The 54,251-nt window shown below is 63.0% G+C and carries 57 protein-coding genes, 7 tRNA genes and 1 pseudogene (1 of these 65 running past the window's edge); 13 read left to right on the plus strand and 52 right to left on the minus strand.

Translation table 11 applies throughout. The features are described 5' to 3' along the window. Positions 1 to 110: 110 nt before the first annotated feature. The 9 genes and pseudogenes from floR to ACM9LZ_RS01580 all read right to left on the minus strand — a co-directional run bounded on the left by floR (position 111) and on the right by ACM9LZ_RS01580 (position 7,681). A complete protein-coding gene (gene floR, locus ACM9LZ_RS01540) occupies positions 111 to 1,325 on the minus strand; it encodes a chloramphenicol/florfenicol efflux MFS transporter FloR (RefSeq protein WP_416617565.1) in 1,215 nt (404 codons plus the stop codon). Between the two features lie 218 nt (positions 1,326 to 1,543). Continuing rightward, positions 1,544 to 2,776: a DUF3363 domain-containing protein gene (locus ACM9LZ_RS01545; protein ID WP_416617639.1), complete on the minus strand. Its 1,233-nt coding sequence runs from the start codon at positions 2,774 to 2,776 to the stop codon at positions 1,544 to 1,546. Between the two features lie 168 nt (positions 2,777 to 2,944). Beyond that, positions 2,945 to 3,598, minus strand: a pseudogene (locus tag ACM9LZ_RS01550) (relaxase/mobilization nuclease domain-containing protein); the annotation flags it as partial. A 313-nt stretch (positions 3,599 to 3,911) separates the two neighbouring features. Next, positions 3,912 to 4,844: a lytic transglycosylase domain-containing protein gene (locus ACM9LZ_RS01555; RefSeq protein ID WP_416617566.1), complete on the minus strand. Its 933-nt coding sequence runs from the start codon at positions 4,842 to 4,844 to the stop codon at positions 3,912 to 3,914. Next, the gene (locus tag ACM9LZ_RS01560) at positions 4,841 to 5,176 is read right to left on the minus strand and encodes a DUF736 domain-containing protein (protein WP_174835053.1); all 336 of its coding nucleotides are present in this window, start codon (positions 5,174 to 5,176) and stop codon (positions 4,841 to 4,843) included. The genes ACM9LZ_RS01555 and ACM9LZ_RS01560 overlap by 4 nt, the downstream gene beginning before the upstream one ends. 36 nt (positions 5,177 to 5,212) lie before the next feature. Then, entirely contained in the window at positions 5,213 to 5,758 is a 546-nt protein-coding gene (locus tag ACM9LZ_RS01565) for a S26 family signal peptidase (RefSeq protein ID WP_416617567.1), read from the minus strand. Then, positions 5,755 to 6,273, minus strand: a complete 519-nt coding sequence (locus tag ACM9LZ_RS01570) for a DUF2840 domain-containing protein (protein ID WP_416617568.1) — start codon at positions 6,271 to 6,273, stop codon at positions 5,755 to 5,757. Before ACM9LZ_RS01570 ends, ACM9LZ_RS01565 begins: the two co-directional genes overlap by 4 nt. A gap of 61 nt (positions 6,274 to 6,334) precedes the next feature. Further along, positions 6,335 to 7,411: a replication initiator protein A gene (locus tag ACM9LZ_RS01575; protein ID WP_416617569.1), complete on the minus strand. Its 1,077-nt coding sequence runs from the start codon at positions 7,409 to 7,411 to the stop codon at positions 6,335 to 6,337. After that, a complete protein-coding gene (locus tag ACM9LZ_RS01580) occupies positions 7,412 to 7,681 on the minus strand; it encodes a helix-turn-helix transcriptional regulator (RefSeq protein WP_023516906.1) in 270 nt (89 codons plus the stop codon). 463 nt (positions 7,682 to 8,144) lie between these two features. On the opposite strand from ACM9LZ_RS01580, the gene ACM9LZ_RS01585 reads away from it, so the two are divergent. Further along, positions 8,145 to 8,432: a DNA -binding domain-containing protein gene (locus ACM9LZ_RS01585; RefSeq protein ID WP_416617570.1), complete on the plus strand. Its 288-nt coding sequence runs from the start codon at positions 8,145 to 8,147 to the stop codon at positions 8,430 to 8,432. 16 nt (positions 8,433 to 8,448) lie between these two features. On the opposite strand, the gene ACM9LZ_RS01590 is transcribed toward ACM9LZ_RS01585, so the two are convergent. The 3 genes from ACM9LZ_RS01590 to ACM9LZ_RS01600 form a co-directional block, all read right to left on the minus strand. Continuing rightward, a complete protein-coding gene (locus ACM9LZ_RS01590; RefSeq protein WP_416617571.1) occupies positions 8,449 to 8,970 on the minus strand; it encodes a DUF2285 domain-containing protein in 522 nt (173 codons plus the stop codon). 46 nt (positions 8,971 to 9,016) lie between these two features. After that, complete coding sequence (locus tag ACM9LZ_RS01595) at positions 9,017 to 9,232, minus strand: transcriptional regulator domain-containing protein (RefSeq protein WP_416617572.1); 216 nt, start codon at positions 9,230 to 9,232, stop codon at positions 9,017 to 9,019. Between the two features lie 198 nt (positions 9,233 to 9,430). Beyond that, on the minus strand, positions 9,431 to 9,958 hold the full coding sequence (locus tag ACM9LZ_RS01600) for an antirestriction protein ArdA (RefSeq protein WP_416617573.1): 528 nt from the start codon (positions 9,956 to 9,958) through the stop codon (positions 9,431 to 9,433). 326 nt (positions 9,959 to 10,284) lie between these two features. Between ACM9LZ_RS01600 and ACM9LZ_RS01605 the strand changes: the two genes are divergently transcribed. From ACM9LZ_RS01605 to ACM9LZ_RS01620, 4 genes are all read left to right on the plus strand, one after another. Continuing rightward, positions 10,285 to 11,208, plus strand: coding sequence for a HamA C-terminal domain-containing protein (locus ACM9LZ_RS01605; RefSeq protein WP_416617574.1), 924 nt, complete (start codon positions 10,285 to 10,287; stop codon positions 11,206 to 11,208). Further along, complete coding sequence (locus ACM9LZ_RS01610) at positions 11,208 to 13,322, plus strand: DEAD/DEAH box helicase (protein WP_416617575.1); 2,115 nt, start codon at positions 11,208 to 11,210, stop codon at positions 13,320 to 13,322. Before ACM9LZ_RS01605 ends, ACM9LZ_RS01610 begins: the two co-directional genes overlap by 1 nt. A 589-nt stretch (positions 13,323 to 13,911) precedes the next feature. Further along, positions 13,912 to 14,181, plus strand: a complete 270-nt coding sequence (locus tag ACM9LZ_RS01615; protein ID WP_416617576.1) for a type II toxin-antitoxin system TacA family antitoxin — start codon at positions 13,912 to 13,914, stop codon at positions 14,179 to 14,181. Beyond that, positions 14,169 to 14,699: a GNAT family N-acetyltransferase gene (locus tag ACM9LZ_RS01620; protein WP_416617577.1), complete on the plus strand. Its 531-nt coding sequence runs from the start codon at positions 14,169 to 14,171 to the stop codon at positions 14,697 to 14,699. Before ACM9LZ_RS01615 ends, ACM9LZ_RS01620 begins: the two co-directional genes overlap by 13 nt. Before the next feature lie 728 nt (positions 14,700 to 15,427). On the opposite strand, the gene ACM9LZ_RS01625 is transcribed toward ACM9LZ_RS01620, so the two are convergent. After that, a complete protein-coding gene (locus ACM9LZ_RS01625; RefSeq protein ID WP_416617578.1) occupies positions 15,428 to 16,057 on the minus strand; it encodes a LysE family translocator in 630 nt (209 codons plus the stop codon). A 223-nt stretch (positions 16,058 to 16,280) separates the two neighbouring features. On the opposite strand from ACM9LZ_RS01625, the gene ACM9LZ_RS01630 reads away from it, so the two are divergent. Then, complete coding sequence (locus tag ACM9LZ_RS01630; protein WP_416617579.1) at positions 16,281 to 16,622, plus strand: hypothetical protein; 342 nt, start codon at positions 16,281 to 16,283, stop codon at positions 16,620 to 16,622. A gap of 24 nt (positions 16,623 to 16,646) precedes the next feature. Here the strand turns inward: ACM9LZ_RS01630 and ACM9LZ_RS01635 are convergent, their stop codons facing one another. Next, on the minus strand, positions 16,647 to 17,492 hold the full coding sequence (locus ACM9LZ_RS01635; protein ID WP_416617580.1) for an EamA family transporter: 846 nt from the start codon (positions 17,490 to 17,492) through the stop codon (positions 16,647 to 16,649). Between the two features lie 175 nt (positions 17,493 to 17,667). Here ACM9LZ_RS01635 and ACM9LZ_RS01640 point away from each other — a divergent pair. Further along, positions 17,668 to 17,742, plus strand: a tRNA-Thr gene (locus tag ACM9LZ_RS01640). Positions 17,743 to 17,839: 97 nt separating this feature from the next. Here ACM9LZ_RS01640 and ACM9LZ_RS01645 read toward each other — a convergent pair. From ACM9LZ_RS01645 to ACM9LZ_RS01795, 31 genes are all read right to left on the minus strand, one after another. After that, the gene (locus tag ACM9LZ_RS01645) at positions 17,840 to 18,379 is read right to left on the minus strand and encodes a thioesterase family protein (protein WP_416617581.1); all 540 of its coding nucleotides are present in this window, start codon (positions 18,377 to 18,379) and stop codon (positions 17,840 to 17,842) included. A 143-nt stretch (positions 18,380 to 18,522) separates the two neighbouring features. After that, positions 18,523 to 20,145 (minus strand): tetratricopeptide repeat protein, encoded by a 1,623-nt coding sequence (locus ACM9LZ_RS01650; RefSeq protein ID WP_416617582.1) that lies wholly within the window; start codon positions 20,143 to 20,145, stop codon positions 18,523 to 18,525. Positions 20,146 to 20,378: 233 nt separating this feature from the next. Beyond that, positions 20,379 to 21,572, minus strand: a complete 1,194-nt coding sequence (locus tag ACM9LZ_RS01655) for a GNAT family N-acetyltransferase (RefSeq protein WP_416617583.1) — start codon at positions 21,570 to 21,572, stop codon at positions 20,379 to 20,381. Positions 21,573 to 21,608: 36 nt separating this feature from the next. After that, positions 21,609 to 21,854, minus strand: coding sequence for a DUF1467 family protein (locus tag ACM9LZ_RS01660; RefSeq protein WP_416617584.1), 246 nt, complete (start codon positions 21,852 to 21,854; stop codon positions 21,609 to 21,611). 27 nt (positions 21,855 to 21,881) lie between these two features. Further along, positions 21,882 to 22,286: a methylmalonyl-CoA epimerase gene (gene mce / locus ACM9LZ_RS01665; RefSeq protein WP_416617585.1), complete on the minus strand. Its 405-nt coding sequence runs from the start codon at positions 22,284 to 22,286 to the stop codon at positions 21,882 to 21,884. Between the two features lie 98 nt (positions 22,287 to 22,384). Then, entirely contained in the window at positions 22,385 to 24,070 is a 1,686-nt protein-coding gene (locus ACM9LZ_RS01670; RefSeq protein WP_416617586.1) for a ribonuclease J, read from the minus strand. Positions 24,071 to 24,082: 12 nt separating this feature from the next. Continuing rightward, positions 24,083 to 24,871: a type III pantothenate kinase gene (locus ACM9LZ_RS01675; RefSeq protein ID WP_416617587.1), complete on the minus strand. Its 789-nt coding sequence runs from the start codon at positions 24,869 to 24,871 to the stop codon at positions 24,083 to 24,085. 1 nt (position 24,872) lies between these two features. Then, a complete protein-coding gene (locus ACM9LZ_RS01680) occupies positions 24,873 to 25,655 on the minus strand; it encodes a biotin--[acetyl-CoA-carboxylase] ligase (RefSeq protein WP_416617588.1) in 783 nt (260 codons plus the stop codon). Positions 25,656 to 25,669: 14 nt separating this feature from the next. Further along, a complete protein-coding gene (gene nuoN, locus ACM9LZ_RS01685; RefSeq protein WP_416617589.1) occupies positions 25,670 to 27,121 on the minus strand; it encodes an NADH-quinone oxidoreductase subunit NuoN in 1,452 nt (483 codons plus the stop codon). Between the two features lie 3 nt (positions 27,122 to 27,124). Continuing rightward, positions 27,125 to 28,705 carry an NADH-quinone oxidoreductase subunit M gene (locus tag ACM9LZ_RS01690; protein WP_416617590.1) on the minus strand — a complete coding sequence of 527 codons (1,581 nt, stop codon included), beginning with the start codon at positions 28,703 to 28,705 and terminating at the stop codon, positions 27,125 to 27,127. 18 nt (positions 28,706 to 28,723) lie between these two features. Beyond that, positions 28,724 to 30,661, minus strand: coding sequence for an NADH-quinone oxidoreductase subunit L (nuoL, locus tag ACM9LZ_RS01695; RefSeq protein ID WP_416617591.1), 1,938 nt, complete (start codon positions 30,659 to 30,661; stop codon positions 28,724 to 28,726). Between the two features lie 10 nt (positions 30,662 to 30,671). Further along, on the minus strand, positions 30,672 to 30,989 hold the full coding sequence (gene nuoK / locus ACM9LZ_RS01700; protein WP_416617592.1) for an NADH-quinone oxidoreductase subunit NuoK: 318 nt from the start codon (positions 30,987 to 30,989) through the stop codon (positions 30,672 to 30,674). 2 nt (positions 30,990 to 30,991) lie between these two features. Continuing rightward, the gene (locus ACM9LZ_RS01705) at positions 30,992 to 31,609 is read right to left on the minus strand and encodes an NADH-quinone oxidoreductase subunit J (protein WP_416617593.1); all 618 of its coding nucleotides are present in this window, start codon (positions 31,607 to 31,609) and stop codon (positions 30,992 to 30,994) included. A 100-nt stretch (positions 31,610 to 31,709) separates the two neighbouring features. After that, the gene (gene nuoI / locus ACM9LZ_RS01710; RefSeq protein ID WP_416617594.1) at positions 31,710 to 32,198 is read right to left on the minus strand and encodes an NADH-quinone oxidoreductase subunit NuoI; all 489 of its coding nucleotides are present in this window, start codon (positions 32,196 to 32,198) and stop codon (positions 31,710 to 31,712) included. 50 nt (positions 32,199 to 32,248) lie between these two features. Next, a complete protein-coding gene (gene nuoH / locus ACM9LZ_RS01715) occupies positions 32,249 to 33,256 on the minus strand; it encodes an NADH-quinone oxidoreductase subunit NuoH (protein WP_416617595.1) in 1,008 nt (335 codons plus the stop codon). 6 nt (positions 33,257 to 33,262) lie between these two features. Then, the gene (nuoG, locus tag ACM9LZ_RS01720; RefSeq protein WP_416617596.1) at positions 33,263 to 35,329 is read right to left on the minus strand and encodes an NADH-quinone oxidoreductase subunit NuoG; all 2,067 of its coding nucleotides are present in this window, start codon (positions 35,327 to 35,329) and stop codon (positions 33,263 to 33,265) included. Between the two features lie 21 nt (positions 35,330 to 35,350). Continuing rightward, entirely contained in the window at positions 35,351 to 36,649 is a 1,299-nt protein-coding gene (nuoF, locus tag ACM9LZ_RS01725; RefSeq protein WP_416617597.1) for an NADH-quinone oxidoreductase subunit NuoF, read from the minus strand. A gap of 14 nt (positions 36,650 to 36,663) precedes the next feature. Continuing rightward, complete coding sequence (gene nuoE / locus ACM9LZ_RS01730; RefSeq protein WP_416617598.1) at positions 36,664 to 37,308, minus strand: NADH-quinone oxidoreductase subunit NuoE; 645 nt, start codon at positions 37,306 to 37,308, stop codon at positions 36,664 to 36,666. Continuing rightward, positions 37,305 to 38,459, minus strand: coding sequence for an NADH-quinone oxidoreductase subunit D (locus ACM9LZ_RS01735; protein WP_416617640.1), 1,155 nt, complete (start codon positions 38,457 to 38,459; stop codon positions 37,305 to 37,307). Before ACM9LZ_RS01735 ends, nuoE begins: the two co-directional genes overlap by 4 nt. Before the next feature lie 105 nt (positions 38,460 to 38,564). After that, complete coding sequence (locus tag ACM9LZ_RS01740) at positions 38,565 to 39,206, minus strand: NADH-quinone oxidoreductase subunit C (protein WP_416617599.1); 642 nt, start codon at positions 39,204 to 39,206, stop codon at positions 38,565 to 38,567. A 32-nt stretch (positions 39,207 to 39,238) separates the two neighbouring features. After that, positions 39,239 to 39,790, minus strand: a complete 552-nt coding sequence (locus tag ACM9LZ_RS01745) for a NuoB/complex I 20 kDa subunit family protein (RefSeq protein WP_416617600.1) — start codon at positions 39,788 to 39,790, stop codon at positions 39,239 to 39,241. Positions 39,791 to 39,821: 31 nt separating this feature from the next. Continuing rightward, complete coding sequence (locus tag ACM9LZ_RS01750) at positions 39,822 to 40,190, minus strand: NADH-quinone oxidoreductase subunit A (RefSeq protein ID WP_416617641.1); 369 nt, start codon at positions 40,188 to 40,190, stop codon at positions 39,822 to 39,824. A gap of 461 nt (positions 40,191 to 40,651) precedes the next feature. Then, a tRNA-Asp gene (locus ACM9LZ_RS01755) sits at positions 40,652 to 40,728 on the minus strand. A 53-nt stretch (positions 40,729 to 40,781) separates the two neighbouring features. After that, positions 40,782 to 40,858: transfer RNA gene (locus ACM9LZ_RS01760), tRNA-Asp, on the minus strand. Positions 40,859 to 40,907: 49 nt separating this feature from the next. Then, positions 40,908 to 40,984 (minus strand) — tRNA-Asp (locus ACM9LZ_RS01765). A 137-nt stretch (positions 40,985 to 41,121) separates the two neighbouring features. Further along, positions 41,122 to 41,355: a hypothetical protein gene (locus tag ACM9LZ_RS01770; protein WP_416617601.1), complete on the minus strand. Its 234-nt coding sequence runs from the start codon at positions 41,353 to 41,355 to the stop codon at positions 41,122 to 41,124. A gap of 138 nt (positions 41,356 to 41,493) precedes the next feature. Next, positions 41,494 to 41,568 (minus strand) — tRNA-Val (locus ACM9LZ_RS01775). Positions 41,569 to 41,736: 168 nt separating this feature from the next. Next, the gene (locus ACM9LZ_RS01780; RefSeq protein ID WP_416617602.1) at positions 41,737 to 42,009 is read right to left on the minus strand and encodes an HU family DNA-binding protein; all 273 of its coding nucleotides are present in this window, start codon (positions 42,007 to 42,009) and stop codon (positions 41,737 to 41,739) included. A gap of 144 nt (positions 42,010 to 42,153) precedes the next feature. Next, on the minus strand, positions 42,154 to 44,562 hold the full coding sequence (gene lon / locus ACM9LZ_RS01785; RefSeq protein WP_416617603.1) for an endopeptidase La: 2,409 nt from the start codon (positions 44,560 to 44,562) through the stop codon (positions 42,154 to 42,156). 318 nt (positions 44,563 to 44,880) lie between these two features. Next, positions 44,881 to 45,105, minus strand: a complete 225-nt coding sequence (locus ACM9LZ_RS01790) for a hypothetical protein (protein ID WP_416617604.1) — start codon at positions 45,103 to 45,105, stop codon at positions 44,881 to 44,883. Between the two features lie 93 nt (positions 45,106 to 45,198). Next, positions 45,199 to 45,690: a GNAT family N-acetyltransferase gene (locus ACM9LZ_RS01795; protein ID WP_416617605.1), complete on the minus strand. Its 492-nt coding sequence runs from the start codon at positions 45,688 to 45,690 to the stop codon at positions 45,199 to 45,201. 123 nt (positions 45,691 to 45,813) lie between these two features. Here ACM9LZ_RS01795 and ACM9LZ_RS01800 point away from each other — a divergent pair, with 123 nt between their 5' ends. After that, positions 45,814 to 46,179, plus strand: a complete 366-nt coding sequence (locus ACM9LZ_RS01800) for a PadR family transcriptional regulator (RefSeq protein ID WP_416617606.1) — start codon at positions 45,814 to 45,816, stop codon at positions 46,177 to 46,179. Then, a complete protein-coding gene (locus ACM9LZ_RS01805) occupies positions 46,155 to 46,370 on the plus strand; it encodes a hypothetical protein (protein WP_416617607.1) in 216 nt (71 codons plus the stop codon). The genes ACM9LZ_RS01800 and ACM9LZ_RS01805 overlap by 25 nt, the downstream gene beginning before the upstream one ends. Positions 46,371 to 46,447: 77 nt before the next feature. Here ACM9LZ_RS01805 and purN read toward each other — a convergent pair whose 3' ends face one another. Both purN and purM read right to left on the minus strand, forming a co-directional pair. Next, positions 46,448 to 47,095, minus strand: a complete 648-nt coding sequence (gene purN / locus ACM9LZ_RS01810) for a phosphoribosylglycinamide formyltransferase (RefSeq protein WP_416617608.1) — start codon at positions 47,093 to 47,095, stop codon at positions 46,448 to 46,450. Beyond that, on the minus strand, positions 47,092 to 48,150 hold the full coding sequence (gene purM, locus ACM9LZ_RS01815) for a phosphoribosylformylglycinamidine cyclo-ligase (RefSeq protein ID WP_416617609.1): 1,059 nt from the start codon (positions 48,148 to 48,150) through the stop codon (positions 47,092 to 47,094). The genes purN and purM overlap by 4 nt, the downstream gene beginning before the upstream one ends. Before the next feature lie 105 nt (positions 48,151 to 48,255). Here purM and ACM9LZ_RS01820 point away from each other — a divergent pair, with 105 nt between their 5' ends. The 4 genes from ACM9LZ_RS01820 to ACM9LZ_RS01835 all read left to right on the plus strand — a co-directional run bounded on the left by ACM9LZ_RS01820 (position 48,256) and on the right by ACM9LZ_RS01835 (position 52,031). Beyond that, positions 48,256 to 49,413: a DUF2066 domain-containing protein gene (locus tag ACM9LZ_RS01820; RefSeq protein ID WP_416617610.1), complete on the plus strand. Its 1,158-nt coding sequence runs from the start codon at positions 48,256 to 48,258 to the stop codon at positions 49,411 to 49,413. A gap of 90 nt (positions 49,414 to 49,503) precedes the next feature. Continuing rightward, positions 49,504 to 50,118 carry a CDP-alcohol phosphatidyltransferase family protein gene (locus ACM9LZ_RS01825; protein ID WP_416617611.1) on the plus strand — a complete coding sequence of 205 codons (615 nt, stop codon included), beginning with the start codon at positions 49,504 to 49,506 and terminating at the stop codon, positions 50,116 to 50,118. Beyond that, positions 50,115 to 51,287, plus strand: a complete 1,173-nt coding sequence (locus ACM9LZ_RS01830; RefSeq protein WP_416617612.1) for an AI-2E family transporter — start codon at positions 50,115 to 50,117, stop codon at positions 51,285 to 51,287. Before ACM9LZ_RS01825 ends, ACM9LZ_RS01830 begins: the two co-directional genes overlap by 4 nt. A 30-nt stretch (positions 51,288 to 51,317) precedes the next feature. Further along, entirely contained in the window at positions 51,318 to 52,031 is a 714-nt protein-coding gene (locus tag ACM9LZ_RS01835; protein ID WP_416617613.1) for an HdaA/DnaA family protein, read from the plus strand. Here ACM9LZ_RS01835 and ACM9LZ_RS01840 read toward each other — a convergent pair. The 5 genes from ACM9LZ_RS01840 to rodA form a co-directional block, all read right to left on the minus strand. Beyond that, a complete protein-coding gene (locus ACM9LZ_RS01840) occupies positions 52,014 to 52,637 on the minus strand; it encodes a tyrosine phosphatase family protein (RefSeq protein WP_416617614.1) in 624 nt (207 codons plus the stop codon). The genes ACM9LZ_RS01835 and ACM9LZ_RS01840 overlap by 18 nt on opposite strands. A 1-nt stretch (position 52,638) precedes the next feature. Further along, positions 52,639 to 53,016, minus strand: coding sequence for a DUF6491 family protein (locus tag ACM9LZ_RS01845; protein WP_416617615.1), 378 nt, complete (start codon positions 53,014 to 53,016; stop codon positions 52,639 to 52,641). Positions 53,017 to 53,168: 152 nt separating this feature from the next. Beyond that, a tRNA-Lys gene (locus ACM9LZ_RS01850) sits at positions 53,169 to 53,244 on the minus strand. A 28-nt stretch (positions 53,245 to 53,272) separates the two neighbouring features. Then, positions 53,273 to 53,348 (minus strand) — tRNA-Lys (locus ACM9LZ_RS01855). Between the two features lie 181 nt (positions 53,349 to 53,529). Further along, positions 53,530 to 54,251 carry the 3' portion of a rod shape-determining protein RodA gene (gene rodA / locus ACM9LZ_RS01860; protein ID WP_416617616.1) on the minus strand. 430 nt of this gene lie beyond the right edge of the window, so 722 of the gene's 1,152 nt are visible here — the last part of the coding sequence; the start codon falls outside the window, past its right edge; the stop codon is at positions 53,530 to 53,532.

Genomic DNA, 54,251 nt, shown 5'->3' on the forward strand with positions numbered 1-54,251 from the left:
CGCCGGCGCAGGGCATAATGAGCGGTATCCTGCCAGACAGGATACCGCCATTCGTAAGGCCGCGATGGCGAGTGCGCTGTATGGGTTCTAGCCGTCCTGCCGCTCGCCGGTCAGGCGACTGGCGATCTCTCGGCAGGAACGTTACGGGAGCGAAGTAGCACCAGACCCGTCAATACCAACACCGCCATCGTCGTCGCGTAACAGATCACGGGCCATGCTGTGTCACCGTTTATTAGCGTTACCGCCAATGTCCCGACGATGCTGACGATCAGGCTTTGGATGCAGAAGTAGAACGCGACCGCTGATCCCGCGATGTCATCAAACTGTGCAAGTGCGCCGTTGGCGGTAACGGACACTGTGAAGACAATTCCGACCGCTATAACCCACATCGGCAGGATGAAGCTGAGGAATGACGGCGAGCCGAAAAATTCACCCATCCCCAACAGAGCCGCCCCGCAAACGAGCAACGTCATCCCGCGCGCTACGCATCCCGCAATGCCCCATCTGGCGACAAAGGACTTCGCAAAACGGGTTGTCACGATCATGACGAACGCGACAGTGGCAAAGGCCAAGCTGAATCCGATCTCCGAATAGCCCGCTTGGCCTATGAGCACACGGGGGGCTGTCGAGAAGAAGACGAAGAAGGTGCCCATGCCCGCGCTAAAGCCGACCGTGTAAACCCAAAAGGCCGGGCTGGCGAAGATAGGCAAAACGGACCGGCGAGTCTTCGCTTCATCAAACGGGCGGGTTTCGTGCCACCTCAAACCAGCATTCAAGAGTGCGGGCAAAGCCAGTGCGGCCAGCGTGACGAATATCGCTCGCCATCCGAAAAACTCGCCGATCAACGCTCCAGCGATGGGACCAAGGGCGGGGACGAAGGCCAGCATCGAACTGAAAAGACCGTAGATGACGACACCCTCGGGGCGGCTGGCATAAACGTCGCGAACCGTCGCGAACGTCGCCACCAACGCCGCCGACGCGCCGACCGCTTGTAGCAAGCGAAACGCGACGAAGGTTGCGGCCGTTGACGACCATGCCGCTCCGAGAGAAGCAACGATGAAAAGCGCCCCGCCCGCAAGCAAGATCGGCCGTCGCCCGATGCGATCCGACATTGGGCCAAAGATCACCTGCCCCACGCCGAGCACAACCATGTAGAGGCTCAACGTGAGTTGGATCATGGATGGCGTCGTGTTCAGGATGCCAGGCATCGCTGGAACGACGGGGAGATAAATATCCATCGCCAGTGACGCGAGGATGTCGAAGGGAGCCATCAGCAGCAGGGCTGCCGGCAACGTATAGGCCCACGCGGGGCGTGTGATAGTCATGACGAATAAACCGCTCGATTAAGGATTCCGGGCGGCGTCTGCTCGTCAACAATCAGATTGGGATTGGTCTTACAGAACGCCGCAACAACAGTGTTTGTTGTTGCGGCTTACTTGTCTGCTGACTTAGCGGTTCCCATGCTGATAGCTCCACACTTGGCAATACGAGTATCTATCTCCTATCCGAATAGCGTCGGTGTCGCAACGCCGTTTCAGGTGCTCTAAAGTCCCAACCCCCTTTGCCGCCCCAACTGCCACGACACCGATCCGCCCTGCACGACGCCCATGACCTCGCGGCCGAGTTGGCGGTCGATGACCGGCCGCCACGGGACTAGCGTAAATTCATGGGATTGCTCGACCACGGCGAACTTGCCGCTTGATAGCTGCACGGTGCCGGTGAACTTGCCGCTGACGTTCTCGCCGTCCGTGGCGGCGCGGAACGGCAGTCCCTTGCTCTCGGCCATCTCTGCGCCGACGCGGGCAACCTCGCGCTCGCGCAGGGTGGCGAGAAGGCTGCGGCGGTAGAAGATGCGGCCGTTCCGCGCTCGGGTGGCGTCGCCCTGTTCGATGTGATGCTCGCGCCGCTGGTCCATGGCGTCGCGCACCTGCTGGCCGAAACCGACCGGAGCAAGGTCGGCCGTTTCGCCATGGATCAGCCGCCGGTCCAACCAGGTCGCGCCATCCGAACCGATCTGCCTTTGCAGATCGACCGGGGAAAGCACGCGCACGCTGGCCTGCCTGTCGCGGCCGGCGTCATAGACGGCGGCGCGGCTGACCAGATCATCGGGGATGCGCCATTGGTCGGTGTCGATCCGCTCGACGATCCCGGCCCGGCGCAGCGCCTCCAGTCGGCGGACATGGGCATCGACATAGCCCTCATAGTCGCCGCCCGGAACGCAGCCCTCGAATTTCGCCTGCTCCAGATGGCGGCTCGGCCGATAGATGCCGTCCTCGGCGATGGCCGTGATGGCGCGGTCGGACGGTCGGGCTGCCGCCTCGGCCGGGCCGATCTCGATGATGCCGCCAATGCGGGCATCCTCCAGCCGCTCGAGCGCGATGCCGGCGATGTGGTGCGTGCGGCCGTCGATCCCGTCCACTACGATTGTCAGGTTCTCTCCCAGCTCGTCAGATAGGTGTTTGTCCACGACGCGGCCAAAGATCGGCGTCTCGGGCACCCCGTCATGGATTTGGAAACTCATGGGATCGCGTTCGCCGCCCTGCGGGCCGAGGGCCTTCTGCATGGTGCGGATAATGTCGCCGCGCTCGCCCAACTCGCGCAGGGCCGGCTCCATGTCCTTGCTCAATTCCCAAACGGCGGGCGCGTGTTCGGTCGCCAGCCCCATCTTCTCCAGCTTGCCGAGACGGCGCAAACGCAGCGTCCGCTCGAACTGCCGCCTTGGCTCTGCCGGTTCATGGCGCAGGTCGAGGAAACGGGCATCGGCTTCCTCGGCCATGGCGCGGTCGATGCGGGTGAAACGGTCTTGGTCGATTTCGGCGGACAGCTTGCGGGTCTGCTCGATCTCGGTAACGGGGCCGAGTTCCAGACTGGCAAGCTCGCTGGCGCGCTCGCGCAAGCCGGCCGAAAGATAGTCGCCGTTGATGACTAGATCCCCGCCGGTATCGTCGCGGCCGTTGACGACGATATGCACATGGGGATGGCCGGTGTTGTAGTGATTGACGGCAACCCAATCGAGTTTCGTGCCAAGGTCCGCTTCCACCTGTTTCATGAAATCGCGGGTGTAGGCCGTGAGGTCCGACAGCTCCGCGCCGTCCTCGGGCGAGACGATGAATCTGAATTGGTGGCGGTCGTCCTTGCCGCGATCAAGGAAGGCGTCGCCATCGGCGCGGTCCTCGGTTGCCGAATAGAGCCGGCCGCGCTCGCCGTCGCGTGACGTGCCGTCGCGCTGCACATAGCGCAGATGCGCGCGGGCGCGTCCGCCCTTCCACGCGGCCCGGACGCTGCGCTGCTTGACGATCACGCGGCGGCTGCCGGGCTGGCGATGATGCCATTGGCCGGAGATGTTGCGGGCGCGGACGAAGCTCGCGCCCCGGCCGCGCTTCACGCCCTTGCCGCTGGCGACCACGGCGCGGGAACGGCCCGGCGATGACGGGCGGGCGGGTGACGGCATGGAAGGATCGCGGGAAGCTGCCGCCTGATGCTGGCGGGTGATCTTCTTGACCTGCGTGAGAAAACTCTTGGTCTTGCCGGCCTTCGGCGTGTCGGATCGGATGCCGCCGGGCTTCGGGCGGAAGCGGTTTTCGTCGTCGGCGCTCATGGGCGCGACTCCTGACGAAACCGCCGAAAAACGGCCGATATGGGCCTATGGTGCCGCTCGAAACCCTGCAAAGCCAAGGCTTTGCGCGAAATCGCGGCACGCGGCCCCTCAAAACCACGGTGCCGGAATCGGCAACCTAACCAGTGTGCAGACAACAATAATTTCCAGAAGCGGCCCGATATGGTGCCGTCTTCTTTAATCTTGCCCTCCGCCCTTTCTGCCTTTTCTGCCCCTCCTGCCGGGAATCCAGCCGGGCAAAAACCTGCCTGACTGGACACCGGAATGAGCGCCGCCGAGCGCGGGAACGCCGTCCTCATGGCGTTCCCGAACCGCTCGCGTCGGCGACGAAAATGCTGTCGCCCTGTGACTCCGTATCGACGGGATCGCGCACCGGAACGGTCGCGCGGCCGTCGCCGGATCGTGCGTCGGACGGCGGCGCGGCGACAGCCCGCGCGTCGCCCGGACGCATGACGAACAGCGGTGCCTCGCGCCAATCTGGCGGCGGCGGCGGTGCCGATGACGGCGGATCGGTTGCAGCCGCGCCGCCGAGGATCGGCGCGAGCGCGGCGACATAGGCCCGCGTTTCGGCCGGCAGGGTGCGGCCGGTCGCAAGGTATTCGTCATAGCGGCCGGGGCCGGCATTGTAGGCCGCGAGCATCGCCGCGACATTGCCGTAGCGGTCGAACATTTCGCGCAGGTAGGCCGTGCCTGCGAGGATGTTGTCGCGCGGGTCGTAGGGATCGCGGCCGAGGCCGTAGCGGACGCGCAGGCCCGCCCATGTATCGGGCATCACCTGAATCAGTCCCATCGCGCCGGCCGACGAAACCGCGCGCACATCGCCCGCGCTCTCGGCGCGTAGCACCGCAACGATCCAATGCTCCGGTATGCCGAAACGCTGCGACGCCTCGGCGATATGGGCTGCATAGGGATGGGCGGCAGCCGGGCGCTCGACGGACGCGGATTGCGCGACCGCGACGCCCGATCCGACGCAGACGGAAAGCGCGCCGGCCAGTATCAGGACGGCATAATGCCATGCAGTCCTGTCTCCGCTTCGACACCAGCCTGCCAGCGTGCTCGCTGCGGTCAAGGGCAAGGCGCAAGCGCCGGCCGATGGCCGCCCCTGACCTTCGCTGCGCGCGCCGGCCGTCCGGTGGCCGAGCGGGACGAAGGGATGAGACGGCTTTTCCGCGAACAAAGGGATGACGATCTTGGACCGAATGGCGGGCCGGACGCGCGCGGCCGTCATTCCTCGTCCTCGACTTTCCGGGGGTGCTTCCAACGCAGCGTCCAGACCGATGGATCGTCGTTGGACTGGAACAGCTTGGCGCGGATCGGGAACGGGAAGATCGGTCCCTCCAGCCGCAACGACACAAACTCGCCAGCGTTTTCGCTGGAGTCTTTCCATGCGGGGCCGGTGTCCGGGCCGTCCTCGCTATCGAGGCGCACGCGATAGTCGGGCGCGTTCTTCACGTCGCTCGGCTTGGCCGGAACGATGAACAGCTTATCGCGGAGGCCGAACGAATGTAGCTTCCCGGCATAGCCGGTTTCGGTGCGGGTGAAGGTGCCTATTTCTGCCATGGAAAATCTCCTGTGATTGGCTTTCGAGGGATGGTTTCAGTGCGTCGGTGCGCGCCACTCGTAGCGGCTGACGCCTTCCTCATCGGTCCAGAGCGGAACCGCTCGGCCGATGACGGAAGCTGCGGGGATGGGTCCGAAATAGCGGCCGTCGAGGCTGTCGCGGACTTCCCAATTCATAAGGAAAAGCTGGCCGTCGCCGATCACTCGGCAGCCCTGCCAGACGGGCAGATCGCGGCCGAGGCTGTCGCGCTCCAGCGCCTCGCCCATCTCGATCCCGTCAACCGTGATCGTGCGGCCAGTGCGGCAAACCCGCTGTCCCGGTAGGCCCAAGACGCGCTTCAACAGCGGGACGCCGCGCGCGATATAGCCGCGCTCGGACATGAAGGCGGCGAGCGGTTCGGGCGGCATGACGGCGACCAGCTCGGGCACCTCGATCCGCTCGGCCGGCTCGACCGTGTAGAAGCCGATGGGTGCGCTGGCCGTCGCGTTCCAGATGAGTTTCACGGGCCAATCGACGGCGCTGGCGGCGGCGATGCCGATGGCGGCGAGCGCCGTCACCGTGAGGGTGCGGCGGCGCGTCATGGCTCGATCCTTCGGCGGTGAAGCCACGCGGCATGTCGCTCGGGCGTGTAGGCGTGCGGCTCCAGATTGGCGGTCAAACGGTTGTGGACATGCCGCCAATACTCGGGTGCGGCGTCGGCTGGATCGAGGCCGAGCGATTCCACGGCGTCGATGGCGGCAAGCCCGCGCTGCACCTTCGGCCAACCGTCGAGGCGCAACAGGATTTCGCCGCCGGGGCGGACGAATGGCAATGTCTGGAACGGCTCGCCGCGCCCGATTGCCCGCACAATGTCGATGCGGGAAACGACCGTGCCATGCTCGCCGTTCGCCCATCGGACGAAGGCGAAGACGCTGCCCGGCGCGAAGCCGACGACACTCCGGCGGCGGTCGATGATCTGTTCGTAGCTCTTGCGGCCGAAGCGTATCCAGTGCTCGATGCGGCGCTTCTCGAACGTGAGTTCAACCAATGTCGTGAAGGGCGCAGGCCCGTCCGGCAGCGGACGGCCGTGCGCGCTGCGATGGGCGCGGCGGGTCATTGTGCGTCTCCGGCGATGTGCTGGTGGGGGGTGCGCGCGTGCGCTGCTTTAACGGCGGGCGTCATGGCTCGCCGCTCCCGGCAGAACCGGCACCACGCTTCGCCTGCGCGCGCGTCAAAGAAAAAGAGTTAGATTCTCTGTTAGATAAGTTAGCGGTCGGATTCCGCTTTTCAGGCCAAAGCGTTAGCTGCGGTTCGTGCGCCTGATGTGCCGATAGTCGTGCGCCTGATGTGCCGATACTGCCTGCGCCTGATGTGCCGATGGCATTAACAGGGTTATCAACAGTGCCTGTTGATAAGTTTTCGGGGCGGATGCGCAGCAGCTCGCGGCCGTCTTCCCGCTCGATCTGGAGGCGGTAGCCGGGGAGTTGCTGGCGGGCCGCGATCCGGCGCAGGTCCAGCGCGAAGTCGGACGGCCGGGCGAGGCTGCCGGATTTCTGATGAAGGTGCGCGACCTCGAAAATCCAGCCATGGCGCTGGTGCCCGGCGTGCTTTCGCGCAACGCGGTAAAGCCATCGCTCGATGCCGCCAGTCAGCCGAAAATAGGCCGGGTCGATGGTCAGGACCAGCGAGCGGTCGATGACGCTGTTGTAGAACCATTCGGGCAGGACGAACTCCATGCCCTCAACGCGGCCGGCGCGCGTCGTCATTTCCTCCCACTCGTTGATCCATGAGAATTGCCGGCGACGCCAATGCGGGCCGTTGCGGATCGTGGTGGCAATGACAGTCGATTGCAGCCGCGCCAGCGCGGCCTTGAGCAATAGATATTGCCGGTTGCCGGTCGGGCGTCCGATGGCGCGCAACAGGTGGTAGGGCGTGAACCGGACGAAACGCGAAGTGGCGAGGCCGTCATTCTCGGCCGCGACGATCTGCGAGGCCGCCCATATGAGCACATCGGCGTCCCATATGGTCGCCATGCCGTGCTCGGGCATCCCGAACACCTGCACCTCTATGTCGGCGGCTTTGTAGAGAATCGGCTTGGTGCGCGGGGTCTTCGCCAGCGAGAAGAACGGCCGTTCCATCAAGTCGCGCTGATCGCGCGGCGGCGCATCGCCCGTGGCGACCACGAAGGGGTCCAGGCGGCTGCGCTCGCTGTCCTCGGTCGGCTGCGCGGGGGCGTGATCGTCCTCGCGCAGCATCTAGCACTCGTCCCGTTCTTCGGGTGTGAGCGGACGCGCGGGAAAGACCGTGCCGGCGGTCTTGTCGCGGGTGGATTTGCGTTCGCCGACCGCGCTCCAGTCTTCCAGATCGCGGACGGTGTAGAGGACGCGACCGCCGACCTTTCGATAGGTCGGGCCGGTGCCGTAGGTGCGATGTTTCTCAAGGGTGCGGATGGATATGCCGAGGAAGCGCGCGGCTTCCTTGGTGCGCAACAGGCGTGGCGGCAGGCCCGCAAGCGGGTTGGGCATGGATCACCTCCAATCGGGATTGGGCTGCCGGGGGGCGGCAGCGGACTGTGGCGAACCATGGCGAGGGATCGGCGGCGCGTAGCGTGCCGCTTTTGCGCCTATGCGCTGGCGGCACCCCCCTCGGGGGCGTCGCTGGCTAGTAGGTGAAGGATTTCAACGGCTCGTTGCCTGCCGCGCCGAATAGGCAAAGACATTCGCGCGCGGCTCGGCTAAGATCGCGGGTGGAGCAGACGCGCTGCTCCGGGGCGTCGAAACCCCTCTGTTACCGTTTGGTGCCGGCCGTTACGGCACCGCACTCCTTGACCTATGGTCGGGGAGCCTGTGGCGTATACAACAGGCTCTCCGAGCTAAAGGCCATGGGGCCGTGTAACAGCGGTTTCGAACTCCCCGATCACCAAGAGTCAGAGAGAATCGTTTGCGGGGGCGCACCGCAGACAAACCCTCTCGGATAAGGGGAGTGGACATGCGAGTGCCTGTCGAACTCGATCCCGATGTGGACGACGAAGCGCCAGCCGGCAACGCCATAACCGCCTATGACGAACGCCACTACGTCACCTATCTGCGCCTTCTCGATGCGAAGGCCGAGGGCGCGGACTGGAAGGAAGTCGCGCGGATCGTGCTGCACCGCGATCCGGCAGCCGAGGAACTTCGGACCTATCGTTGCTGGCAAAGCCACCTCGAACGCGCGCAATGGCTATCGCGTGAGGGCTATCGCAAGATTCTGGAGCAGGCGGCAGCTAACAAGGCGTGAGGGCCACGCCTCCCGATCAACGCTTGCCGGGCTTGATCGGATAGTGGAGCAACGGGCGATAGCCGCCTCGCATCATCTTGATACCGTGCGCGACCAGGCGGCGGGCCTTGTTCTTGCGCGGATCGTTCTCAAAGTCTTCCTTGGTGCCGCGAAAGCCAAGCAGGACTTCAGCGATGGTGCGATAGCTCTCGCCGTGCAGCCGGGCGTCGAGCGCGCGCAGGGACAGGATATGCCATTGCCGGAGCTGGGCGGGAACGGCCCGGAAGTCGGGACCGGGCGCGCGGCCGTTGAGGGACCGCCAAAGACGGCGGGCAGCGTGGGCGCGCAGCTCCAGAAAGGAATCTATCGGCAGGGTGACGGCATAGAAGGCGGCTGCGTCGGGCACCGCCTCGGGCAGCCAGAATTGATGTGCGACGCCATCCACCTGCCAGACGCCGTGCCAGCCATCGGCGGCGCGGCGCAGGTCGAGGCCGTCGAGATGCGCCAGCGTCAATATTGGTTCGGTGTCGCCGTCCATGTGCTCGGCCGGCGACAGCATCACCGCTTGCGGCTGAAGGCTCGGCCTCCAGATTGGTGGCGGCCGGTCATGCGGCGCGTCGGGATCGCACGGGAAATCGCAACCCCCAGCGATCCGCGAACGCTTCAAGGTTGCGCCCGGTCGGCTGTCCGGTCGATGCGATGGTCTGGAAGTCCTGACGATATTCGTCGTTGCGGCGCAGGTATTCCCAAGCGAAACCGGCGGCCGGAATGTGCTTCGCGTGTCTGTATGCCGCCGGCAAACGCCAGTCGATGCTAAGCATGGCGTCACCTCCCAAAGCCGGGGCGCGCGAGGCCGCGCCCGGACCAGAGAGATTCAAGTATTGTTTGAAGTATTAGAAGCCGCTCAAAGTAGATATGTTGAGCGGATAACCCGATCATTATTGGTTATTTTCTTCTTAACACTATCGTCGCCGTCTGGCTAGCTGCCCGCCCGCAAATGCAGACAGGCGACCATGTTTTCATCTGTTGGAAAACACATGCACCTCGCCGTGCGTCGTCTCGATGGTGAACAGATCGCCGCCCATCTCGGCGTCGCGCGCCATCGCATCCCAATCGACATAGTAGCGCAGCGGCTCGGGGATCGTGACGCTTTCCGTGGTCAGCTCCTCCATGTAGTCGGCAAGGCTGGCGAACTGACCATGATAGCAGTCCTCCAAGGTGGATTCGGCTTGATCCATGTCGCCGCCGAACTGCTCCAGCAGGCCCGCACCGAGTGCGCCATGCTCTGCGATGAAAGCGGCCATCCGCGCCACGCCGTCGATGCCGGCATATTCGGAGATGCTGACGCCCTCGAAGCCCTCATAGTCGTGAATGGCGTATTCCTCCGCATCCTCGACGGGGGAACGGACAAGCATCGCGGCAATCTCGTCCCTGATCTGGTCGGTGTCCTGATCCGCGTCGATCCAAGCCCCATGCAGATAGCCGTTGTTGTAGGCTGCAAGGCAGGCAACATAGATGCGGGGGTTGCTGTCGGATACGTTGGTCATGTCTCTGATCCTCGGGTCTGAAGGTCAGCGAAGCGGAACGCCGCGCCTGACCTTCTGGCCGTCGCCGAGACCGGGTGTGCAAACGGAGGGAGGCTGCGCGGGGAACCGGCTGCACGGAGCGCGTCAAGCGCGGAGGAAGCTGGGCGGAAGCCTTTCGAAGTGCGCTGAGGGCGGAGCCCTAAGGCCTGTGCTAACGAACCAATCAGAGAGCGTCAGGGACAGGGCGATGATCTGCGCGGAGGTCATCGACAAAATACCTAGTCATGCATCCTCTCAAATTGTAGCGTTATCTGACGGGGACAGTCTCGGTGGGGGAGTCTATTTTTATGTCTGGGCTGGCATTTGAGGTTTTGATAGATGAATCGCTTTCTTCAGTAACATCGACAGAGCAGCTCACAGAAATCGTCAATAATCGTATAATAAGTTTGATAAATGACTTTGAGGATGCGGAATGGCGCTACCCAAAGTTTCAAAATTACTTGTGGGATAACATCGCTCAAACTGCCCTATCTGAGAAAGAGCGATCTTCCCTTGTCGATCAAAGCCACAGCAGTCTGATCGCAGCGGCTCAGAATCTGAGGCTTACAGACAATGATGAAATCGGACAGGGCAGTGAAATTGCTGAAGTATTTTTGTATGGCCTGATGCGTCATCGCTTTGGTGCACTGCCCGTAGTCCCGAAAATTTTTTATAAGCAAAATGTTCAGGATAACGCCAAAGGGGCGGACAGTGTTCATATCGTCATTGATGGAGACGATTTTACGCTATGGTTTGGAGAGGCAAAATTCTACAATTCCATTGCCGATGCTCGCTTGGATTCCGTCGTAACCTCGGTCATGAATTCACTTTCAACGGACAAGTTAAAAAAAGAAAATGCTATTATAACCAGCGTATCTGATCTTGACGGCCTACCAATCGCGCCAGATCTTCGAGCCAAAATAAAAGCCGCTTTGGACAACAGGGAGTCCATCGACAACTTGAAGGCAAAAATTCATATTCCAATCCTGCTATTGCACGAATGCTCGATTACCTCAGGCGCAAAAGACCTAAGCGAAGCCTACAAGGCGGAAATTATCAAATTTCATAAAAGCCGCGCAGACGCTTATTTCCTTAAGCAAATCGCGAAATCGAGTTCGGTCCATAAATATGACGATCTAAATTTTCACATCATCCTGTTTCCAGTCCCTAGCAAGAAGAAAATCGTCAACGCTTTCGTCCAAGCCGTCGCTTTCTATAAGGGGCAGAGCTAATGGATGTTTTTGATACCTGCTACGAGATCAACAGGCTTCTGACACTCAAGAACGAGATCGCCGCCAGAAATCTCCTGATCCGCCTACTGGCAAACCTCGATCATTCCAAAACCCCTTATCCGCAAGTGGTCAATCATATGATCCGCGCGACTGGACTATTCCCCTACCTGCAACTGGCAAACGCTTCATGGGATCAGAAATATGTTCATCATGCATTTGAAGTTGATGTTGGTCGGCGCGTCGCAACACTCCATCGCGAGCAGTCGAGCGTTCTCGCCAAGCTTTTGGATGGCAAGAACATAGCGATTAGCGCTCCGACTAGCTTCGGAAAGAGTTTTGTCATTGATGCATTCATTGCAGCCAAAAGGCCGAGCAATGTAGTGATTATCGTGCCCACTATCGCCCTGATGGACGAAACGCGCCGCCGATTGTTCAAAAAGTTCTCTGAAGAGTATACAATAGTCACAGCGCCAGATACAAAACTTGGAGCAAAAAATATACTTATATTTCCGCAGGAGCGTGCCTTCGGTTATCTGGATGCGCTTGATAGCATAGACTTGCTAGTGGTCGATGAGTTTTACAAGGCAAGTCAAAAGCATGACCGTGATCGCGCGCCTGCACTCATTAAAGCGATCCTGAAGCTCTCGAAGAAGGCGAAACAGAGGTATTACCTTGCACCAAACATCAAAAGATTGAGCGACAACGCCTTTACTCGCGACATGGAATTCGTCGAGCTTCTAGACTTTAATACCGTATATCTTGATATTAAGGAGCCGTATAAGGAATTCGGAAAAGACGAAACCAAGAAGGGCGAAAAATTAATCGATTTAATTTCTCAGCAAACACAAAAATCATTGATATATGCGGGAACATATTCTGAAATAAAGAAAATTTCGGAACTTGTTATATCAAAGATTCAACCTGTTGATCGCATATATACAAGCCACTTCTCCAAGTGGCTTAGGCAAAATTATCAGCCGGACTGGAGCTTAGCAGATTTGGTTGATCGAGCGATTGGTGTTCACAACGGCAGCATGCATCGATGCCTCAGTCAGCTACAAATACGTCTTTTCGAATATGAAGATGGATTTGATAGTATTGTATCCACATCGTCAATAATAGAAGGTGTCAATACGTCTGCTCAAAACGTCATTGTGTGGAAAAGCAAGCTAGGAAATACAAACCTTAAGGACTTTACATATAAGAATATCATCGGCCGGGGCGGCCGAATGTTTAAGTATTTTGTCGGAAATATATACCTTCTTGACGCCCCGCCAAAATCTGAGGACGTTCAGCTTGATATTGAGTTCCCAGAGGAAATACTGGGAACACTCGATGAGGTGCGGGATTCAGATCAACTCACAGATCGGCAAGTGGAGCGGATAATTGAGTATCGCACACAAATGTCCGCGATCATTGGGGATGAAAATTTTGCGCACATAAAGCGCGACAACATCCTGCAAGATAGCGATGCGGATTTCTTACTTCGGCTGGCAATGGATATGAGGGATAATCCCGACGAATGGCGTGGCTTTGGTTATCTGAACTCCAGTAACCCCGATCACTGGGACAATATGCTCTACAGGGTCTTACGGCTTAAGCCCGGGAATTGGGATACGCAATTCGGCAAACTTGTGACGGCAACTAAGACGATGGCTCACAATTGGGATCGGGATTTGCCCCAACTAATATCGACCCTTAAAGGCGATGGCGTCGATATTGACGATTTTTTCAAGCTCGAACGGACTATGACGTTCAAGTTGGCGGCCCTTCTGAGCGATACAAACGAACTTCATAAGATGATTATTAATCCGTCAGTCGATATTTCTGCCTTTATAGGTAGAATGAGCAGAGCGTTTTTACCTAGTGCAGTCTACCATCTCGAAGAGTATGGCTTGCCACGCATGATTTCAAAAAAAATCCACATATCTGGTTTGATTGACTTTCAAGACCCCAGCATGGATCTATTGAAGGCAATTGATCGCTTTAAGAATCTTGGAAAAGATGCAGTGTTAGCGATTAGGTCACTTGGTCCCTTTGATCGCTATGTAGTTCGTTTCTTTTTCGACGGGATCACGCTTGACGATCCGGAGCCGACGGAAAAGGCAATTTAGCCTCTAGGTTTTTCGTGGGCGCGCGAACGTTTAGGGCCGGGACGGGAGCGTCCCGGCATCTCTCCGCCCCCCGTTGGGCACCTCCTTCTAGCCTCCGTTCTGTAGGGCTATAGCGTAGGTGTAGCTCTCTGTTTGTTCGTCTTCCGCCCGTCAGGTAGGTGCAGCCCGCACGTAGGAATCGTTATCGCGCTCCGATGACCATGCTTGTGGAGGATCGGAAGGGATTCGAACTCCGTTCAGAAGGGTTTGTCGCGTAGATATCATCGCTTGCGGCAGCGTGCTGGTCCGAAAGCGAGCGCGCTTCCACATTGCGCTGTAGGGAGCCGGATAGCCGCCGGTGAGAAAACCCTCGACGCTTTGCGCAGGGACAGCATTTCTAAGTTGCGACAGCTATACGTTGGAGATTGAAGCCCGGTGGCGGAACACGCGATAGCGTTGGTTCGAGCGTAGCCGAAAGCGGCCCGAAGGCAATCCTTCCTGTATTGACAGTGTGGATACAAACACCCATATTCCGGTCATGGCAAAAACACGTCTCGCCCCTCCCGAATCTTCCCGTTCTGCGACTGCTGCCGTCGCGGCGCGCGCCTCTGTGGCCGACGCCAAGGGCAGCATCAACCTGCGGATCGAGTCTACCACTCGCCAACTCATCGACGATGCGGCGGCGGTCCTTGGCAAGACGCGCACCGAGTTCATGGTGGAAAGCGCACGGCGGCAAGCGGTGGATGTGCTGCTCGATCAGCGTTTGTTCACGCTGGACTCCGAACGCTACGACGCCTTCATGCAGGCGCTCGACAATCCGCCCGCGCCGGGACCGAAGCTCAAGGCGCTGCTGCGCCGGACCCCGGCATGGCAGAAATAGACGACACGCCGGACCATCCCGAACCGCAACTGTCTGCCCCCGTTCCGTTGACGGCGGAGCATGATCTTTCGACGTTCGACTGCGGCGAGCCTGCACTGAACGACTGGCTGCGGCACCGGGCCTTGAAGAACGAAAGCCGGTTCTCGCGCACCTACGTCGTGCGCGCGGGAAATCGGGTCGTCGGCTATTTCTGCATCTCGGCGGGATCGGTTGAGCGGGGCGCAGCTCCCGGCAAGGTGCGGCGCAACGCACCCGACCTGATTCCGGTTTCGATCATCGGGCGGCTCGCCGTTAGCCTCGACCATGCGGGCAAGGGCCTCGGCGCGGACCTCTTGTCGGACGCGCTGCGGCGGATCGCGCTGGCCTCGCAAAGCATCGGCATTGGGGCGGTGATGGTTCAAGCGAAGGATGGGGCGGCCAAACGCTTCTATCTGCGCTACGCGGAGTTCATAGAATATCCCGAGGACAGCCGGACGCTGTTCCTGCCCATTGAAACCGTTGTCGCGGGTTTCAGGTAGGTTGAAGCGGTCCATCTTGAGGATGGCCAACCAAGAACCATGACGGTATAATCATGTTTCATCGAGCGCATTTGCTGAGTCGATGCCCATATGCTGGCAGTTGCCGTCTCCAGCGATAGATGGCGCAATGTCGAGCTTCATCGCCAGCCCAAAAAACTCAATAATTTCAAGATCGAACTTTTCTGACGGTAGCCTAGACGGTATCTCGATATGCGAAAAAATATTTTCGCATTATTTTTCAATGCACTAGGTTGACCCAAAATTATCGAGTGGGAATGATTCAGGCCCCGCCGAACGCCGCCGATTTCACCCTGCGGTACGATCTAAGCTACTGAAAGAAAAAATAAAATCATCCGGCGCCTATCGACATCTATCGGTGGGCATAGATGGCGTTCGGCGGCCTCGCTGACGGGCCTTGCCCCCATTGATCAACCGGAAAAACGAAAATACCGTCAGGAGCAATGAGGCTCATGACGGTACTTTTTTTTGATATAAACGCTGAATTATAAGCGCTTTCTACGACATAGGCCTCCAAGAACCGCGTGACGGTACTTTTCCGCAAGGAGGCCCTAAATGTTGACCGATGCAGCACTCAAGTGCTCACCGGAGGCGTACTGCTGGACGGCCCGACGGAAGCCGGAGAGAACGGCCCGCGGGGTGGGCACGGATTGCGGGTGATCCCCATTGCGCTTGTGCGGAGGCGGCGGGGGTGATGCCCGGCCGGCGATCTATCGCTGGGCCGTCGCCAGCTTCACGGCAAGCGCGATGAAAACCAGGCCGGCGATGCGGTTCAGCATCACCTGCACCCGGTCCGACCGGCCCAGCCAGCGGCGGATGGCGCCCGCCGCCAGGGCAATGCCGGAAAAGGCCACGAAGGCGCTAAGGATGAAAAGACCGCCCAGCGCGAACATCTGCGCCGCCATGCCCCCACGGTCGGGCGCCGTGAATTGCGGCAGGAAGGCCAGGAAGAAGATCGCCACCTTGGGGTTCGTGATATTCATGACGATGCCGCGCAGATAAAGCCGGCCATATTCGCCCGGCACCCCATCACCATCGGCCAGGGTTTCCGGCCCCGCGCGCAGGGCGCCATAGGCCAGATAAAACAGATAGGCCGCCCCCAGAAATTTCAGCCCTGTGAAGGCCAGTTCGGACGTCTGGAAGATGGCCGCCACACCCAAGGCCACGGCGCCCGTATGGAAAATCAAGCCGGTACATAGCCCAAGCGTGACAACGACACCCTTCACCGGCCCTTTCAAGGCCGACTGGATCAGCACGAAAAGATTGTCAGGCCCCGGCGCCAGGGCCAGCAGCAGAGCCGTGGAGACAAAGGCCAGGGCGGTTTCAAACGGAACAGGCATGGGACCGGGGCGATGGGGGCGGTGGAATATCTGTCGACTGTCTTCATATGATCATAAAGATATCGCGTCGGGTTTGACAGACCCGCATAGACGTCCCGAACCGTCCGGGGCGCCCGGCAAAGGGGTCCACAGGAGGGGCGAGCCGGCGTCAAAGCTGCTGGCGGAAGGACGGCAAGGCCGGATAGGCTGACGGGATGGACAATGACAAGAGGGTTGCGCCGACATGAAAAGGACCGGGCTGATCCTGGGGACCCTGCTGCCGCTGCTGATGCTGGCGGGCTGTGGTGGCGAACCCAGCGAGGCGCAGATGCGGGATGCCGTCCAGGGCCAGTTCGACCAGGTCAATTCCGCCGCTGCGGAGGTAGGACGCCTGATCGGCCGGCGCGAGGGGTTCAAGGCCATGGGGGAAATCAGGAGCTTCAAGAAGCACCAGTGCAAGGCCAAGCCCGATTCCAACGGCTATGTCTGCTCCTTCTCCATCATTGCCGACACCTTGATGGGAGAGATACAACAAACAGGGGAAAAGACCTTCCTGAAGACGGATAAGGGCTGGGTCGTGCAGTAAGGCGCCGGAGACGGCTGGCGCGTATCAGGCCAGACGCAAGGTGGCGATGCCGGCCAGCACCAGCAGCGCTGCCCCCACGCGCCAGCGCCCCACAGGCTCCTTCAGCCAAAGGCGCGCAATCAGCAAGGCGAAGATGACGCTGGTTTCCCGCAGGGCCGCCACCAATGCGATCGGCGCCTGGGTCATGGCCCAGATGGCAATCGCATAGCCCCCAAGGGCCAGCACACCGCCCACCAGGTCACGGCGCCAGCCGCGGCGCATGGCGAGCCACAGGCCGTTCCCACCCCGGCGGGCCCAGGCCAGCGCCAGCATGGGCGGCGCGTTCAGAAAGAAAAGCCAGGCGGTATAGGCCAGGCTGTCGCCCGCCACGCGCGCGCCCAGCCCATCCACCATCGTATAGCCGGCGATGAACAGGGCCGTGACCAGCGCCATCAGCACGGGCCTTGTATCGGCGCGGACACGCAGGCCGCCACGCAGGGCCAGTGCGGCGATCCCGCCCGCGATCAGGGCGATGGCCACACCTTCGGCAGGATGCAGCGGGTCGGCCCCCAGCGCGAGGCCCGCCAGGGCCACCAGCGGCGGTGCCGACCCGCGCGCCACGGGATAGACCTGCGACAGGTCCCCGACGCGATAAGCCAGGACGAGAAAGACCTGATACCCCAGATGCAACGCCAGCGACACGGCCAGATACGGCCAGGCGGCCGGTGAAAGCCCGCCGGTGACAGGCAGGATGGCCAGCCCGGCCACGCCGCACCAGGTGTTCAGCATGGTGATTCCCACCAGCCGGTCGCCACCGCCCTTCAGCAGGCTGTTCCAGCCCGCATGCATCAACGCCGCCGCCAGGACCAGCGGCACCACCCATTCACCCATCTCATCCCCCGCGCCGGTCCGGAACCGGTGAAATCCGAGCCGATCCGGCAGCGAAATGATACAGGCAATGGTGCCATGCAGGGGCTTGACGATGATTATCGGCAGGTCGGGGAAATTTCCATGTTGCCAAGCCCAAATCCCTTTGATAGAAGCACGCCCACTTCACCACGACGGCGCCCCGATAGCTCAGTGGTAGAGCAACCGCTTCGTAAGCGGTAGGCCGTTGGTTCAAATCCGACTCGGGGCACCATTCCTCATCCTGAGGAAGGCGTTGTGGCTGTGGTGAAAGGGCCCGTTGGGTCCTTTTTTGTTGCCCGACGATAGGCGGTCTGCGATGACCCGCCGCTTCACCCTTCCTTTGCACGATCGCTGATCGATTGCTGGGCGTCCTGCCAGGCGCGCAAATCTTCCGGCATCGGGGGGCTTTCCATCGCCACGCCCATATGGCGCATCAGTTCGTCGGTGCCTATGGTCCGCCCGCGTTCCCGAAACACGGCCTGGACCACGATCACCGCGGCCAGATGGCCGTCGACCGTCTCGAACCGCTGTTCCAGATAGATCCATTTGCCTTCCCAGCACAGGACCCGCGTCTTCAGCCGATAAGGCTGGGCCGGTTTCAGTTCGCGCCGGAAGCGGATGGTGGCGGCCCCCAGCACGGGCGCCCATTTGCGTTTCAGGATCAGGCCCAGCATGCCCGACCGGATCATCATATCCACCCGCCCCAGATCGGCCAGGGTGAAGTACCGGCCGTTGTTCATATGCAGGTTCGTATCGATATCATTCAGCCAGACGCGCAGGCCCAGGTCGGATGTGTCCAGGGGACCGAAGGGCCGGCGGGACAGCAGCGCCATGACGACGACGCGCAACAATCGGAAAATCAGGTTCATGCGGCATCCGGCGGAATGAAAATGGGCGGCACCGGTCACGGCGCCGCCCTGTCATGGGCAAAAGGCAGAGTCGGGGGACGACAGGTGGGAAATCAAGCCCGCAATGCGCCCCCACCCTCCCTGCGCCCCACCCTCCCTTTGCATCAGATATAGAAGTGGATCTGTGTCCGGTCATAGCCCGTGCCGATCATCACCGGCTGCCCCTTAACGACTGGCAAGTCATGGTTGAAGAAATAGACCGCCTGCTTCCAATGATTGGTGCGGGTTGCCGATTTGCTGTGATAATCGACGCTTTCATCCATGTGCAGGTCGAACCAGAAGGCCACGCCATGAGCGATGCCGGTTTCCGACGCCGTGACGGTCAGCACCTTGGCGTCGCTGTCGGGCATGTTCTTATAGAAATCAAAGAACCAGGCCTTTTCCGGTTCCGACAGCATGCGGTGGGGATCGGCCGCCAGATCGATGGTGGCATAGCCCGGCGTGCGGAACTGGTCGAACTTCGACATGTCGAAGCCGGAAATGGTGCGCACGGGGCTGATGCGGCGCAGGTCATCGGCCTGGATCAGGGCGCAATGCACCGTGGCCGCCGCCGGAATGATCTTGGCATCCGGCTTCAGCAGGTTCTGGCGGGCATGCTGCAGGATGGTCAGCATGTCCGGCGCCAGCATGCCGACATTGATCAGTTCCGACACGAAGACATCGGCCTTCTCCGGCATGTCCTGGCCCAGCACGAGGTCGGTTGACTTCTTGCCGATCACCGTGACGCGATCGGCATAGCCATTGAGCGCCACGGTCTCGCGCGCCACCTCCACCAGGGGCTTGTGCATCTCGCAGGTATAGACGTGATGGGCGCCGGCCCGCGCCGCCATCATGGCCACCAGGGCGGACCCCGTGCCGATCTCCAGCACCTTGTCGCCGGGCTTCACGGCGTTCAGCAGGGCCGCTTCGTAGGCGTCGTTGCGTTCATGATCGTTGATCATGGGAATATGCCAGGCGGGGATCTGCGTGGACCGCAGAAGCTGGAGTGCGAACAGCACGGCGGCATTGTCGGGCATGCGGTTATGGACGCCTGTCAGAAGGGCCACCGCATCCTCGATCCGGTTCTGACCCTGGAAGACCTGGGCTAGGCCGATGGCGGCCTCTGCCCGGCTGGGATCGCCGGCCAGCACATTGGCGAACAGGCGGCCCGCTTCGTCCAGCCGGTCGGTGTAAAGCAGCAGGGCGGCCAGATTATAAGCCGCATCCAGGTTGCGCGGAGCCAGCGCCAGGGAATGGCGGAAGCAGAACTCAGCCTCGGACAGGCTGCCCTGTTCGCGCAGGGTATTGCCCAGATTATTGTGGCCTTCCGCATAATTGGGACGCAACACCACCGCCTGGCGGAAGCAGCGTTCCGCCTCCATCAACTTGCCCTGAGCGCGCAGCGCGTTGCCCAGATTGTTGTGGGAAACGGCATTGGTCTCCTCCAGCGCCACGGCGCGCGCGAATTCGTGCTCCGCCTCTGCGAAGCGGCGGCAGCCGTAAAGCAGCACGCCGCGGCTGTTGTGATATTCGGCGCGGGATTCGTCCAGTTCGATGGCCTTGGCGAACAGCTCGTTGGCCTCCGCCGCCCGATTGGCCCGCAGGGCGATGATGCCCAGCAGATGGGTGGCCTCCGAATGTTCCGGTTCGGCCTGCAGCGCCGTGCGGCAGCTCATCTCGGCCTCGGCCAGGTAGCCGGCCATCAGGTGCTGACGGGAGATGCTGACGCAATCCTGGACGAAGGACATGGGATGGCTCCTTGGCTCTGCTGTCTTGGGGGCCCGTCCGGGCCAATTCGGTTCGGACGAGATAAAAGCAAAGCGCGTGCCAACAGAGGGAATATCCAGGATTTGCGGGGTTCTCCGGCATGTCGGCAAAAGCTGCCCCGGTCCCGGCCACAGGACAGGGGAGAAAATGCCCGGCCATGACCCGGCAATTCCATCCCGGTCCATCCCGGCTCCCGACGCCGGGTGCCGGTGGCTCAGATGGGCCCGTCCCCCGCACGGCGATAAGGGCCGGCAGCGGCCAGATCCGCAATATGGTCGCCCATGGCCTCCCGCTCCCGCGCCAGGAAATCGGCCACGGCCCGGCGCAGGCCCGGATGCACCAGATAATGGGCCGACCAGGTTTCCACGGGCAGATAGCCGCGCTGGATCTTGTGTTCGCCCTGGGCCCCGCCCTCCACCCGTGACAGGCCATGGTCGATGGCGAAATCGATGGCGCGGTAATAGCAGGCTTCGAAATGCAGGAAGGGATGGTCGCCCACCCCGCCCCAGTTGCGGCCATAGAGCGTGCGGGCGCCCATCAGGTTCAACGCCCCGCCGATCCAGCGCCCGCCCTCACGCGCCATGACCAGCACGGCATTGTCGGCCATGTCCGCCCCCAGGCGGAGAAAGAAATCGCGTGTCAGGTAGGGCTGACCCCATTTGCGGTCCGACGTGGCCCGATAGAGCCGGTCGAAAGCGGCCCAATGTTCCTCGCGCAGGTCGCCTCCCGTCAGGGTCAGCAGTTCCACGCCGCTATAGGCCACGGCCTGCCGTTCCTTGCGCACGGCCTTGCGTTTGCGTGAACTGAGGCTGGCCAGGAAATCGTCGAAGCCGCGATAGCCCCGGTTCTCCCAATGGAATTGCGTGCCCAGCCGCAGCAGCCAGCCGGCCCTGCGGAAGCAATCCACATCCGCAGGGGCGGCAAAGGTGACATGCACACCGGATAGCCCGCTCTCCCCCGCGATCCCTTCCAGCGCGCGGATCAGGGTGGCCGGCAGCCCCGGCGGCGCACCGGCGCGGACCAGCAGACGCGGCCCCGTCACGGGCGTGAAGGGCACGCTGGATTGCAGCTTGGGATAATAGCGGCCCCCGGCCCGTTCGAACGCATCGGCCCAGCCATGGTCGAACACATATTCGCCGTAGGAATGATATTTCAGGTAAAGCGGCATCACGGCCAGCAGCAGGCCGGCCGCATCCCGCACCGTCAGGTGGCGGGGGTCCCAGCCCGTATCGCCCCCCACCGAACCGCTCTGTTCCAGGATCGACAGAAACCGGTGCGACAGGAAGGGATTGTCATCCCCTCCCGGGCTGCCGGCCAGGCAGGCATCCCACTCCTGCGCTCCCACGGCGCCGATGGCATCGACAAGGCGGATGGTGAGGGCGGGTGGTACCTGTTCCGGATCGGTCATGTGCGACCTCGGGCGTCGGGGTTGCAGGGGACGGGATCATTCCCGGAACAGGGTGCGCCACTCCACCAGGCCGAAATGGCCCGATGCCCAGGCCAGCAGGACCAGCACGGCCGACAGCACCGATGTCCACAGGAACTTCTTCAGGATCTGGGGGCGCGCGGGCGCGCCCGGCTGGTGGCCGACCTGCTCCACCTCCTCCCGCTTGACGCCAAAGGGCAGGACCATGAACAGCACGGTCCACCAGACGGTGAAATAGATGGCACCCCAGGTCGCCCAGCCCATGATCTTCCTCCCCGCCTCCGCGTTGCGTCAGACCTGCTCGATCTCGACCAGGGTACCGAACAGGTCCTTGGGGTGCAGGAACAGCACGGGCTTGCCATGCGCGCCGATCCGCGGCTCCCCATCGCCCAGCACACGCAACCCGTCGGCCTTCAGCTTATCGCGCGAGGCGATGATGTCCTCCACCTCGTAGCAGACATGGTGGATGCCGCCGGCGGGGTTGTTGGCCAGGAACTTGGCGATGGTGCTGCCCTCCCCCAGCGGGTGCAGCAATTCGATCTTGGTGTTAGGCAATTCGACGAACACCGTGGTCACACCATGTTCGGGCAGGTCAAGCGGCGCCGACACGGTGGCGCCCAGCGTGCTGCGATAGGTTTCCGTCGCCACGGCCAGGTCCGGCACCACGATGGCCACATGGTTCAAACGACCGATCATCACCCACTCCTCATTTTATCGTTTGTTCGCCCAACAGATAGCCACGGGAGACACCTGCGTCACCCGTGACAAATCGGCACGACGGCCATCCGGCACCGTCAGATGCGGACCAGATGCACCTCTGTCAGGGGTTTGCGCCCCTGGCTGCTGTTGAAGGACCGGCGGATGGCCACGCGCGCCGCCTCCTTCACCTGGGCGTCGTCCTGGCGGGCGGTTTTGGACAGACGCTCCACGGCATCGCGCACGCGGGCGGTCAGGTCGGCCACCTCCTCGGTGATCTCGTCTTCTTCCAGCAGGCCCATGGCCGTCACCTTGGGGTCGGCCAGCAGGTCGCCACGTGGCGTCATGACCAGGGTCACCATGGATACACCGCTTTGCGCCATGCGGGTCCGGCCACGCATGGCCATGTTGCTCAGCGGCACTATGCGCTTGCCGTCGATGCACAGTTTGCCCGCATGGACATGGCCCAGGGTCACGGCCGGACCCGGCGCCAGGCGGATGGCCGCCCCGTCATCGGGCACGATCACTTCCGGTACCTGGCAGTCGCGGGCCAGCGCGGCATGGACCGTCAGGTGCCGATGTTCCCCATGCACAGGCACCGCCACCTTGGGCCGCACCCATTGGTACATCTGCACCAGCTCGTCGCGTGCGGGATGACCGGAGACATGCACGAACTCCTCATCCGCCGTGACGACCTGCACGCCCTGCCGCATGAGGCCATTCTGGATCTTGGCGATGGACTTTTCGTTCCCCGGTATCTCCCGGGCGGAGAAGATCACCACATCGCCGCGTTCGAGCACCACGTCGGGATGATCGTCATTGGCGATGCGGGCCAGGGCAGCCCGCGGTTCCCCCTGGCTGCCCGTGCAGATGACCAGCAGCTTCTCCCGCGGGACGAAGGCCGCCTCCCGTTCCGTGAGGAAGGGCGGCAGATCGGTCAGGTAGCCATTGGCCCGGGCCACCTCGTTGATGCGCCACAGCGACCGTCCGGCCAAGGCGACGCGCCGGCCATGGGCATGGGCCGCCAGCGCGATGGAATGCAGCCGTGCCACGTTGCTGGCAAAGCAGGTGACGGCGATGCGCGTTTCCTTCCATCGTCCGAAAAGCTCGGTCAGGCTGTCCTTCACAGCCGCCTCCGACCCCGACCAGCCGGGCACCATGGCATTGGTGCTGTCGCAGATCATGGCCGTTACGCCCTCGCGCCCAAGCTTCTTCAGCGCATCCTCATCCGCCAGCAGGCCGATGACGGGGTCAGGGTCCAGCTTCCAGTCACCCGTATGCAGGACAGTCCCCGCCGGCGTGCGGATCACCAGGGCATTGGGTTCCGGGATCGAATGGGTAAGGCTGATCAGTTCGAGATCGAAAGGACCCAACTTTACCTTGCCACCCAGGGGAACAACATGGATCGGCACCTTGTCCTGCAAGCCCGTTTCCTGCAGCTTGGCCCGCAGGAAGCCGGCGGCGAACGGCGTACACCAGACGGGGACGCGCAAATCTTCCCACAGGTAAGGGATGGCGCCCAGATGATCCTCATGTGCATGCGTGACAACGATGCCCACCAGATCGCCCAGCCGCTCCTCGATGAAGGCGGTATCAGGCAGGATGATATCCACGCCGGGCGTCGTTTCGTCACCGAAACTAACGCCGAGATCGACCATCAGCCATTTGCCGGCATGATGGTAGAGGTTCAGGTTCATCCCGATCTCGCCGGCCCCGCCCAGCGGCACGAAATGCAGGGCATCGGGCGCGAAATCCATCGTCTGCTTGGGTTTGGCTTCCGTCATTCGGTCCTGAATTCAGTTGGCGATGCTGTTGCGTTCATGGATCAGCCGGAGACCCCGCAACGTCAGGTCCCCATCAATATGGTGGATCATGTCGGTCCCCTCGGCGAACAGACGCACCAGGCCGCCCGTACCGATCACGGTCACCGGCGTCTGCCCGTCCGGCGACAGCTCGGCGATGATCCGCTTCAGGATACCCTCAATCATCCCGGTATAGCCCCAGAACATTCCCGACTGCATGGCCGAAACCGTGCCGCGACCGATGGCCTGCTCCGGCTTGGCAATGTCGACCTTGGGCAATTGTGCGGCCACGCGGTGCAAGGCATCCAGCGACAGGGCCGGGCCGGGCGCGATGACACCCCCGGCAAAGGCCCCGTCGGCATCCACCACATCGAAGGTCGTACCGGTGCCGATATCGATGACGATCAGTGGCGTAGCATAGGATGCGGCGGCCGATATCGCATTGACCAGACGGTCGGCCCCCGCCTCGCGCGGGTTGGTCAGCCGCACCTCCAGCCCCAGATCGACCTGCGGATCGCCGACACGCATGGGCGTGCAGCCAAAATGATCCTCCGTCAGCTTGATCAGCGCATAGGTCTGCGACGGCACCACGCTGGACAGGATCGCTGCGTCGATATCCCCCGGACGGATATTCTTCATCCCCATCAATGTCACCAGCCAGACGGCATATTCGTCCGCCGTGCGCTGGCTGTCGGTGGATATGCGCCAATGGGCCCGCTTCTCATCACCGTCAAAGACGGCGAAGACGACATTGGTATTGCCGGCATCGATGGCCAACAGCATGTCAGGTCTCCCCGCCGGTGAAGAACACGTCACCGGCCGTCACGCGCCGCACGGCGCCACCGCACTCCACCAGAAGGCCCCCCTCCCCGTCCAGATCGACGAAGCGGCCCGTGAAACTCTCCCCCGCCAGCCGCACGGTGACGGCTCCGCCCAGTCCCTGCGCAGCGTTGAGCCAGGCGGCACGGATGGGGGCGAAGCCATGGTCCCGAAAACGACGATACCAGCCATCGAACGATGCGGCATAGGCCGCCAGCACCTGTTCAACCGTGACATCGGCACCGGCAGCCAGCAGCGAGGTCGCGGGATAAAGCGCCTCATCCGGGAAATGGCGGACATTGATGCCCACCCCCAGCACCAGCCATTCCAGCCCGCCCTGCCGGTCCGCTTCGGATTCCAACAGGATGCCGGATATCTTGGCACCATCCACCAGCACATCATTGGGCCATTTCAGCGTCACCCGCCCTGGCACCAGGGCCGACACCGCCTCCCCCACCGCGATGGCCGCGACGAAGGACACCAGCGCCGCCGCGGCCGGCGCCATGCCCGGCCTCAGCACCAGGGAGCAGGCGAGGTTCCCCTCCCCGCTGGTCCAGGCCCGGCCCCGCCGGCCGCGGCCGGCCGTTTGCCGCAGAGCCTGTACCAGGCAGCCCTCCGGCGCACCGGCACGGGCCATGGCCTTGGCCTCATCATTGGTGCTGCCGCACTCTTCTACACGGTTCAGATGAAAAAACGCGGGCAGCCGGGCCGCCCGCGTTTCATCTCGATTGTCAAATCCAGCCACCATGCGCGAAACGCCGGTCACCGGGCCCCGAACAGGGCCGCCGCCGCCGCCGCCGCACCGGTGGTGATCGGCGACAGGAACAGGATATAGACCGGGAAGACGAACAGGGCCGCACCGGCAACCACGATACCGTTCGTCGGTGCCGGATTATCCAGCGGCTCCGTCACGTCATCGAAGTACATCGCCTTAATGACGCGCAGGTAATAGAAACAGGAGATGCCCGACGCGACAACGCCGACGATGGCCAGCGCGTAAAGCTCCGCCTGGATGGCCGGCAGGAACACGGCCCACTTGCCCCAGAAGCCCGCGGCGGGCGGCACGCCGGCCAGCGACCACATGAAGACCGCCATGGCGAAAGCCAGCATGGGATGGGTCTTGGAGAGACCCGCCAGATCGGCGATCTCCTCCACCGCACGGCCATTCTGGCGCATCGACAGGATGATGGCGAAGACGCCGACATTCATGGCCAGATAGATGGCCATGTAGATCAGCACGCCGCGCACACCCTCGACCGAGCCGGCGGACAGCCCGACCAGCGCGTAGCCGATATGGCCAATGGAGCTGTAGGCCATCAGGCGCTTGATGTTCTTCTGCTGGATGGCCCCCAGCGCGCCGATCACCATGGAGGCGGCGGCACAGAACTGGATCACCTGCTGCCACTGGCCCACCAGGTCGCCGAACGGGCCGACCAGCACACGGATGAACAGCGTGATGGCCGCAACCTTGGGCGCCACGGCGAAGAAAGCCGTGACGGAAGTCGGCGCGCCCTCATAGACGTCGGGCGTCCACATATGAAACGGCACGGCGGAAATCTTGAAGGCCAGGCCAGCGGCGACGAACACCATGCCGACAACCACACCCAGCGACGGTGCCCCCTCGGCCGCCGCCAACACGACGGCCAGCTTGTCAAAGCTGGTGGTGCCGGCAAAGCCATAGATCAGCGATGCACCATAGAGCAGCAGGCCGGAGGACAACGCGCCCAGCACGAAATATTTCAGGCCCGCCTCGGTCGACTTGGCCACATCACGCTTGAACGACGCGATGACATAAAGCGCCAGCGATTGCAGTTCCAACCCGACATAGAGCGAGATCAGGTCGTTCGCCGAAACCATGGCCAGCATGCCGAGCGTGGCCAGCACGATCAGCACCGGATACTCGAACCGGGCCACGCGCTCCTTTTCCAGGTAATTGACGGAAAGGATGATGGCCAGGGCGGAAGCGGTGAGGATCAGCAGCTTGGCGAACAGGCCGAAGCTGTCGGCCACGAACAGGCCGTTGAAGGTCACCTGGCGGCCTTCCGGTCCGTTCAGCAGCAGGAACCCCGTCGCGATGAGCGAGGCGACCGACAACCAGGACACGGTGCGAAGGCTGCCGTCGCCCCGGAACACGCCGATCATCAGCAGAACCATGCTGGCAACGGCCAGGAAGATCTCAGGCAGCGCCGGGATCAGGTCGGGAATGGTAGCCATGGCTCAGTTCTCGCTCACCGGAAGGGGCGCCGGGGTTTCGCCGGGTACGTCGGACACCGTGATGGCGGCGTTCTGTGTCACCGTCTCGATCAGACCGGCGGACCGTAGCGACGCCTCGTGATCGGCCAGGATCTTCTCCACGGTCGGGTTGTAGATGTTCTGGAAGCTGGCCGGATACACACCCATGATGATCACGATGGCGACCAGCGGGGCGAAGAAGGTGACCTCCTTCCAGTCCAGATCCTTCATGGCCTTGACCTCGGGCTTCTCCAGCTTGCCGAAGAACAGCTTGCGATAGAGCAGCAGCATATAGGCCGCCCCCAGGACCAGACCGGTGGCCGACAGCAGGCCGTACCAGGTATTGACCTGGAACACGCCCAGCATGGTCAGGAACTCACCGATGAAACCCGAGGTGCCCGGCAGGCCGACCGACGCGAACATGAAAATGGCGAAGACCACGGCATAGCGGGGCATGTTCTTGGCCATGCCGCCATAGGCCGCCATTTCGCGGGTATGCAGGCGATTATAGGCAACGCCGATGCACAGGAAGAGTGCCGCCGACACAAAGGTGTGGCTCAGCATCTGGAACATGGCGCCATCCAGGCCCTGCTGGTTCATGGCGAAGATGCCCATGGACACGTAACCCATATGGGCCACGGAACTGTAGGCGATCATCTTCTTCATATCCGACTGCGCCAGCGCCACCAGCGAGGTGTAGATGATGGCGGCGATCGACATCACGAACACCAGATCCTGGAAGTGGAAGCTGGCTTCCGGCAGCATCTGGATATTGGCGCGGATCAGGCCATAGCCGCCCATCTTCAGCATCACGCCCGCCAGCATCACCGAGCCAGCCGTCGGCGCCTCCACGTGAGCGAAGGGCAGCCAGGTATGGGCCGGCCAGATCGGGGTCTTCACGGCGAAGGCGATGAAGAAGGCCAGCCACAGCCATATCTGCATGTTGCTGGCGAAGGGATAGTCGACCAGCACGCGCATGTCCATGGTGCCGGCTGTCAGATACATGGCCAGGATTGCCAGCAGCATCAGCACCGAACCGACGAAGGTGTAGATGAAGAACTTGTAGGAGGCATAGACGCGGTTGGGACCGCCCCACACGCCGATCATCAGGAACATCGGCAGCAGCACCCCTTCGAAGAAGAGATAGAACAGCACGAAGTCCAGCGCCGTGAACATGCCGACCAGCATGGTCTCCAGCACGAGCAGCGCGATCATGAATTCCTTGACCCGCTTCTCCACCGCTTCCCAGGAAGCCAGCACGCAGATGGGGGTCAGCAGGGTGGAAGCCAGCACGAACCAAACGGAAATGCCGTCGACACCCTTGATATAGGAGATGTTGAAGGCCGGCAGCCAGGCCACCTCCTCCACCAGTTGAAAGCCGGGGTTGGAGGGGTCGAAGCCGGTCAGGATGAACAGCGAGACGATGAAGGTGATGATCGACGTCCACAGCGCCACACTCTTGGCGTTGCGGGCGACCGTCTCCTGCTCTCCGCGGATGAGCAGGATGAACAGGGCGCCGACAAGGGGCAGGAACGTCGTCAGCGAAAGGATCGGCACATCGGCCATTTCGAAAGACTCCCTACCTCAGCGCGCCAGGAAGAACCAGCCGGCCAACACGACCACGCCGATCACCATCACGAAAGCATAATGGTACACATAGCCCGTCTGCAGGCGGCTGGCCGCCAGGGACAGGCGCCGGGTGACGGTTGCGGCCCCGTCCGGGCCCAGCCCATCGATCACCGCGACATCCACACCCTTCCACAGGCCGAAGCCGAGCTTCATGGCCGGGCGCACGAACAACGCATTGTACAGTTCATCGAACATGTACTTCCGGAACACGAAGCCGTGGATGGCCTTGAAGGTATTGACGAAGGCGCCGGGCAGACCGGGAACGAACATGTAGAAGACATAGGCCAGCGCGATACCCGTCACACCCGCCGCCAGCGGGGCATAGGGCACCCAGCCCGGCACATGGTGGGCGGCTTCCACGATCGTCCCGTGCTCACCCGTCAGCATGAAGATGCTGCCGGCCCAGAAGGCATCCATATCGTGGCCCACGAACCAGGGATAGGCGACGAAACCGGCAAACAGGGCACCGATCGACAGGACGATCAGCGGCACCAGCATGACGGCCGGGCTTTCATGCACGTGGGCCATCACCTTCTCAGACGCGCGCGGCTTGCCATGGAAGGTCATGATCAGCAGGCGCCAGGAATAGAAGGCCGTCATGAAGGCGGCGGCAATGCCCATCCAGAAGGCGAAGGAACCGGCAACGCTATGCTTGGCGTAGGCCACTTCCAGGATCATGTCCTTGGAGTAGAAGCCCGCGAAGAACGGGATACCGGCCAGCGCCAGGTTGCCGATCCACATCATGGCATAGGTCACGGGGATCTGCTTCCAGATGCCGCCCATGTTGCGCATGTCCTGCTCGTCCGACATGGCGTGGATTACCGAGCCGGCCCCCAGGAACAGCAGGGCCTTGAAGAAGGCGTGCGTCATCAGGTGGAAGATGGCAGCCGGATAGGCGCCGACACCAATGGCGAAGAACATGTAGCCAAGCTGGCTCATCGTCGAATAGGCGATGACGCGCTTGATGTCGAACTGGGTCAGGCCGATGGTCGCGGCCACGAAAGCGGTCGCCGCTCCCAGATAGGTCACAACCTCCAGGGCCACGGGCGCATATTCGAACACCGGGCTCATCCGGGACAGCATGAAGACGCCGGCGGTCACCATGGTGGCCGCGTGGATCAGCGCCGACACCGGGGTCGGACCTTCCATGGCGTCCGGCAGCCAGGTGTGCAGGCCCAACTGGGCCGACTTGCCCATGGCACCGATGAACAGCAGCAGGCAGGCGCAGGTCAGCGCATGCACTTCCCAGCCCAGGAAGTTGAAGGTGGTATCGGCCTTGGCGGCCGCCTGCTCGAAGATGCCGTCGAACTGGACGGTGCCAAAGATGACGAAGATCGCCATGATGCCCAGCGCAAAGCCGAAATCGCCCACGCGGTTGACCAGGAACGCCTTCATGGAGGCGTCGTTGGCGCTCTTCTTCTCATACCAGAAATTGATCAGCAGGTAGGAGGCGACACCCACGCCCTCCCAGCCGAAGAACATCTGCAGCAGATTGTCGGCCGTGACCAGCATGAGCATCATGAAGGTAAACAGCGACAGATAAGCCATGAAACGTGCCCGGTGCGGGTCGTGGCTCATGTAGCCGACCGAATAGACATGCACCATGGACGACACGCCGTTCACCACGACCAGCATCACGGCGGTCAGCGTATCGATGCGCAGCGACCAGGACACCTCGAAGGTGCCGCTGTCGATCCAGGTAAACAGCTCGACGGTACGCGCGGCCTCGGGTCCGCCGAAACCGATCGTCGCGAACAGGATCACGGACAGGATCGCGGCGGTCAGAACGCCGGCGCAGGTGACGATCTGGGCCCCGCGGTCGCCGATGATGCGCCCGAAGAACCCGGCGATGAAGGCGCCCAGCAGGGGCAGGAAGATGGCAGCGATTTCCATGATGCCCGCCTCAACCCTTCATCATGTTGATGTCTTCAACCGCGATCGTGCCGCGATTGCGGAAATAGACCACCAGGATCGCCAGACCGATGGCGGCCTCCGCCGCGGCCACGGTCAGGATGAACATGGTGAAAATCTGTCCCACCAGATCGTTCAGATAGACGGAGAAGGCCACCAGGTTGATGTTGACGGCGAGAAGGATCATCTCGACCGACATCAGGATGATGATGACGTTCTTCCGGTTCAGGAAAATCCCGAACACGCCGATGGTGAAGAGGATGGCCGACAGCGTCAGGTAATGCGCCAGGCCGATAGAGCCGAATTCCATGATCAGACGCCCCCCCGCGTCGGGACCTTGCGTACCTGCACAACCTCGTCCCGCTTCCGGTCGAGCTGCTGGCCGATCTGCTGGCGGCGGACGCCGGGGCGCGACCGGAGCGTCAGCACAATGGCACCGATCATCGCGACCAGCAGGATCAGGCCGGAAACCTGGAAGGCGTACACATAGTCGGTATAGAGGATCTGGCCGATGGCCTCCGTATTGGTCACCTGATCGACCGGCGGGATCGGCGCATTGTCGGCCGTGCCCCCGACCGGACCGCCAGCCAGTTGCGTGACGGCCAGGAACACCAGTTCCACCGCCAGGATGGCACCGATCACCAGCCCGACCGGCATGTAGCGCATGAAGCCCTGTCGCAATTCCTGGAAATTGATGTCGAGCATCATCACCACGAACAGGAACAGCACCGCCACGGCGCCGACATAGACGATGACCAGGATCATGGCCACGAATTCAGCACCGATCAGCACAAACAGGCCGGCGGCGTTGAAGAAGGCCAGGATCAGGAACAGAACCGAATGCACGGGATTCTTGGCCGTGATCACCTGCACGGCAGATGCCAGCAGGACGAAAGCGAACGCATAGAATGCGACAGCGGTCAGTGTCATGTTACGCCGCCTCCGGCGCTGTGGTCATCGGGTACTGGGTCACGGAGGATACTCCGGGCGAAGGACGGGAGACGGCCGGCGAACCGGCCGCCCATGGTGATTAGCGGTAAGGTGCGTCGGCCGCGAGATTGGCCGCGATCTGGGCTTCCCAGCGGTCACCGTTGGCCAGCAGCTTTTCCTTGTTATAGTAAAGCTCCTCGCGGGTTTCCGTCGCGAATTCCAGGTTCGGCCCCTCCACGATGGCATCCACCGGGCAGGCTTCCTGGCACAGACCACAATAGATGCACTTCACCATGTCGATGTCGTAGCGCGTGGTCCGGCGGCTGCCATCCTCGCGCGGTTCGGCCTCGATCGTGATGGCCAGCGCCGGGCAGATGGCCTCGCACAGCTTGCACGCGATGCAGCGTTCCTCCCCATTGGGATAACGGCGCAGGGCATGCTCGCCGCGAAAGCGCGGGCTGGTCGGACCGCGTTCGAACGGATAGTTCAGGGTCACGCGCGGACGGAACATGTAGCTGAAGGTCAGCGACATGCCCTTCACGAGTTCCCACAAGAACAGGCCGCGCGCGGTACGGTCGAGCAGGGCCATGGTTCACCTCCATCATCGGGCGGCGGCCCCCGGCCCCCGCCCCCACGAAATCAGTTTGGCAGCAGGTCGAAATAGACGAGCACACCAGCGGTCAGCACCACCCAGATCAGCGAGAAGGGCAGGAAAACCTTCCAACCCAGACGCATGAGCTGGTCATACCGGTAGCGCGGCAGCGTGGCGCGCACCCAGATGAAACAGAACAGCACGAAGCAGATCTTGGCGATGAACCACAGCGGACCGGGTATCCAGTTCAACGGCGCAATGTCCAGCGGCGGCAGCCAGCCGCCCAGGAACAGCACCGTGGTCATGCCGCTCATCAGGATCATGTTGATATATTCGCCCAGGAAGAACAGGGCGAAGGTCATCGACGAATATTCGACGTTGAAACCACCGGACAGTTCGGATTCACCTTCCGGCAAGTCGAACGGGGCACGGTTGGTTTCCGCCAGCGCCGAAATGAAGAAGATGATGAACATCGGGAACAGCGGGATGAAGAACCAGACATTCTTCTGCGCTTCCACGATGGTCGACAGGTTCAAAGAGCCGACGCACAGCAGCACGGTGATGATGACGAGACCGATGGAGACCTCATAGGAGACCATCTGCGCCGCGGCACGCAACCCGCCCAGGAAGGCGTATTTCGAGTTGGATGCCCAGCCCGCCATGATGATGCCATAGACACCCAGCGAACTGATGGCGAAGAGATAAAGGACACCGACATTGATATCCGCCAGCACCAGCCCTTCACCGAACGGGATCACGGCCCAGGCGACCAGGGCCAGCAGGAAGGTCAGCATCGGCGCGGCCACGAAGACGACGCGGTTGGCGCCCGACGGGATGATCGTTTCCTTGGCCAGCAGCTTCAGACCGTCGGCGAAGGGCTGCAGCAGACCAAAGGGCCCCACCAGATTGGGACCCTGGCGAAGCTGCATGGCGGCCATCACCTTGCGCTCGAAATAGGTCAGCATGGCCATGCCGATCAGCAGCGGCACAACGATGACCAGAATGCCCGCGACGATGCGAACGATCAGCGGCAGTTGATCCCACAATTCCCACATCGTCACTTACTCCGCCGCCGCGGCCGCGATGGCCGGCTTCAGAAAGGCTTCCGTGCATTCAGCCATGGTCTGCGACGCGCGGCTGATCGGATCGGTCATGTAGAAATTCTCGATCGGCGAGGTGAAATGTGCATCGGCAACATTGCCTTCCGCACCGAACGCAGCCCATGCCGCCGGGACCACGCGATCCAGCGTCGCGAAGACGGGGTTCACCTGCACCATGCGCTGGCGCACCTGGGTCAGCGTGTCGTAGGGCAGGGCCTGGCCCAGTTCACCCGACAGGGCGCGGATGATCTTCCAATCCTCCCGCGCCTCTCCCAGCGGGAAGGTGGCCAGCCGGGCCTGCTGCACACGGCCTTCGGTATTGACGTAGGTGGCGTTCTTCTCGGTATAGGCGGCACCCGGCAGGATGACGTCGGCGCGATGGGCGCCACGGTCGCCATGGTGGCCCTGATAAATCACGAAGGCATTGCCGAACTTTGACGCATCAATCTCATCCGCGCCCAGCAGGTAGACCGCCTCGATCTCCCCCGACTGCGTCCCGGCCAGGATGCCGGAAAGGTCGCGCCCGCCGGAACCCGGCAGGAAGCCGGCATCCAGCGCACCCACGCGGCCGGCGGCCAGGTGCAGTACGTTGAAACCGTTCCAGTCGTCGCGCACGGCCCCAACCGTTTCCGCCAGGGCGCGCGCCGCGGCCTGCACGGCCGGACCATCACCACGGCGCAGCGCCGCAGCACCCAGGATGATCAGCGGGTTCTTGGCACCCTTCAGCACCTCGGCGAACGGATGGGCGCCACTGATCAGATCGGCCAGCACGGAACCGGAATTGCCCAGCCATTCGGTCGGGAAGGTCAGGTCCACATTCTGGCCGATGACGGCCACCTTCTTCAGCTTGCCGGTCAGGTAGGTCTTGCGCAGGCGGGCATTGACCAGCGACGCTTCCCAGCGCGGATTGGTACCGATCAGCAGCACCGCGTCGGCATTCTCGATGCCGGCGATCGTGCTATTAAAGACATAGCCGGCGCGCGCGCTGGTATCGAAGCTGGCGCCATCCTGCCGGCAATCCAGGTTCGCTGATCCCAGCGCCGTCAGCAGGTCCTTCAGCGCAACCGTGCTTTCCACATCGACCAGATCACCCGCAATGCCGGCGATCCGGTTGCCCGGCACATTGGCCAGCCGCGTCCGGATGGCCGCGAAAGCCTCCGCCCAGGTGGCGGGCTTCAGCTTGCCGTCGGCGCCCCGCACATAGGGACGGTCCAGACGCTGGCGCTTCAGGCCATCGATGGCATAGCGCGTCTTGTCAGAAATCCATTCCTCGTTCACATCCTCGTTCAGACGGGGCAGAACGCGCAGAACTTCCCCACCGCGGGAGTCGATGCGGATGTTGGAACCGACCGCGTCCATGACATCCACGCTCTCGGTCTTGCGCAGTTCCCAAGGGCGGGCATTGAACGCATAGGGGCGGCTGGTCAGCGCCCCGACGGGACAGACATCGACCAGATTGCCCGACAGTTCGGAATTGACGCCGGCTTCCAGCGCCGGGGTGATCTCCAGATGCTCGCCACGGGCGAGACCACCCAGCGCCGCCACACCGGCGATCTCATCCACGAAACGGATGCAGCGCGTGCATTGGATGCAGCGCGTCATATAGGTCTTGATCAGCGGACCCATGTATTTTTCGCTGACGGTCCGCTTGTTCTCCTCGAACCGGCTGCGGTCATAGCCGTAGGAGACGGCCTGATCCTGCAGATCGCATTCGCCGCCCTGGTCGCAGATGGGGCAATCCAGCGGATGGTTGATCAGCAGGAATTCCATCACGCCCTTGCGGGCCTTGTGGACGTTCGGGGTGTTGGTCCTCACCACCATGCCCTCGCCCACCGGCAGCGCGCAGCTGGCCGCAGGCTTCGGCATGCGCTCCACCTCCACCAGGCACATGCGGCAGTTGGCCGGCACGGACAGGCGTTCGTGATAGCAGAAGCGCGGCACCTCGATGCCGAGCTGTTCGCAGGCCTGCAGCACTGAGGTGCCGGGAGCGACTTCGATTTCGACGCCGTCGATGGTTAGCTTGGGCATGATATCCTCTTCGCCCCCGACTTACTCTGCCGCCACGCGCACGCCGCGTTCGGCGTGCGTGCGGTATTCCAGGATACGGCGTTCCACCTCGGGCCGGAAATGCCGCATCAGACCCTGGATCGGCCATGCCGCCGCATCACCCAGCGCGCAGATGGTATGACCCTCGATCTGCTTGGTGACGTCCAGCAGCATGTCGATCTCTTCGACATGCGCCTGCCCTCTGACCAGCCGCTCCATCACGCGCCACATCCAGCCCGTGCCCTCACGGCACGGCGTACACTGGCCGCAGCTTTCATGCATGTAGAACTTGGACAGGCGGGCGATGGCCTTCACGATGTCGGTGGACTTGTCCATCACGATCACGGCGGCCGTGCCCAAACCTGAGCGGACCTCGCGCAGGCTGTCGAAATCCATCAGGACCGTGTCGCAGATTTCCTTGGGCAGCAGCGGAACCGAGGAACCGCCGGGAATGATGGCCAGCAAATTGTCCCAGCCGCCACGCACGCCGCCGCAATGCTTCTCGATCAGTTCCTTCAGCGGGATGCCCATCTCCTCTTCCACCGTCGCCGGCTGATTGACATGGCCCGACACGCAGAACAGCTTGGTGCCGCTGTTCTTGGGACGGCCCAGATTGGCGAACCAGGAGGAACCACGGCGCAGGATGGTGGGCACCACGGCAATGGACTCGACATTGTTCACCGTCGTCGGACGGCTGTAGAGACCGGCCATGGCGGGGAACGGGGGCTTGTTGCGGGGCTGGCCCTTCTTGCCTTCCAGGCTTTCGATCAGCGCCGTCTCTTCGCCGCAGATATAGGCGCCGGCTCCCAGATGCAGATAGACATCGTGGTCGTAGCCGGAGCCGCAGGCATTCTTGCCAATCAGGCCGGAGGCGTAAGCCTCGTCGATGGCCCGCTGGACGTTGGCGGCCTCATGATAGAACTCGCCACGGATATAGATATAGGTCGCCGTGGCGCCGATGGCGAAACCGGCGATCAGGCAGCCTTCGATCAGCTTGTGCGGATCATGGCGCATGATTTCCCGGTCCTTGCAGGTACCGGGCTCGCCCTCGTCGGCATTGACCACCAGATAAACGGGGCCATTGCTGGTCTTGGGCATGAAGGACCATTTCATGCCGGTGGAGAAGCCGGCGCCGCCACGGCCGCGCAGGCCCGAATCCTTCACCAGTTCAATGATCTTCTCCCGGCCCAGATCCAGGATGTCCTTGGTGCCGGCCCAATCGCCACGGGTCTTCGCCCCTTCCAGGAAGGGGCTTTCGAAACCGTAAAGGTTGGTGAAGATGCGGTCTTCATCGCGAAGCATGGTTCACCCCCCGCTCAAGCCTGGCCAGCGGGCTTCACGCCCGCCCTGGTGGCCGATTCCGTCAGCGTGGTCGGCCCGCCGATGGGGCAGGACCGGATGCGGCCGTTCTGCGGCCCCCCTTCCGGCTTTTCACCACGGGCCAGCGCGTCCAGGATTTTGCCTGTCGTCTCGGCCGTCAGATCCTCGTAGAAATCATCGCCGATCTGCATCATGGGCGCGTTCACGCAGGCGCCCAGGCATTCCACCTCGATCACGGTGAACTGCCCGTCCTGCGTCGTCTGGCCCGGCTTGATGCCCAGCTTGCTCTCACAGGCGTGCAGCACCTCGTCCGATCCCCGCAGCCAGCAGGGCGTGGTGGTGCAGACCTGGACGAAATGCTTACCCACCGGCTTCAGATTGTACATCGTGTAGAAGCTGGCCACTTCCATGGCGCGGATGGGGGCAATGTCCAGGAAGGTCGCGACATAATCGATGGCCACCTTGGGCAGCCAGCCGCCATTCTGGCGCTGTGCCAGATCAAGCAGCGGCATCACCGCGCTCTGCCGGCGGCCTTCGGGATACTTGGCGATGATGCGCTTGGCCAGTTCGAGATTCTCGTCCGTGAACTCGAAGCTGGTCGGCTCCGCCACCGCGGGGCCGGAATGATGGGCGGCACTCATCGATCGATCTCTCCGAACACGATGTCCATGGAACCGATGATCGCCACGGCGTCGGCGAGCATGTGACCCTTGGACATGAAATCCATCGCCTGCAGGTGCGAGAAGCCGGTCGGGCGGATCTTGCAGCGATACGGGCGGTTGGTCCCGTCGGCCACCAGATAGACGCCCAGTTCGCCCTTCGGCGATTCCGTCGCCGTATAGGTCTCGCCGGCTGGCACGTGGTAGCCTTCGGTATAAAGCTTGAAATGGTGGATCAGCGCTTCCATCGAGCGCTTCATCTCCCCGCGGGAAGGAGGGGTCACCTTGCGGTCATCCACCTTCACGGGGCCGGTGGTACGGGACAGCTTGTCAAGCGCCTGACGGATGATGGAGATGGACTGCTTCATCTCCTCCATCCGGACCAGATAGCGGGCATAGCAATCACCCGTCAGGCCGACGGGGATGTCGAACTCGAACTCCTCGTAGCTGTCATAGGGCTGCGCCTTGCGCAGGTCCCAGGCCACGTTGGAGCCGCGCAGCATGGGGCCGGTGAAACCCCAGGCCAGCGCGTCGGCCGCGGAGACGACACCGATATCGACCGTGCGCTGCTTGAACACGCGGTTCTCGGACAAAAGGCCTTCCAGGTCCGACATGAATTTCGGGAAGGTCTCGATATAGGCGTAGATATCGTCGGCCAGCCCGGCGGGCAGGTCCAGGTTGACGCCACCAGGCCGGAAATAGTTGGCGTGCATGCGGGCACCCGACACCCGCTCATAGAACTCCATCAGCTTCTCACGCTCCTCGAAGCCCCAGAGGGCGGGCGTGATGGCACCGACATCCAGCGCGAAGGTCGTGAGGTTCAGCAGATGGTTCAGCACGCGGGTGATTTCCGCGTAGAGCACACGGATATATTGGCCACGCTTGGGCGGTGTGATGCCCAGCAGTTTCTCCACCGCCAGCACCCAGGTATGCTCCATCGACATCGGTGAAACATAGTCCAGCCGGTCGAAATAGGGCGTGGCCTGGGTATAGGTCTTGTACTCGATCAGCTTCTCGGTGCCGCGATGCAGCAGGCCGATATGCGGATCGGCCCGCTCCACGATCTCGCCATCCATCTCCATCACCAGGCGCAGCACGCCATGCGCGGCCGGATGCTGGGGACCGAAATTCATGGTCAACGGCTTGATCTGCACCTCGGCCGGATTGGCCGGCGCGGTGTTCACGGTCAGGCCACTCTGGGTCGCGACATTGGTCGTAGCCATGGTTGCAGGCTCCCCTTAACGCTTGCCCAAGGCGGTCGGTGCCGCCAGGGGGATAACGGCCTTCTCGTCGCCCGGCAACTGGACATCCGTCATGCCCTCCCAGGGCGACAGGAAGTCGAAGCTGCGGAAATCCTGCGTCAGCTTCACGGGCTCATACACCACGCGCCGCTGCTCGGCGTCATAGCGCAGTTCCACGAAGCCGGTCAGGGGGAAGTCCTTGCGCAGCGGGTGCCCCTCGAAACCATAGTCGGTCAGGATGCGGCGCAGGTCAGGATTGTCGGCAAAGAAAATGCCATAGAGATCCCAGGCCTCACGCTCGAACCAGCCGGCCACGGGGTAGAGGCCGACGATGGAGGCGACGGGCGTATCCTCGTCGGTGGCGACCTTCACACGGACGCGATGATTGTGCTTCACCGACAGCAGATTATAGACGACCTCGAACCGTTCCGCCCTTGCGGGATAATCGACGCCGGCAATATCGGCCAGCATCTCGCAGCGGGTGGTCGAATCGTCACGCAGGAACTGGATGCCCCGGTAAAGGGCATCGCGGGCCAGGGTCACGGACAGTTCGCCATGGGCCACCACCGTCTCCAGGACGGCCGCACCCAGGGCGTTGCCAATATAGTCACCGAGTTCCTTGAGGGCCTCGTCGCTCATCCTAAAGCGTCCTCTTTCCCCTAGTTCCAGCGTCAGGCGCGGATCAGGCGGTTACCGCCCTTGATCTTCTTCTGCAATTGCAGAATGCCATAGACCAGCGCCTCCGCCGTCGGCGGGCAACCGGGCACGTAGATATCGACGGGCACGATGCGGTCACAGCCGCGCACCACCGAATAGGAATAATGGTAATAGCCGCCGCCATTGGCGCAGCTGCCCATGGAAATGACCCAGCGCGGCTCCGCCATCTGGTCATAGACCTTGCGCAGCGCGGGGGCCATCTTGTTGCAGAGCGTGCCGGCCACGATCATGACGTCGGACTGACGGGGGCTGGGGCGCGGGATCACACCGAACCGGTCCAGGTCGTACCGCGCCATATAGGCGTGGATCATCTCCACTGCGCAGCAGGCCAGACCAAAGGTCATCGGCCAGAGCGAGCCGGTGCGCGCCCAGTTCAGCAGGTCTTCGTACTTGGCGACCAGGAAACCCTTGTCGTTCAGTTCGGCCGTGACCGCGTTGAGATAGGCCTCCTGCGCCGGACCCGGCGGCAGGGGGCTCGTATTGGTGGTGACCAGGTTGCTGCTCATGGCGCTGTCGCTCCCAGGTTGGCCGGCGGGATCACTCCCATTCCAGCGCACCCTTCTTCCATTCGTAAATGAAGCCGATGGTCAGGATGCCCAGGAACACCATCATCGACCAGAAACCGAAAAGACCGATATCGCCCAGGGCCACGGCCCAGGGGAACAGGAAGGCTACTTCCAGGTCGAAGATGATGAACAGGATCGCCACGAGATAGAAGCGCACATCGAACTTGGAGCGCGCATCCTCGAACGCCTCGAAGCCGCACTCATAGGCCGACAGCTTCTCGGTATCCGGGTTCTGCTTTCCAACCACCAGGGAGGCGGCGATCATGGCGCCGGCAACCACGGTGGCGATCGCCAGGAAAACCAGGATGGGCAGATACTGCACCAGCAGCGGGTTGGACATCGGATCGGGCATCGTCACACCGGTTCAGCCCGGGGCCGCGCCATAGGAAATCATCGGACCGATGGATCGGGCCGATGAGCATATGTCGCAACCGCGAGCGGTTCATGGACCAGGAAGGCTTCCAGGGGGTACCCCGTAGCCCACGGGAATATAGGCCCCGTCCCCGCCGGAAGGAAAGCGAATTACGTCAATTTTGGGCCTGAGAAACATTCTCAACTGCATGGAAATGCCCGGGCTTCCGCTGATTGGTGCATCGCGGCAAAGCAGCAATGCGTTGCCGCGATTACTGAAGGAGCCAGGCGCACGGCCTTGCCGGCGGCGCTGTGGAAATGCGAAAAACAGCAAATCCCGGCTGGGAAATACTGTTTTTAAAACAAATCATTCACGGGAATTTCAAAAGCCCCGGACGTTGGTCGGGGGCACGAAGATCGTTTGCCGACAACGGGCGAGGCCAGGGAAAGTGGCGCGAGTGACGGGACTTGAACCCGCGGCCTCCGGCGTGACAGGCCGGCGCTCTAACCAACTGAGCTACACCCGCGCAGGGTGGGAGGATTTTACGTCCTCTTACCGGACGTTGCCACCATTGAAGGGTGGCGCGAGTGACGGGACTTGAACCCGCGGCCTCCGGCGTGACAGGCCGGCGCTCTAACCAACTGAGCTACACCCGCACAGAACACAGGACCAGTTGTCAGGCCGATCCAGAACCTCTTCGGAAAGTGGCGCGAGTGACGGGACTTGAACCCGCGGCCTCCGGCGTGACAGGCCGGCGCTCTAACCAACTGAGCTACACCCGCAAACTTTCCAAACCAGCGCCGCGACCGTTCCGGGCCCCGCCGCCGCTGAGGTGGGCGGGTGTATATTCGACCCCGCCCACCTTGTCAAACATGAAATGTCCTCTTCCCGACGATGACGGGCGATGCCGGCGCATCGCTCATGTCGCCTTGGTCCGGCGCAGGTCGATCAGCTTGTCCAGCACCGCGTCCAGGGCAAAGGGGGGTTCGCGTTTTTCCAGCGCGCCAGCCCCGCCATAGCGCGACAGGGTCAGTTCCAGCGCGTTCCACAACAGTTCAGCAATTTCCAGTTCCTGCTGGTCGGCAGCCAGTTCCAGCGCGGCCAGGATGCGATCGCCCAGTCGGCGGTCGGCGGGATCGACGGAATCGGTCACGCGGCGCTTTCCTTTCCGGTCCACGGACGGAAGGACCCGTCCGGCACACAGTATAGCCGGCACGGGCATGCGCGCACAGGCGCTGCCTAACGATCACGGGCATTTTTTGCAGGGAAAGGGTGCCGCCGGTTGCGGCGGTGGTGGGCGGTGAGGGAGTCGAACCCCCGACCTGCGGTGTGTAAAACCGAAGCTCTACCTCTGAGCTAACCGCCCGATCGATCCGATCGCCGGCGACAATAGCGCCGGATGCGGCAGAATCAACAAGGAAATGCCGGCAACCGCGTACCGGCAGAAAAAGAACGGGCGGCCCTTGCGAACCGCCCGTTCTTGAACTTCCATCGGGTCACCCGGTCGATGCCGGGTGCTACCCTTGGCGCACGCTCAGTTCAGCGCGTCCTTCAGGCCCTTGCCGGGCTTGAACTTCGGCTGCTTGCTGGCCGCGATGGCAATCTTCTCACCGGTGCGGGGGTTGCGGCCTTCGGAAGCGGCGCGCTCAGCGACCGCGAAAGTGCCGAAACCGACCAACCGCACTTCGTCGCCCTTCTGCAGCGCGCCGGTGATCCCATCGAAGACCGCATCCACGGCCTTATTCGCGTCCGCCTTGGACAAACCAGCCGCTTCGGCGACCACGGCAACGAGATCGTTCTTGTTCACTTAAGGCCCCCCTCGTCAAGAGAGTAACGGTTGCACATGCCGGAAAGAGATTCCAGGCAATCTCAGGATTGGTAATCCGCTGCCGACGCCCGGAATTGCAAGGGGGGCAGCGGGAAATCAATTCACACGATTTCCCGCCGCACTTCAATGCCGAATCACGCCATCCCGGTCGTCATCCCCAGCTTTTCCGGGCACCTGGGCCACTTCTTCGGGCTCCGACCAGTCGATTCCGACCGGTGCCGTGACCAAGGCATTGGCAATGACCTCATCTACGGTTGAAACCGGGATGATGGTCAGACCCTTTTTGACATTATCGGGGATTTCGGCCAGATCCTTCTCATTGTCCTTGGGAATCAGCACGCGCTTGATTCCCGCCCGCAAGGCGGCCAGCAGCTTTTCCTTCAGGCCACCGATGGGCAGGACCTTGCCGCGCAGCGTGATCTCACCCGTCATGGCGATGTCCTTGGCCACCGCGATCCCCGTCAGGACGGAAACGATGGTGGTGATCATGGCCACGCCGGCCGACGGACCGTCCTTCGGGGTCGCCCCCTCCGGCACATGAACGTGGATGTCGCGCTTTTCGAACAGGGTGGGTTTGATGCCGAAGCGCAGCGCGTTGGCCTTCACATAGCTTTCGGCCGCCTGCACCGACTCCTTCATCACGTCGCCCAGCTTGCCGGTGGTCTGGATACGGCCCTTGCCGCGCAGCATCACCGCCTCGATGGTCAGAATCTCACCGCCAACCTCAGTCCAGGCCAGACCCGTGGTCGCACCGACCTGATCCTCCAGCTCGGCTTCACCAAATCGGAAGCGCCGCACGCCGGCGAACTTTTCCAGATTCTTGGGCGTCACCTTCACCTTGTCGAGACCCTTCATCAGGATCTCCTTGATGGCCTTGCGCGCCAGATTGGCCAGTTCGCGCTCCAGCGAACGCACCCCGGCCTCCCGCGTGTAGTAGCGGATCAGGTCGCGCAGGGCCTCGTCGGTGATGCTGAACTCCCCGGCCTTCAGCCCATGGTCGGACACCTGCTTGGCGATCAGGTGGCGCTTGGCGATCTCCACCTTCTCATCCTCGGTGTAGCCCGACAGGCGGATGATCTCCATACGGTCCAGCAGCGGCTGCGGCATGCGCAGGGAATTGGCCGTGCAAACGAACATCACATCGGACAGGTCGTAATCGACCTCCAGGTAATGGTCGTTGAACGTGCTGTTCTGCTCCGGGTCCAGCACCTCCAGCAGGGCCGACGACGGGTCGCCGCGCCAGTCGGCACCCAGCTTGTCGATCTCGTCCAGCAGGAAGAGGGGGTTGGAGGTCTTGGCCTTCTTCATCCCCTGGACGATCTTGCCCGGCATGGAGCCGATATAGGTCCGGCGATGGCCGCGCACCTCCGCCTCGTCCCGCACGCCGCCCAGCGACATGCGCACGAAATTGCGGCCTGTGGCCTTGGCAATGGACTTGCCCAGCGAGGTCTTGCCCACCCCCGGCGGGCCGACCAGGCAGAGGATCGGTCCCTTCACCTTGTCCATGCGCTGCTGCACGGCCAGATATTCCAGGATGCGTTCCTTGACCTTTTCCAGGCCATGATGGTCGGCGTTCAGGATGATTTCCGCACCCTTGATATCCTTCTTGACCTTGGACCGCTTCTTCCACGGAATCGACAGCATCCAGTCCAGATAGTTGCGCACGACGGTCGCCTCGGCGCTCATCGGGCTCATGGTACGCAGCTTCTTGACCTCGGCCTGGGCCTTTTCGCGGGCTTCCTTGCTGAACTTGGTCTTGGCGATCTTCTCTTCGATCTCCGCCACCTCGTCCTTGCCGTCCTCGCCCTCGCCCAGTTCCTTCTGGATGGCCTTCATCTGCTCATTCAGATAGTACTCGCGCTGGGTCTTCTCCATCTGGCGCTTCACGCGGTTGCGGATACGCTTTTCCACCTGAAGCACACCGATCTCGCCTTCCATGAAGGCATAGACCCGCTCCAGCCGCTCTGCCACCGACGGCGTTTCCAGGAGCTGCTGCTTTTCGGGGATCTTGAGCTGGAGATGGCTGGCGATGGTATCGGCCAGCTTGCCCGGCTCCTCGATCTGGTTGATGGAGACCAGCACCTCGGGCGGGATTTTCTTGTTCAGCTTGATATATTGCTCGAACTGCGACACGGCGGCGCGCGACAGCGCTTCCAGCTCCTGCGGCTCGCCCGTCTTCTCGTCGATCAGTTCGGCATAGGCCTGGAAGAATTCCTCGTTGTCGCCGAACTTGGTGATGACGGCGCGCTTGCCACCTTCCACCAGCACCTTGACCGTCCCGTCAGGCAGCTTCAGAAGCTGCAGCACAGTGCCGATCGTGCCGACGGAGAAAATGTCGGCCGGGCTGGGATCATCCTGCGAGGCGTTCTTCTGGGTGACCAGCAGGATCTGCTTGTCATCCTTCATGACGTCTTCCAGCGCACGGACGGATTTCTCACGGCCGACGAACAGCGGGACGATCATATGGGGGAAGACGACGATGTCTCTCAGCGGGAGGACCGGGTAGAGAACACCACGGGGGATGTCCAGCATCTTATCTGCCTTCTACTATCTCTGGACCGCCAGCCCCGGGGGCGCTGGTCCGGCCGCCCGCCCCAGATGGGCACGGGGAATAAACGGCCGGCGACGGTATCGATGTTAACGTGGCACAGCAGTACCCCCCCTTCAAGGGGCTCAACCACGCAAAGGTGCATATCAAGGCCGGTTCCCCCGGCCCCGCCGAAAAGAAAAGGGCCGCCCGGCGCAAAGCCGGCGGCCCTTCCTCCACAGCGGTTCGGACACGCCCCGGCGGACCCGCAAGCCCCCGCAGCACACCCCTTTGTCAGCGGCCGGCGAACCCGGCCGCCAGCATCATACCTTGCCCAGCATCGCCATGATGGCCGTCACGAAATAGCCCAGCACCATGAACAGCATGGCGTAGCCCCAGCCGATGAAGAAATGCAGCATCAGCATCAGCAGGAACAGCGTGACAAGGATGATGCTGATCGTGGTGAAGCGGGTGAAGGCATGCCAGCCCTCGGCATGTTCCTTCACAAGCTTGTCGCTGACCACCGCGGGACCGTGATTGCCGGCCATGTTCTTCTCCCCGAAACGAGACGTTTGGAATCCTGGCAACGGTTTAAGGGCAGCCGGGGCCGTTGACAAGGGCTTGTGAACGGTTGGGGGGTGCTACCGAATGTCCTTGACCAGGCGAAGGCTCTCCTCCCCATAGCCCATCCGGGCATAGAAGGCCCGGCCACGGCGGTTGCTGGCGAACACGTCCAGCGACAGGCTTTCGTACCCCTGCGCCCGGGCCCACCCTTCCACGGCCGCCATCAGGGCCTGTGCCACCCCCTGCCCCTCCGCCGCCGGCGTGACGGCCAGAAGCGGGATATAGGCCGCCACCTTGCCGGTGAAGAGGTCCGCCATCGGCTCGGCATGGACAAAGCCCAGACATTCTCCTCTGGCTCCCCCGACCTCACCGGTCCCTTCGGCAACCAGGGTGACGGCTCCGGGCTTGGGCGCATCCAGCACCTCATGCATGAAAGCCTGCTGAAAACGCATCACCTCCCCTGCGCTGCGCCAAGGCAGGTCGGCCACACCGGCCAGCCGGCCAGCCTGCGCATGGATGAACAGGTGATCGGCGGGTCGGGCCGGCCGGACCAGGGGGACGGACATCATGGGGGCTCCCGGGTTTCCACCGGATTGTCCATGCCACGGGCCCCAGGGGCCTCGCAATCGGTCCTTGACGGATGATGATTTCTCCTACACCGTATGCAACATATCTCATACATGGTATGGATAATGAAAACCGCACCCAACCCCACCCTCGGACAGTTCGAGCAGATCGTTCTCACCGCCGTGCTGAGCCTGGGGGAGACGGCCTATGGCGTCACCATCCATGCGCGGGTGGAAGAACTGTCGCGACCACGCAAGGTGGCGCTGGGTGCCGTCTATGCCACGCTGGACCGGATGGAGGACAAGGGCCTGGTCAGGTCATGGATGTCCAACCCCACGCCGGAACGGGGTGGGCGCGCCAAGCGCTGCTTCCTGCTGGAGGCCGCCGGCGAGCAAGCCTTGAGGGAAGCGGTCACGACCGCCAAGCGCATCTGCGATGTCATCGAACAGGAATGGGGAGAGGGAATATGGAAGGCCAGCGCCATCGCGTGAACCAACAGCCGCCGGGACTGGTCGGCGGCCTGCTGCGGGTCCTGTTGCCACCGGCCTCCCGCGAGACCGTGCTGGGCGATCTGACCGAAAGCAGCCGGACGCCCGGGGAGTTCACGACCCAGGGGCTGCGCAGCGACCGCCGGCAGGCGGTGCGGCAGCAGATCGCCCGGATGGACATGGCACCGGCCTGAGGAATGATCCGGGTCACGGACCGAAGACGGGACTTGTCGCATGCACCGGCATCGGCGCATGCGACCCGTTTGCTGTTTCAGGGGATGGCCGGGCCGATCATCGCGGACGCCAGTCCGGCGCCGCGCACCGCGACCCGGTTGCCCTGCACGCCCACGCGCCCCTCGGCGATCAGGCGCACAGCCAGCGGATAGGCCCGATGTTCCTGCACCAGCACGCGGGCGGCCAGGGTATCGGGTGTATCATCATCGGCGACCGGCACGGCAGCCTGGACCAGGATGGGCCCCTCATCCATTTCCACCCGGACGAAATGGACCGTGCAGCCATGGAAGCGGACACCGGTGGCGATGGCCCTGGCATGGGTGTCCAGACCGGGAAAGGCCGGCAGCAGCGACGGATGGATATTGATCAGCCGGTCATGCCAGCGCGCCACGAACCAGGGGGAAAGCAGCCGCATATAGCCCGCCAGACAGACAAGGCCGACGCCGGCCGCGTCCAGCGCTTCCGTCATGGCGGCCTCATGCGACGGCTTGTCGGCATAGTCGCGCGGCTTCAGCACGATGGCCGGAATGCCGGCCGCCCGTGCCCGCTCCAGCCCCGGGGCGTCGGCCTTGTTGGAAATGACGAGCGCCACCTCCGCCGGGAAGTCCTGATCCCGGGCGGCGTCGATCAGGGCCTGCAGGTTGCTGCCCCGGCCAGAGATCAGAACGCCCAGCCGCAGCTTCACGACCAGCGCTCCAGCCCCTGGATGGTAACGCGGTGACCATCGGCGCGGCTCACGACATGGCCGATACGCTTCACGGTTTCGCCGCCCTCGGACAGGATGCGGGTGGCATCGTCAGCCTTGTCAGCCGGCACCACCACCACCATGCCGATGCCGCAATTGAAGGTGCGGGCCATCTCGGCCGCTTCCACATTGCCCGTCGTCATCAACCAGGCGAACACGGACGGCAGGTCCCAGGACGCCGCATCCAGGTCCACGCCCAGCCCGTCGGGCAGGACGCGGGGAATATTCTCGATCAGGCCGCCGCCCGTGATATGGGCCAGCGCATTGACCGTACCGGCACGCACGGCGGCCAGCACGGGCTTCACATAGATACGGGTCGGGGTCAGCAGCGCCTCACCCAGCGTGCGTGCGCCATCCCAGGGGCAGACGCTGTCATAGGTCAGGCCCGAGACGCCCACCAGCTTGCGCACCAGGGAATAGCCGTTGGAATGGACACCGGTGGAGGCCAGGCCCAGCACCACGTCACCTTCCTTCACCTTGTCGCCGACCAGCACCTGCGAGCGTTCAACCGCCCCCACGGAGAAGCCGGCCAGATCATAATCACCCTCGGCATACATGCCGGGCATTTCCGCCGTCTCCCCGCCCACCAGGGCACAGCCGGCCTGGCGGCATCCCTCGGCGATACCGGCGACGATGGCGCGGCCGGCGGCCACGTCCAGCTTGCCCGTGGCGTAATAATCCAGGAACAGCAGCGGTTCCGCCCCCTGCACGACCAGATCGTTGACGCACATGGCCACCAGATCGATCCCGACCGTGTCGTGGCGGTTGGCGTCGATCGCCACCTTCAGCTTGGTCCCCACGCCATCGGTGGTGGATACCAGCAGCGGATCGTGGAAGCCGGCCGCGCGCAGGTCGAACAAGGCGCCGAACCCACCCAGCCCGGCATCGGAGCCGGCGCGGGCCGTGGATTTGGCCAGGGGCTTGATGGCATCGACCAGCGCATTGCCCGCATCGATATCGACACCGGCATCCCGGTAGGAATAGCTGCTGCTCATGCCCTGATCCTCGCTGCTGGCGTAACGGCGCACGGGTGGGGTAGAAGGGGATGCCACCCGACCTCGAAGTTGGCGCCGAACATAGCAACATCGGAAATCATGGCAATGCCGGTCCTCCGCACCCCCGCCCTGCGCAAAAGCCTGTCCGCCGTCCTGCTGGCCGCCGGCCTTGCCCTGCCCGCCGCAGCACAGGGGGGCAACGATCTGTTCACCGTGCGCGACGTGAGCGTGGATATCGCCGCCGCATCCCCTGCCGCGGCCCGCGATCAGGGCGTGCGGGAAGCGCAGCGCAAGGCGTTCAACCTGCTGTTCGACCGGCTGACCGTGGACGGCACCCGTGCCGGACTGGGCGATGTGCCGGCCGACAGCATCGACCGCATGGTCGGCAGCTTCGAGGTGCAGGAGGAACGAACCTCCGCCACCCGGTATGTCGGCCGGCTGGCCATCCGCTTCAATCCCGTCGCCGTGCGCGACTTCATGCGTGTCCATGGCGTGGCCTATGCGGAGGTGATGTCCAAGCCCGTGCTGGTCATCCCCGTCGACCAGACGGGGGATGCGCCCGTGCTGTGGCAGGCGGAGACGGCCTGGCGACAGGCCTGGGCCGATCTGGCACCGCAGGGCGGGCTGGTTCCCGTCATCGTACCCTATGGCGAGGCGCCCGACGTGGCCGATATCGGCGTCGACCAGGCATTGTCGGGCGATGGGGAGGCCCTGCGCCGCATTGCGGAGCGATACGGGGCGGGCGAGGCGGCCGTGGTGGTCGCCACCGGCAGCCCCGCGCAGGGTTTGACCATCAATGTCGCCCTGCATCCCATGGGCGGCGCACCGGAACATTTCACCCTGACACAAAGCCCGGTTGCCGGAGACCCTGCGGGAACGGCACCATCCGGGCTGGTTGATACCGGACAGGCAGAGGCCGCCGCCCCATTGACCGTCGACCCCACCCTGCGTGCCGCCGTGGAAGCGGTGACCCACCGGCTGGAGGAACGCTGGACCGCGGCATCCGTGATCCAGGCGGGCACCGAAAGCGGGATGACGGTGACCGTCAGCTTCACCGACCGCGAGGGCTGGCTGGAAACCCGCAAGCGGCTGGCCAGCCTGCCCATCATCACGCGCGCCACGGTGGTCAGCCTGTCGCGCGAGGGTGCCAGCCTGGACCTGCGCCACAAGGGCGGGCTGGAACAGTTGCGTACCGCCCTGGCCCAACGCGACCTGCTGCTGGAGGACGGGCCGGAAGGACCGGCCCTGCGCCTGGCCCGCTGACCGCGTGCAAGGGGCGGCGGCGCCAAGGCCATTGTGATCCAACGGGAAAGCCCCATACTGCCATCATGTCCCCGGTGGTGTTGAGGTGCCATGTCCGATCCCCTTTCTGAAACGGTTGTGTCCGACCCGACGCTGGACCGGCTGCGCCGCATGACGATGGGCATCACGGCCGGCCGGCTGGCCGGTGCCTTCCTGCTGGCCTGGCTGATACACGCCGGTCACATGACGCTGGCCTTCTGGCTGCTGCTGCTGATCGGGCTGGGCGCCCTGCTGGAAGGATTCGCGGCACTGGTCTTCAAGACGCGCACCCGTATCGGTGCGGCCCTGGACGGGCTGGCCGACCGGCTCGTGCCTCTCCTGGCGCTGATCGTGCTGGCCTCGGCCAACCTCATACCCTATTGGGTGCTGATCCCCGTGCTGCTGCGCGAGCTTGTGCTGCTGCTGGGGCAGAAGCTGCCGGAGTCGGCGGGCAATCTGCCCTGGATACGGGAACCGCGCTGGCTCTTCCACGTTAACATTGTGGCTTTGGACCTGCTGGTCCTGCTGATCCTGCTGATCCAGGGGCCGGGCTTCGGATTCGATGCCTTCCTGTTCCCGCTGGAAATGCTGGTGGTGGCGCTGGCCGCCGTCTCTCTCCTGCTGGCCTTTCTGCGCCGGCCGGGGCCGGCGGCAATCATGGATGAGGACAAAGGGGAGGCAGCATGACCCGTGCCAACCGGCATTGGCGATTTTGGGCCTGGGGGTTCGTTATCTTCATCGCCATTGTCTGGTTGCTGCGGTCCATGCTGGCACCGTTTGTGGCCGGCATGGCGATCGCCTATCTGCTGGACCCGGTGACCGACCGGTTGGAAGAACAGGGGATGCCACGCTGGGCCGCCACGACGGTGGTCCTGTCCGGCTTCACCCTGGTCCTGGTCCTGGCCTTCCTGCTGCTGCTGCCGCTGCTGCAGAACCAGGTCGTGCAACTGGTCCAGATGGCACCGGAATGGATCGCCTGGGCCAAGCGCGAGGTGATGCCCATGATCCAGCGCTTCATGCAGCGGCTGTCGCCAGCCGACATGGAGAAGCTGCGCGACGCAGCGGGCGGCTATGCCGGCACGGCCGTAAGCTGGACCGCGGACATGCTGCGCAATCTGGTCAGCCGCGGCATCGCCATCGTCGATGTACTGACCATGCTGTTCATCATGCCCATCGTGGCCTTCTATCTGCTGCGCGACTGGGACCGGCTGATCGCCACGATCAACGACTGGCTGCCCCGCCATTACGCTGCGACCATCCGCGAGCAGGCCCGCGCCGTTGACGCGACCCTGGCCGGATTCGTGCGCGGGCAGGCCACGGTCTGCCTTGTGCTGGGGGCCTTCTACGCCGTGGCGCTGACCATAGCGGGCCTCAGTTTCGGACTGGTGATCGGCATGGTGTCGGGCATCCTGTCCTTCATCCCCTTCGTGGGCTCGCTGGTCGGCTTCGCCGCCAGCGTCGGTATCGCCCTGTTCCAGTTCGACGAGTTCTGGCGCGTGCTGCTGGTGGCCGGCATCTTCATCTTCGGCCAGGCGGTGGAAGGAAACATCCTGACGCCCAAGCTGGTGGGCGACAAGGTCGGGCTGCATCCTGTCTGGGTGATCTTCGCCCTGATGGCGGGCGGGGCCCTGTTCGGATTCGTCGGCGTGCTGCTGGCCGTGCCGGTGGCGGCCGTGATCGGCGTGCTGGCGCGTTTCGCGCTGAAGCAATATATGGAAAGCAGCCTCTACCGTGGGTATGGCGGCGGGCCCGTGCCGAAGCCACTCGACTTGCCGCCCGATCCGCTGCTATCCCATCCAGCCGCGGAGGGGGCGGAGCAGCGGCAGAACGTAGCCGACCTGCATCCCCCACCCTGATCCCAGCCCCTTTCGGAAAGGAGGGCCATCGTGACAAACGTACCCTCCCGGCAATTGCCACTGGATCTGGGCCACCGGTCGGCCATGGGCGAGGACGACTTCCTGGTCGCCCCCGGCAATCATGACGCCGTCGCCTGGCTGGACGCCTGGCCCGACTGGCCGTCGCCCGCACTGGTTCTGTTCGGGCCGTCCGGGTGCGGCAAGAGCCATCTGGCCCAGATCTGGCGGGCCCGGGCGCGGGCCAACCTGCTGTCGGTGGAGGATTTGCGCGGCGAGGAGGATTTGCCCGACCTGCTGCGCCCCACCCGCACGGCCGTGCTGGACAATGCGCAGGCGGTGGCCGGCGACCCCGCGCTGGAGCGGGCCCTGTTCCACCTCTATAATCTCAGCAAGGAAATGGGGGGCCATCTGCTGCTGCTGGCCGACAATGCCCCCGTCAACTGGGTCATCCGCCTGCCGGACCTGCGGTCCCGCCTGCTGGCCGCCCCGGCGGTCGGCATGGCGGCACCGGATGATTCGCTGCTGATGGCCGTGCTGGTGAAGCTGTTCGCTGACCGGCAGATCCGCGTGGGCGAGGATGTCATCGACTGGCTGCTGACCCGGACCGAGCGCAGCTTCGCCAATGCGCGGCGCGTGGTGGCCGCATTGGATCATGCGGCACTGGCCGCCAAGAAGCCCATCACGGTCCGTTTCTGCCGGCAGGTGCTGGGCGAGGACCGCGACGGTTCAGGCCCTGCCGCCTGAACCACAGGCCTGGTCCGGAAGATCGGCGCGGGTAAAATGGGCCACTTCGCGGCTGCGATGGTTCTCGTTCAGGAAGCGCATCCATTCCGGCTTGCCCGCCGCCTGGCGGGCATAGATCTCACGCAGCGCCTCCAGCAATTCCGCCCGGCAGCCCAGCATATCGCCGCCGATCTCCAGCATGCGCAGGTTGGGCCAGGCCTGGGGCCGGATGCGCACCACCTCGGCCAGCGCCTCTCCGGGGGGACGGTCGGGCCGGGCCTGGGCCAGGATCAGCGCCATGGCCGCGGTGGACCGCGATACACCCATATGGCAATGAACCAGCAGATGGTCACCGGCTCCGGCCACGTCCTGGATGCGGCGACCGAAATCCAGCACCTGTTCCAGGTGCGCGGCCACGGGCGCTACACGCTTCGGCAGGTCTTCCACGATATCGTCGAAACGCAGGTCAATGCGGGTATGCGGGGCAAAACTGTCGAAGGCTGACAGCGCATCCCGACTGGGGTCCAGGATGGAGACGAGATGCGTAACCCCTGCCGTCGCGTGGGAGGGCAGTTCCTCGATCCCGCAGACGGTCAGACGGAAAGGCACGAAACTTTCGACGGACAAATCACTTCTCCTCGGCGGCCGGCGTTTCCACCAGCCGGGTGATGGACAGGATGGGAATGCGCTGGCCATCGGCCAGGACCTTGCCCCAGCCGGAGCAAAGCTGCCCGTCCGGGCGCGCCAGGAAGGCGATCTCCGTTTGGGTGCCAAGACCGGCGGCCACCGCGCCGACCCCCAGTTCGATGCGGAAGCGGCGGCTGGCACCCTGGGTGACGATGATGGTGCGGCTGTCTTCCACCGACCAGCCGTTGATACGGCCATTATCGATGCAGATGTCGCGGGCGGACGTGGTGGGGGATGTGGCGGGGGCAGCGGGGTCGTCCGCAGACCAGGCGGGGCTGGCCATCAGCAGGAACAGCACGGCCAAGATTTGACGCTTCATTCCGCGTCCCTCCATTCCAAGGCGCCCCTGGCGGAAAGGTAGCGCCGGGATCGGCCGCCATCAAGAGCCCCGGGAGGAAGGCGGCCCTGTGTGTCGCGTGCGTCGGCCGAACAACACGCTGTTCATCTTCTTTCAGGACGGGAGAGGAAGGTTGGTGGGCGCACAAGGACTCGAACCTTGGACCCGCTGATTAAGAGTCAGCTGCTCTACCATCTGAGCTATGCGCCCAACCTTCGGGCGAAGGAACCGGGTGGATTGGTGGGCGCACAAGGACTCGAACCTTGGACCCGCTGATTAAGAGTCAGCTGCTCTACCATCTGAGCTATGCGCCCAATCCACAATCCGCTTCTTCGCGGGCCCGCCGGGGCGTTCACCCTGGCGAGGCGCGCTGTTTAGCAAAGGCCCGCCCCCTTGTCGACAGGTTTGATAGGCGTGGCTGCGTTTTTTTGCCGGGACCGAGCCTTGCGATGCCGGCATGCCGCTGCGACCCGCCGCCGGCCTGCCGGCGATGGGTCAAAGATCGCCCAACCCGCGGCGCGACATGCGCACATCACGGTGGATGTGGACCGACATCAACAGGCCGAACCCCACCATCACCGCCAATGTCGCCGTGCCGCCATAGGAGATGAGCGGCAGCGGCACGCCAACCACGGGGATCAGCCCCATGATCATCGCCACATTGATGAAAAGATAAAGGAACAGGTTGACCGTCAATCCCAGGGCGAGCAACCGCCCGAACTGATGCCGGCATCGGTTGGCGATGACGAAGCCGAACAGCAGCAGCATGCAGTAAAGGAACAGGAACGACACGCTGCCGACCAGCCCGAACTCCTCCGCCAGCATGGTGAAGATGAAGTCGGTCTGCTTTTCCGGCAGGAAATTCAAATGGCTCTGCGTGCCCTGAAGGAAGCCCTTGCCCGTCAGGCCACCCGATCCGAAGGCGATCTTGGACTGGGTGATGTGATAGCCCGTGCCCAGCGGGTCGCTGTCGGGGTCCAGAAAAGTCTCCACCCGGTCGCGCTGGTAATCATGCAGCACGAACTGCCAGGTCAGCGGCACCGCGATCAGCACCGCCCCGATGATCAGCCCGAATTTCCACAGCCGCACACCCGACAGGAAGAACATGGCGCCCGACGCCATGACCAGCATGAGCGAGGTGCCCAGATTGGGCTGGGCCAGCACCAGCGCCACAGGCGCCCCCACGATGGCCAGCGGGATCAGCAGGAAAGGGATGC

It is taken from the genome of Niveispirillum fermenti (assembly GCF_048066175.1).
GTDB lineage: Bacteria > Pseudomonadota > Alphaproteobacteria > Azospirillales > Azospirillaceae > Niveispirillum > Niveispirillum fermenti.

What these genes read in the sequence shown, in the direction of transcription:
- ACM9LZ_RS01735 (WP_416617640.1), bottom strand. Translation starts at nt 38,459, where the DNA reads ATGAATTTCGGTCCCCAGCATCCGGCCGCGCATGGCGTGCTGCGCCTG.
- ACM9LZ_RS01610 (WP_416617575.1), top strand. Translation starts at nt 11,208, where the DNA reads ATGGATGTTTTTGATACCTGCTACGAGATCAACAGGCTTCTGACACTC.
- ACM9LZ_RS01675 (WP_416617587.1), bottom strand. Translation starts at nt 24,871, where the DNA reads ATGCTGTTGGCCATCGATGCCGGCAATACCAATGTCGTCTTCGCCGTC.
- ACM9LZ_RS01820 (WP_416617610.1), top strand. Translation starts at nt 48,256, where the DNA reads ATGCCGGTCCTCCGCACCCCCGCCCTGCGCAAAAGCCTGTCCGCCGTC.
- ACM9LZ_RS01705 (WP_416617593.1), bottom strand. Translation starts at nt 31,609, where the DNA reads ATGACACTGACCGCTGTCGCATTCTATGCGTTCGCTTTCGTCCTGCTG.
- ACM9LZ_RS01590 (WP_416617571.1), bottom strand. Translation starts at nt 8,970, where the DNA reads ATGCTGTCGCCGGCCGAGCACATGGACGGCGACACCGAACCAATATTG.
- nuoE (WP_416617598.1), bottom strand. Translation starts at nt 37,308, where the DNA reads ATGAGTGCCGCCCATCATTCCGGCCCCGCGGTGGCGGAGCCGACCAGC.
- ACM9LZ_RS01620 (WP_416617577.1), top strand. Translation starts at nt 14,169, where the DNA reads ATGGCAGAAATAGACGACACGCCGGACCATCCCGAACCGCAACTGTCT.
- purM (WP_416617609.1), bottom strand. Translation starts at nt 48,150, where the DNA reads ATGAGCAGCAGCTATTCCTACCGGGATGCCGGTGTCGATATCGATGCG.
- ACM9LZ_RS01595 (WP_416617572.1), bottom strand. Translation starts at nt 9,232, where the DNA reads ATGCTTAGCATCGACTGGCGTTTGCCGGCGGCATACAGACACGCGAAG.
- ACM9LZ_RS01630 (WP_416617579.1), top strand. Translation starts at nt 16,281, where the DNA reads ATGAAAAGGACCGGGCTGATCCTGGGGACCCTGCTGCCGCTGCTGATG.
- ACM9LZ_RS01565 (WP_416617567.1), bottom strand. Translation starts at nt 5,758, where the DNA reads ATGACGCGCCGCCGCACCCTCACGGTGACGGCGCTCGCCGCCATCGGC.
- floR (WP_416617565.1), bottom strand. Translation starts at nt 1,325, where the DNA reads ATGACTATCACACGCCCCGCGTGGGCCTATACGTTGCCGGCAGCCCTG.
- nuoG (WP_416617596.1), bottom strand. Translation starts at nt 35,329, where the DNA reads ATGCCCAAGCTAACCATCGACGGCGTCGAAATCGAAGTCGCTCCCGGC.
- ACM9LZ_RS01795 (WP_416617605.1), bottom strand. Translation starts at nt 45,690, where the DNA reads ATGATGTCCGTCCCCCTGGTCCGGCCGGCCCGACCCGCCGATCACCTG.
- ACM9LZ_RS01660 (WP_416617584.1), bottom strand. Translation starts at nt 21,854, where the DNA reads ATGGGCTGGGCGACCTGGGGTGCCATCTATTTCACCGTCTGGTGGACC.
- ACM9LZ_RS01845 (WP_416617615.1), bottom strand. Translation starts at nt 53,016, where the DNA reads ATGAAGCGTCAAATCTTGGCCGTGCTGTTCCTGCTGATGGCCAGCCCC.
- ACM9LZ_RS01545 (WP_416617639.1), bottom strand. Translation starts at nt 2,776, where the DNA reads ATGGCCGAGGAAGCCGATGCCCGTTTCCTCGACCTGCGCCATGAACCG.
- nuoH (WP_416617595.1), bottom strand. Translation starts at nt 33,256, where the DNA reads ATGTGGGAATTGTGGGATCAACTGCCGCTGATCGTTCGCATCGTCGCG.
- lon (WP_416617603.1), bottom strand. Translation starts at nt 44,562, where the DNA reads ATGCTGGACATCCCCCGTGGTGTTCTCTACCCGGTCCTCCCGCTGAGA.
- nuoI (WP_416617594.1), bottom strand. Translation starts at nt 32,198, where the DNA reads ATGGCCCTGCTCGACCGTACCGCGCGCGGCCTGTTCTTGTGGGAACTC.
- ACM9LZ_RS01555 (WP_416617566.1), bottom strand. Translation starts at nt 4,844, where the DNA reads ATGACGGCCGCGCGCGTCCGGCCCGCCATTCGGTCCAAGATCGTCATC.
- ACM9LZ_RS01605 (WP_416617574.1), top strand. Translation starts at nt 10,285, where the DNA reads ATGTCTGGGCTGGCATTTGAGGTTTTGATAGATGAATCGCTTTCTTCA.
- ACM9LZ_RS01790 (WP_416617604.1), bottom strand. Translation starts at nt 45,105, where the DNA reads ATGGCCGGCAATCACGGTCCCGCGGTGGTCAGCGACAAGCTTGTGAAG.
- nuoN (WP_416617589.1), bottom strand. Translation starts at nt 27,121, where the DNA reads ATGGCTACCATTCCCGACCTGATCCCGGCGCTGCCTGAGATCTTCCTG.
- ACM9LZ_RS01680 (WP_416617588.1), bottom strand. Translation starts at nt 25,655, where the DNA reads ATGGTGGCTGGATTTGACAATCGAGATGAAACGCGGGCGGCCCGGCTG.
- ACM9LZ_RS01580 (WP_023516906.1), bottom strand. Translation starts at nt 7,681, where the DNA reads ATGCCCAACCCGCTTGCGGGCCTGCCGCCACGCCTGTTGCGCACCAAG.
- ACM9LZ_RS01655 (WP_416617583.1), bottom strand. Translation starts at nt 21,572, where the DNA reads ATGACCGATCCGGAACAGGTACCACCCGCCCTCACCATCCGCCTTGTC.
- ACM9LZ_RS01805 (WP_416617607.1), top strand. Translation starts at nt 46,155, where the DNA reads ATGGAAGGCCAGCGCCATCGCGTGAACCAACAGCCGCCGGGACTGGTC.
- ACM9LZ_RS01570 (WP_416617568.1), bottom strand. Translation starts at nt 6,273, where the DNA reads ATGACCCGCCGCGCCCATCGCAGCGCGCACGGCCGTCCGCTGCCGGAC.
- mce (WP_416617585.1), bottom strand. Translation starts at nt 22,286, where the DNA reads ATGATCGGTCGTTTGAACCATGTGGCCATCGTGGTGCCGGACCTGGCC.
- nuoK (WP_416617592.1), bottom strand. Translation starts at nt 30,989, where the DNA reads ATGGAATTCGGCTCTATCGGCCTGGCGCATTACCTGACGCTGTCGGCC.
- ACM9LZ_RS01645 (WP_416617581.1), bottom strand. Translation starts at nt 18,379, where the DNA reads ATGAACCTGATTTTCCGATTGTTGCGCGTCGTCGTCATGGCGCTGCTG.
- nuoL (WP_416617591.1), bottom strand. Translation starts at nt 30,661, where the DNA reads ATGGAAATCGCTGCCATCTTCCTGCCCCTGCTGGGCGCCTTCATCGCC.
- ACM9LZ_RS01750 (WP_416617641.1), bottom strand. Translation starts at nt 40,190, where the DNA reads ATGTCCAACCCGCTGCTGGTGCAGTATCTGCCCATCCTGGTTTTCCTG.
- ACM9LZ_RS01825 (WP_416617611.1), top strand. Translation starts at nt 49,504, where the DNA reads ATGTCCGATCCCCTTTCTGAAACGGTTGTGTCCGACCCGACGCTGGAC.
- ACM9LZ_RS01635 (WP_416617580.1), bottom strand. Translation starts at nt 17,492, where the DNA reads ATGGGTGAATGGGTGGTGCCGCTGGTCCTGGCGGCGGCGTTGATGCAT.
- ACM9LZ_RS01560 (WP_174835053.1), bottom strand. Translation starts at nt 5,176, where the DNA reads ATGGCAGAAATAGGCACCTTCACCCGCACCGAAACCGGCTATGCCGGG.
- ACM9LZ_RS01670 (WP_416617586.1), bottom strand. Translation starts at nt 24,070, where the DNA reads ATGACGGAAGCCAAACCCAAGCAGACGATGGATTTCGCGCCCGATGCC.
- ACM9LZ_RS01690 (WP_416617590.1), bottom strand. Translation starts at nt 28,705, where the DNA reads ATGGCCGATGTGCCGATCCTTTCGCTGACGACGTTCCTGCCCCTTGTC.
- ACM9LZ_RS01585 (WP_416617570.1), top strand. Translation starts at nt 8,145, where the DNA reads ATGCGAGTGCCTGTCGAACTCGATCCCGATGTGGACGACGAAGCGCCA.
- ACM9LZ_RS01600 (WP_416617573.1), bottom strand. Translation starts at nt 9,958, where the DNA reads ATGACCAACGTATCCGACAGCAACCCCCGCATCTATGTTGCCTGCCTT.
- ACM9LZ_RS01800 (WP_416617606.1), top strand. Translation starts at nt 45,814, where the DNA reads ATGAAAACCGCACCCAACCCCACCCTCGGACAGTTCGAGCAGATCGTT.
- nuoF (WP_416617597.1), bottom strand. Translation starts at nt 36,649, where the DNA reads ATGCTTCGCGATGAAGACCGCATCTTCACCAACCTTTACGGTTTCGAA.
- ACM9LZ_RS01740 (WP_416617599.1), bottom strand. Translation starts at nt 39,206, where the DNA reads ATGAGCGACGAGGCCCTCAAGGAACTCGGTGACTATATTGGCAACGCC.
- ACM9LZ_RS01830 (WP_416617612.1), top strand. Translation starts at nt 50,115, where the DNA reads ATGACCCGTGCCAACCGGCATTGGCGATTTTGGGCCTGGGGGTTCGTT.
- ACM9LZ_RS01745 (WP_416617600.1), bottom strand. Translation starts at nt 39,790, where the DNA reads ATGAGCAGCAACCTGGTCACCACCAATACGAGCCCCCTGCCGCCGGGT.
- ACM9LZ_RS01575 (WP_416617569.1), bottom strand. Translation starts at nt 7,411, where the DNA reads ATGCTGCGCGAGGACGATCACGCCCCCGCGCAGCCGACCGAGGACAGC.
- ACM9LZ_RS01625 (WP_416617578.1), bottom strand. Translation starts at nt 16,057, where the DNA reads ATGCCTGTTCCGTTTGAAACCGCCCTGGCCTTTGTCTCCACGGCTCTG.
- ACM9LZ_RS01650 (WP_416617582.1), bottom strand. Translation starts at nt 20,145, where the DNA reads ATGTCCTTCGTCCAGGATTGCGTCAGCATCTCCCGTCAGCACCTGATG.